A 57,443-nucleotide genomic window follows, 5' to 3' on the forward strand; every position below is an offset into this window, starting at 1 on the left:
AGTGGAAAAAGATATTTTACCAGCTGATGCCGTTAAAATTTCAACGGGAGATACCGCTCACTTTACCTACCATGAGATATGGGCTCAAAAGTTTTCCAAATGCCGCGTTGGAATTGCTTATTGAAAAATCAGGAGAACTTTTCGTTTTCAAAACGAGAAGTTCTACATCCAGAAAATACCGATTATAGCTAATCCACCTAGCACAAAACCTCCTATTTGACCAACGAGAGCCGGTGTCAAAACAGGCTTTCCTTTTTCTTTCTCTAATGTGCTAATATCAAGCTTCATCTGATACATTTCTTCTTTTAAATCTTCAATCTGGCCGTGCAGCGCTTGAATCTGACGTTCTTGGTCACTCATTCACTATCTTCCCTTCCCTTTTTTATTTTTATCATATGCGTAAAAAAGTTAAAGCTTTACTTTTCGTCATCACTTTTTCTAAATGATAAAAACTCCTTTCCCCGGCTTTAGGATAAAAAACTCTTTCCTTCTCATAATAAAAAAGAATAGAGTCCTTAGTCACTGTTGAAAGGAGAACACGATGATAAAACTTGTGTTGATTCGGCACGGACAAAGCGTGTGGAATCTTGAAAATAAATTTACAGGCTGGACGGATGTAGATCTTTCTAAAAATGGATTGCAAGAAGCGCGAGAAGCTGGAAAAGTGCTAAAGAAAAACGAATATACTTTTGATATTGCCTATACTTCTGTTTTAAAACGATCCATTCGCACTCTGTGGATTGTCTTACATCAAATGGACTTCATGTGGATTCCCGTATATAAATCTTGGAGGCTGAATGAACGGCACTACGGGGCTCTTCAAGGTTTGAACAAAGAAGAAACCGCAAAAAAATTTGGAGAAGAGCAAGTGCATTTGTGGAGAAGGTCGATGAACGAACGCCCTCCTGCTTTAGAGACAACAGATATTCGCTATGAAGCTTCCAACCCTAAGTATAAGGAATTAGCTAAGGGACAATTTCCTGTAACGGAAAACTTAGCCGATACAGAAAAGCGGGTTCTAGAATACTGGGACGAAACTATTGCTCCTTCTATTAAAGCTGGCAAAAAGGTTATTATTTCCGCTCACGGTAATACGATTAGGGCTCTGATGCAGTACTTGGATAACATTTCGCCTGATGGCATTGCGAACTTGAATATTCCTACAAGCGTGCCGCTTGTTTATGAGCTTGATGATAATTTAAAGCCCCTTAGACATTATTATTTAGGCATCGATGGAGAGATTCCTACCCATATTCCTTCTTCATAAAAAACGTGCCTAGATTGTAGGCACGTTTTTTTATATGCTTGAACGAAAGTATTTTCCATACGCCCAGTGATTAGTAGGACCGTGTCCGGAACCAATTTCAAGCGTGTGCTTAATCGCATAGTGAACAAAATCGGAAGCGATTTGAACTGCTTCAACCACGCTTTTGCCTTTCGCTAGTTCAGCTGTGACGCAAGCAGCAAACGTGCATCCCGTTCCATGTGTATGCTTTGTATTCATCTTTTCATGCGTGATTTCAACGTACGTATGACCATCATACACTATATCAATCATATCTTGATGAGATTGATCATGTCCGCCTTTAATTACCACGTGCTTTACACCTAGCTCATGAATCTGTTTTGCCGCTTCTTTTCGGTCTTCGATCGTGTGAATTTCTTTACCCGTGATGACTTCCGCCTCCGGTATGTTCGGCGTAATAACTTCACAAAGAGGCAATAATTCTTTTAGAGCCTGTACGGCTTCTCTTTGAAGAAGAGACTGACCGCCTTTTGCAATCATAACGGGATCAACTACAACATTTTGCAGGCCGTACTGTTTGATTTTACGAGCCACTGCGTAAATAATATCAGCACTGAACAACATACCTGTCTTCACTGCATTAGGAAATAAGTCAGTGGCAATTGAATCTAACTGAGTTTCAACTGCTTCTGCTTCTAAAGGATAAACTCCTTGAACGCCAACTGTATTTTGTGCGGTCACAGCTGTAATAACAGACATGCCAAAAACGTCGCGCTCTTGAAATGTTTTTAAATCTGCTTGAATGCCTGCTCCTCCACCGCTGTCTGATCCAGCAATGGTTAATGCTTTTGGTACTGTCATGCTTGAAACCTCCATCTCTTTCTTACCCAATATACCGATGATAAAGTGACTTTGCTTCTACTATATCGTTTGTTCCATGGACAAAGACGCGCCCATCTTGAAACATAACTAAACGGTAATCATCTACATAAAAAGAAAGCAGATACGGATTTTGTTCAATTTTATATCCTTTTTCTTTTAATCGTTCACCTAAAGACTGCAGCGGCTGCTTGGCTGATTTGCCCGGACGGATTTGTACCGTGTTTCTTCCGCATAGCACAGCTGTTTTCGTTTGATTTTCATATTGTAAAAAGGGATACGTTTGTTCACTGCCGCATGAGCGGCAAGCAGATTTGCGAAACACGTTCACATTGATGCTCGTATACTCATTTTTCCATACGTCAAACGAAACAAGTTCTCTCCTAAGCGCATTCCAGTCTCCGACTAATATTTTTAACACTTCTGTTACTTGATGAGCGACTACCATTTGAACAGCAGGACTAATAATCCCCACTGTATCACATGTTAACCCTCCAAGCGGTACAGATTCAAGCAAACAGGATAAACACGGTGTTTCACTTGGTATGATAGTATAACTAATTCCATAACTTCCTACACATGCTCCGTAAATCCAAGGAAGATCATATTTTTGTGATAAATCATTCATTACAAGGCGTGTGTCAAAATTATCGGTTGCATCAATCATAACATCTACCCCCTCAACAAGCTGTTCTAAAACTTGAGGGGTACCGTCTGCTACGTGCGCTTCTACTTTTACATCGTGATTAATATCGTGAAGCCGTTTTTTAGCGGCAATTGCTTTTGGAATTCTTTTATCAGCATCTTTTTCACTATACAATTGCTGCCGCTGAAGGTTGCTCCACTCTACATAGTCCCGGTCAATGAGCGTTATTTTCTTTACCCCCGCTCGCGCAAGAGCCTCGGCGTTCCCTGTTCCAAGAGCACCTGCTCCTACAATCAGAACATGCTTTTCTTGAATTAGCTGCTGTCCGCCTTTTCCAATAGGTTGAAACAGTTCTTGGCGGGAATAACGATTAATCAACCGATACTCATCCCTTCTGTTGGACTGCTTGCCGTTGCATATTGTTTCTTTTCAATACGTCCTGCTTCAAATGCTGCTCGTCCTGCTTCAATCGCTAGCTTCATAGCACGAGCCATTTTCACAGGATCTTTTGCTCCTGAAACAGCTGTATTTAATAACACACCATCTGCTCCTAGCTCCATAGCTTGAGCTGCGTCTGAAGCCGTTCCAATACCTGCATCTACAATTACTGGAACAGTTGATTGTTCAATGATAAAACGCATGTTCAACGGATTAATAATACCTTGACCTGAACCGATAGGCGAAGCTCCTGGCATAATGGCATGTACGCCTAACTCCTCTAAACGACGCGCAAGTAAAACATCATCTGATGTGTAAGGTAAAACGGTAAAGCCCTCTTTTAACAGTTCTTCACTGGCTTTTAATGTTTCAACTGGATCAGGAAGCAGCGTTTTATCACATCCAATTACTTCTACTTTCACCATGTCACAAAGTCCAGAAGCCTTTGCTAATTTAGCAATACGTACGGCCTCTTCTGCATTTTTTGCTCCAGCAGTGTTAGGCAAAAGAGTGAAACGCTTCACATCAAGCGCTTCTAATAAATTAGGCTGATTTTGATCAAAAATATCCATTCGTCTAACAGCAAATGTTAAAATTTCGGTCTCCGACTCTTCTACCGCTTGACGCTGAGTCGTAAAGTCTGGAAATTTCCCTGTTCCTAATAATAAACGTGAATTAAATGTATATTGTCCAATTTTTAACATACTCTTCATCCTCCTCCTACAAATGAAACGACTTCTAATGCATCTCCATCTTTCAAACTTGCATCACTATGTTCTTCTTTTTGTAAAATATTCTTGTTTAGCTCAACAATTACCACTCGTTCATGCAGGTTCTGAGCCTGCAACAAGTGCTGAACCGTTTCAATTTCATCTCCAACAGTAACGGTCTTACCATTAATGATTAGATTCAATGAACTCCCTCCATTACTCTAGTTAGCTGAAATGATGTAAAAAATGAATGATTCGGCTTTTTCCCTAACAAAGCATCAGCCATAATTTTTCCAGTTGCAGCACTTAATAAAATACCATTTCGGTAGTGGCCAAACGCCATGTGTAGATTCGCTATTTCAGGATGCTCTCCTAAATAAGGCCAGCCATCATTTGTTTGTGGACGAAGACCTGCCCATGCTTTTTCAAATGTAGCATCTTTAATAGCCGGCAGAAGCGCAGAAGCTTTATTCAGCAAAAATTGAATACCTTGTGCAGAAACCGTCTTGGTAAAATCATGCTGTAGCTTAGTTGCCCCTATTACGATTCTTCCACCAGTCTTTGGCACTAAGTAAAAACCTTCATCTAAAAAAATCGTTTTAGAAAGCAGTGGCTTATGACTTTGCAGAGCAATACACTCCCCTTTTACAGGAAACACCTGACCTAAATGTTCAGAAGAAATAAAGCGTTTAGCCCATGAGCCTGCTGCAATAACTACTTTTTCTCCATAAAAAGAGCCTTTGGACGTCTGTACACCTTTTACCGTTTCATTTTCCATAATAAGAGAATGAACGTCACAGTATTCGAATACATCTGCTCCGTGATACAAGGCTCCATGAGCAAGAGCCTGGGTTAACTTAGCCGGAGCTAGCTGGCCGTCTCCCGGTATTGTAATGGCTCCGTATATGTCTGGAGAAAGCCCGGGTTCTAACAAACGCGCTTCTTTTACATCGATCCATCTTACATGTTCATCCCACCGGTGGTGCTGAGCGGCTTTTTTCTTTAATACGTGTGCATCTTCTTCTGTTACAGCAACTTTTAATAAGCCTTTTTGAATGAGCTCTACGTCGATGGCCGTTTTTTCTTTTAGTTCCTTCACCAGTTCGGGAAACATGCTTCTGCTCTTAATAGCAAGGTCTAAAAGAGGACCTTCTTCATCAATTTCAGCTTGAGCACCTAAAATACCAGCGGCTGCACTTGAAGCTTCACAACCAATTTGATTGCGTTCAAGAATAGCTACTGACGCTCCTTGTTTTGACAAATGATAAGCGATAGAAGAGCTGATTATACCTCCTCCGATTAACAGTACATCATAATGCTGCTTCATTTTCTCCACCTCCAGATGTCCATATATGAGAATATTGTTTAATCGCTTTAAGGGGATCTTGCGCAAGCATGACACCAGACATCACAGCTATACCGTGTGCTCCTGTTTGCAGCACCTCTTTGGCATTTACAGGTGTAATTCCTCCAATGGCAATAACCGGTATCTGCACAGCATCTACTACTTCTTTTAGCGCTGCTATCCCTCGACTTCTTAATCCTTTTTTTGAATGTGTTGAATAAATATGTCCGTATAGAATGTAGTGAGCACCATCTTTTTCAGCTTCTAAAGCCTCTTCCACAGAGTGAACTGACTTTCCGACCATGAGAGAAGGAAATGCGTCTATAACAAACGAAACGTCTAAACTATGATAGGCAAGCTGTACGCCTTTTGCTTTTAAAGCATGCGCTACATCAACTCGATCGTTCACAATAATTTTAGAGCAACAAAATGGCAGGCTTTCTAGTAAACATTGAATCTGCTTTGCCGTTTTTTCTTTTTCTCTAATATGAACGGCGCCCGCAAAAGGCGCGATAGCTGTTAAAATTTTTTGAAGCTCTTCGATTGGCTGCTTATCTGTTGTAATGACATGAAATTTAGGAATATCCACATGATCGAAACCTTTCCATTCAGAATAAAGAGAAATTTCAATCACTTCATCTTGTGTAGAGGGCTTTATTACATACAAAAAACCACTCTACAACGTAGAGTGGTTAGCATGCATCTTTATGTAAACATGATCGCCACTTCCCTACGCTGGTCCAAACCAGATCAGGTTCAAAGGGTCCGAAATACATTCGTCTCAGCTTCAAAAGCTCCCCTAGTGATTGCTATTTATTGATTTTGTTTTCGTACTTAAAATTATAACACAACTAGATGTAAATACAATATCCCTTTATGCTCTTACGGCTCTCTTCCTTTTATAGAGGTATCTTTTAGGCTTCTTTACTAAGAGGCTCGGCGCACCGCATCATTCTGCTTTTTATATGGTTAGTAATCGGTATAGTCGTCGAATTCTTCTTTGTCTTTTTCCTTTTTCCGATCCCATATAAACAGCAGGAGTAACATAATAAAAGTTAGAATATAAAAACCGTAAAAAATAAATGCTGCCACAACATTTATAAATAAAAATAAAAAACCGATGATCTGACCTGCAACAGCTACAATCAACAAAATGTATTTCCAAACTTCTGCTTTTCTATCCATTCTCTACTTCTCCGTCTTTTTGTTTTTCCCTACTAGAAACGTTCTCTTTACTTAAATAAAAACGTCCCTGCCAGTAAACCGACTGTAAATAAACCAACTGTTCCAAATGCTGAAATCCCCACGTACGCCAACATTTTTCGATAAGATTTTTCTCGAATTAACTGTACGGTTTCCACACTAAACGTTGAAAAAGTGGTAAAGGCACCAAAAAACCCAATGCCAATCATTAAAAATATTGAATCATCATAAGCATGACTCGGAACCTTTCCATAATAACTACCGTAAAAAAGACCAAGTCCAAACGCACCGAGCAAGTTTACAAACAGCATTGATACTGGAAAAGGAGGGTTTGAAACTGTTTTTGTAACTTTTAAACCCAAAAGATAACGGCATATTCCTCCAGCTGCCCCGCCAAGTGCCAAGCTCACTATGCTCATTTACTTCACCTCATGTACTTTCACTAAATTTTTTCCTGCCGCTTCACCGCATAGATAGCCTGCTAAAGCAAGAAAGATTCCACCTACTAAAGAGACAAATACATAAATTGCTCCACCAAATAAATGGTGCTGAGTGAGAGAAATGACATCTCCTGCAAACGTTGAATACGTTGTAAAACCGCCGCATACGCCAACTCCTAGTCCAAGCTTTATCCATTCTTTTGGCTTTTTCCACACAAAAAATCCTGTTAATAGGCCTAGTATGAAGCTTCCTAATAGGTTTTCAATTACCGTTCCTATTGGATAGCCCGTATATAATAAGGAAAGATTCAGCAAATAACGTGCATATGTACCAGCGATAGCACCAAAGGCAATTGAGATTAAGTTTATGGCTTTCATCATATCGCTCCGTTTCATAAATTCTTCTTTAAGTGTACCATAAGGAATTTATTTCTACCTTAACATTTAACTATATGTTTATTGCACCAAAAGTCATGAAAAAATGAAAGAGAAAATCGTCGCATGAAACTTCCTTTTTACTCCTCAAATCTCCCTTAAAAATCCACTAAATCCAAATTTTAAAATCTTTCTGTATCCTTATGACAAACCGTGTATAGAAGGTATATTTCCCTTATTTTAAGTCACATTAATCGTATAAGTTTTTTTTGTTGACTTTTGCTGTGTTCTTGTTTAGTATCACAGAGTATCATTTCCTATCAGAATACTAGGGGGTTTAGAAAATGAAGAAATTTGCTGCACTTTTGTCGCTACTATTAGCTTTCACAGTTGTGCTTGCCGCATGCGGTTCTAGCTCAAAAAATGAAGCAAACAATGGAGACAATAAATCTTCACAAGAAGATTTATATAATAAAGTGAAAAAAGATGGCGTATTAACAATTGGAACTGAAGGTACATACCCTCCGTTCACTTTTCATGACGACAAACAAAAGCTAACTGGGTTTGATGTAGAATTGGCTCAAGAAGTAGCTAAACGTCTTGGCGTAAAAGCTGAGTTCAAAGAAACACAGTGGGATGGCATGTTTGCTGGATTAGATGCTAAACGATTTGACATGATTGCTAATGAAGTTGGTATTCGTGAAGATCGTCAAAAGAAATACGATTTCTCTGATCCATACATCCAGTCAGGCGCTGTATTAATTGTTCGTAAAGACGAAAAAGATATCAAATCATTTAAAGATTTAAAAGGAAAAAAATCAGCGCAGTCATTAACAAGTAACTATAAAGACATGGCTCAATCTTATGGTGCAAACATTACGAGTGCTGAAGGTTTTGCTCAAGCAGTAGAACTAATGAGCGCAAACCGTGTTGATGCTACAATCAACGATAAATTATCGTTCCTTGACTATAAGAAAAAGCACCCTAACGCACCTATCAAAATCGCGGATGAAAAATCCGATGGTGCTGCAAGCGGCTTTATGTTTAGAAAAGACAGCGGTAAGTTAGTGGATAAAGTAAACAAAGCATTGAAAGATATGAAAAAAGACGGAACATACGCAAAGATTTCTAAGAAATGGTTTGGCGAAGATGTTTCTCCTAAATAATATTTTTCCTGATGGAGAGCGATTGAATCAATTGATTTCAATCGCTCAATCATCTCTCTTACCAATGGTAAAGGGAGCTATTCAATATTCTATTCCACTAACATTAATAAGCTTTGCCATAGGCATTGTGTTAGCTGTTTTAACAGCACTTGCTCGCTTGTCGTCAAGTAAGGTATTAAACATGATTGCACGTGTATATGTCTCAATTATTCGTGGAACGCCTTTGCTTGTGCAATTATTTATCATTTTCTACGGATTACCTAACTTAGATATAACAATTGATCCATTTATCTCTGCTGTTATTGGATTTTCATTAAGTGTAGGTGCGTATGCATCTGAAATTATTCGAGCAGCAATTCAATCTATTCCTAAAGGACAGTGGGAAGCTGGCTACTCACTTGGTATGACCTATTCCCAAGCGTTAAGACGGATTATCTTACCGCAAGCAGCACGTGTATCGATTCCGCCATTATCTAACTCTTTTATTAGTCTTATTAAAGACACGTCACTTGCATCGCTTATTCTTGTTTCTGAAATGTTCCGTCAAGCTCAAGAAATTGCTTCAACTAACTATGAGTTTTTACTTCTTTATAGTGAAGCAGCTCTATTGTACTGGATTATGTGCACAATCTTATCCATTATCCAAGGACGCATTGAAATAAGACTAGATCGTTACGTATCTAAATAACCGTTTCAAGTAGCTAAAGGAGTTTTTTATATGATTAATATCAAAAATTTGCATAAATCATTCGGTGATTTGCAAGTATTAAAAGGAATTGATTTAGAAGTTGAACAGGGCAAGGTAATTGTATTAATCGGCCCTTCTGGATCGGGTAAAACAACTTTTTTACGTTGCTTAAATCTGTTAGAAATCCCAACAGACGGCACGATTGAACTTGATAAAAAAAGCATGAATTTTACCAAGCCTGTTCGCAAAAAAGACATTACTTCATTTCGAAGCCTAACAGGTATGGTCTTTCAAAACTATAACTTGTTTCCTCATAAAACTGCGCTTGAAAATGTTATGGAAGGTCCTGTAATTGTAAAAGGTGTTTCCACTCAAGAAGCAGAAAAAAGAGGGAAAGAATTATTAACACGAGTTGGCTTAGGAGACAAGCTCGACTTTTATCCTTTCCAGCTGTCTGGCGGACAACAACAGCGTGTTGGCATCGCCAGAGCAATGGCGATGGACCCAAAAGTTATGCTGTTTGATGAGCCTACTTCAGCTCTTGATCCTGAGCTTGTAGGAGACGTTCTTCAAGCCATGAAAGACTTGGCAAAAGAAGGAATGACGATGGTGGTGGTAACTCATGAAATGCGCTTTGCCCGTGAAGTAGCGGATGAAGTTATTTTTATGGATCAAGGTGTCATTATGGAAAGAGGGATACCGGATCAAATATTTTTAAATCCTCAGCAAGAGCGGACACGTCAATTCTTGAATATGATTCATTAAAAAGGTTGCACACTTTCATGTGCAACCTTTTTCTTTATTTGGCTACTGCTTTTTTCATCAAATCTGTAATGTACGTAAAGAATGCTTCAGCTGTGACATCATATACGATATCTACAGGTCGTCCCTCTTCGGAAATTTCTGTTCTTCCTTGGCTCGGTGTTTCTGTATGCACAATACTCGAAACCGTTTTTACCTTCACAAGTGTTGAATTCCCTGTAAATGCTGTTGTGAGTACATCCCACAAATAATATGTTGAATTGGTTTCAACGTGCACAAGCGGCGGGCAGGCCGCGTAGCACTGCCCTACAAAGTCTACTCCTTCATATCTTCGAAGTGAAGCCCACATTTGACGAATAGCCGGTGTTAAAGGAACTTGATTCGTGCTTTCTAAAGCAACCATCTCAATTTTAATTTTGCTTTCCCATAGTTTCGCTACTGCTTCTGGATCCCAAAAAGCATTCCACTCCGCCGTTCCATCGTGTTCAGGTTCCTGCACATTTCCTACTTCTTGAAATGTACCGCCCATCCATACTAACTTGTCAATTTTCTCTTCTATTTCCGGCGCTTTTTCAAGTGCTCTTGCTAAATCTGTTAACGGTCCTGTAAACAATAAAGTTGTTTTCCCGGCTGTGTGCTGCAATGTCTCGATTAAATGATCATGAGCAGGGAGCTGACTTATTTTTGTTTGTACTTCCCCTTTTTCATTTAAAATCGGCAGTGCATCTACATAAAACGTATGCATGCGCCACTCCTTTGGAAATGGATTCATACCGCGTGAAGTAGATTTAGCAACCTCAATATCATAACTTCCAAAACGATCAATAATCTTTTGGCTTGCGCTGATACCTGGCTCTAGATATCCGTCAGCCGGAATAACAGATACTCCCGTTACTTTTACATCATCCATTTGCAGCAGTAAAAAAAGCGATACTAAATCATCGATGCCTGCATCATGGTTAAAATATACATTTGTGCTCATTTCTCTTCTCCTCTTTTCTATGTATTGCTAACTAATAGCTATACCGCTATTTTATAATGAAATGATCTCTTTCGTAATCAAAGTATTAGGAACTTCTTTTACTATTTTCTATAATGGGTATAGAAATAAGGTAATCTATGTATAGATGTATACATCTCAGTATAGAAAGGAGAAATAAAATGGAGCAATCATTTTCAGCATTAATCGTAGATAAAAAAAGTGAAGACCAAGTGGAGGCGTCCGTCCAAGAACTGACGCTAAACGATTTGCCAGAAGGCGATGTACTTATTCGCGTTCATTATTCAGGAGTGAATTATAAAGATAGCTTAGCCAGCATCGCAAACGGCAATATTGTGACAAGCTACCCGTTTGTCCCAGGAATCGACCTAGCAGGCGTCGTTGTATCTTCTGACAGCCCTGATTTTAAAGAAGGTGATCATGTCATCGCAACAAGCTATGACATTGGCGTATCACACTTTGGAGGCTATAGTGAGTATGCGCGCATACGCAGCGAATGGATTGTCCCTCTTCCTCAAAATTTAACGTTAAAAGAAGCAATGATTATCGGAACAGCTGGCTTTACAGCCGCTTTATCTGTGCATCGCTTAGAGGAAAACCATACTAGTCCATCTAATGGCTCTGTGCTTGTAACAGGCGCTACGGGAGGTGTAGGAAGCTTTGCGATTGCCATTCTTTCAAAATTAGGCTACACAGTGGAAGCAAGTACGGGAAAAAGCTCGGAAGCAGCTTATTTGAAAGAGCTTGGCGCTTCCTCTATTGTAGCGCGTGAAGATGTTTATAACGGCAAATTAAAAACATTAGGCAAACAAAAATGGGCTGCTGCGGTGGATCCTGTGGGGGGAGAGCCTCTAGCTTCTGTTCTCAGTCAAATTCAGTACGGCGGCTCTGTAGCTGTCAGCGGGCTAACAGCTGGAGGCAAAGTGCCAACAACCGTCTTCCCCTTCATTTTAAGAGGGATTAATTTATTAGGTATCGATTCTGTTTACTGTCCAATGCCTACTCGAAAAGAGATTTGGAATAGACTCGCTAGTGACTTTAAGCCTGAAAGCTTTGAACCTTTCATTCAACAGGAAATTTCACTACAACAGCTCCCTGAGGTACTTCCGACTTTATTAAAAGGACAAGCTCGAGGACGAACAATTGTGAAGCTATAAAAAAAACGGAGAAACCTAGGTTTCTCCGTTTTTTTACGAACAGAAGCATGTTATTACGCATCTATTTTTGCTATTAAATCCGTCACTAATTCTTTCATGGTCACATCGGCTAAGACTTGTTCCATGGCATCTTGAGAACGTTTTAAAATCAATTCAAGGACACTTTGAATATTGGCTCCTACAGGACACTCCACATTCGGATTTTCATGCATTTGAAACAATTCTCCTTCTTCCACTGCCGCCACCGCTCGATAAACGTCTAACAACGTTATCTCTTCTAAATCTTTCAATAGATAAGCTCCGCCAGCTCCGGCTTTTACACCCACGAGTCCAGCTTTCTTTAACATCCCAATTACTCGTCTTATAACAACAGGATTTGTATTTACACTGCTAGCAATCCACTCTGAAGTACTAGGATGACTGCTATCTACTTTAATTAAAGATAGTATGTGAACGGCCACGGTGAATCGACTGCTAATTTTCATTGCTCTCACTCCTATTTTGTTGTAATCATTATAGTTACAACATTTATGAAAGTCAAGCATGCTTTTTTAGGAAAGAATGTCCTCTTCTACCGCCTCATAAAAGCGCAGCGTTTTCTTGATTTCCATAGCTTCAGCACATGCTTTCGTTTTCTTTTTATTCGCTTCTTTATGTTCGTTCACATGTTCTTCTCTTGAGATCCACGCTTGAAAGAACTGCTTGTCTTCCCACTTGGATACAAAAACATATTCAACTTTATCTGCGGAATCTTTTTTCCAGCATTCGAACGATAAATTTCCTTTGGCTGCCTCAATTTCTCTTTTGTTTTTCTTAGCTTTTTGCTTGAGCTGTTCTTCAAATTTCTTTTCTGTTTCAAAACTTGCGTTTACAACAAACATCTTATCTTCCTTTCTAAATGAAAGTAATTCTCATTTGATTATTGCATAGTAATTTTATTTTTTCAATTTATATGGGTAAGTTACAGAAGCCCAAAAAGACCGCTGTTTAAGCGGTCTTCTTTTTTACAAATGTTTTCTATGCACTGTTTTTCCATCATACGTAAAGGCGATTGGCTTGCCTTCCATTACCGTTTCTAAATGAACGGGGCGGCCCCAAAGCTGATGAACGTACGGTACCACTTTTTCTAAGTATTTGACATCTAATTCAATTCCTTCATACCAGTGTTTTAAATAGAGCTCTCCATTTTTTAGATAGTCTCCATTGGTTACTGTGATATAAGGAAATCCGCCGTTTACGCGCATATTAACAAGCTGATCTCTAACTTCTGTCCACTCTTTGTCGACGATTTTATAGTCTTTTCCTTGTTTTTGGAATAAGTACATATCCTCCCGCATGACTAAATCTTTTGTTAAGTAATTGCGGATAAAGGAAATATCTGATTCAACCTCACGTACCTCAAACATCTTCTCTCTTCCTGACCCCGGCTCCACGCCCCGGCGAATCATATCTTCTGTTGGATTATTGTAGCGTTCTTCAATGTCTTCAAAGATTTTTAAACCTAAATAATATGGATTGATTCCCGTCTTAGACGGCTGCACAACCCCTGCATTTAGCTTGGCGAATTCTATCGCTTCATCACTCGTTAAATCCATTTCTCGAATAATGCGCTGATGCCAGAAAGAAGCCCAGCCTTCATTCATAATTTTTGTTTCAAGCTGCGGCCAGAAATAAAGCATTTCTTCTCGCATCATCGTTAAAATATCCCGCTGCCAATCCTCTAGATAAGGACTGTATTCTTCGATAAATAATAAGATGTCTTTTTCAGGCTGAGGCGGAAATTTTTTAAAAGACTTTGGAGGTTTTGGTTTTTTCTTTTCTTTATAATCCAAATTCCATAAATCATCGTAAGGAGAAACGATTTCTTCTTCCGATGATTCTACATCATCTATGCTCCAAGAAAGCTTGGCACGCATAAGGGACGGATCAATATGTTCCTGAATCGATAGGACAGCATCCAAAAACTTTTCTACTTCACGCTTACCGTGCTTTACTTCGTATTCTTTAATTCGATCAGCGGTCGCTGCCATACTTTCTACCATATCCCGTTTAGTGTTGGCAAAACGGCTGTTATTTTTAAAGAAGTCACAGTGAGCTAACACGTGAGCTACAATTAATTTATTTTGAATAAGCGCATTGGAATCCAATAAAAATGCATAACAAGGATCTGAATTGATAACTAATTCATAAATTTTACTCAATCCCAGATCGTAGTGTAATTTCATTTTGTAAAATTGTTTTCCAAAGCTCCAATGTGAAAAACGAGTTGGCATCCCATATGCACCAAACGTATAAATAATATCTGCCGGGCAAATTTCATAGCGCATCGGATAAAAATCTAAGCCGAAACCGCTAGCTATTTCCGTAATTTCATCAATCGCACGGTATAATTGCTTATAATCTGCTTCTTTCACGACAGCTCCCCCTTTCACTCCTTACTTCAATCTATGTACAAACATGTCAATTCATGTGTTTTCATCAAAAAGAAGCTTTATTTTTTCAAGAAAAGGGGATTTTTATTTAGTTGTCTTAAATAATGGATGTAATATAACTGTTATGCTGCATCATTCTTTGCTTTTCTTATGATTTATCCGGTGCTGTACGTTTATTCTTCTTGCATAATAACTACAACCTCTTTTAATTATGCACTGGTCTTTTGCCCAACATTTACAGCGTAAGAATTCCCGCAAATATCATACACTAATTTCAACTCCTCAAAAGGAGGAACGTTATTAATGGATGTAATTGATTATGATCGAGCTTTGTATTACACACACCGTTCACAATGGGATAACTTATTAATTTTAATGGTTCGAACAGACGACGATTTTCTTTCAAAAAAGATTGAACATTTTTTGCACGCCTACAATTTTGAACGAAACTACCGCATCATTCAAGAAGAGCTTTATTCCTTACTACGCTACATTGATCATGCAACGGAATATTCGGAGCACAACCCGGAGCTTCTGGAAGAATCATTGTACTAGTATTTTTGATACACACACTTGGACAAAGAAGGGATGAATTCCCTTCTTTATTTTTTTATGTTGCACTAAAAATATGCATACTTTATTTCAAAAAACCTCACATAATATATGTAAACATATTCATTTTTATCGTTGACATAAAAGTGAATTCGACGTACAATCTTCAGTACATACGCTAAGATATTTCAGTACATACTGGGAGGAACAATATGAGTACTAATAAAAGGTTTCGCACATTAGATTTAACGCTAGCCGGTATGTTTGCGGCTCTGATGGCTATTGGTGCAAACATTACTTCTTGGGCACCTTTTTTACAAGTAGGCGGCGTGCCTCTTTCACTTCAGCCTTTTTTTGTTATATTAGCAGGACTTTTACTTGGGAGCCGAATGGGTTCTATTTCGATGATTGTATACGTATTAATTGGCATTGCCGGCGCCCCGGTATTTGCTCAATTTAAAGCAGGAATTGGTATTTTATTTGGAAGCACCGGCGGCTTTTTGCTTTCTTATATCGTAGCAGCATTTATCACAGGAAAAATTATGGAAATGCGCGGGAAGCCAACTTTTTCTATCTTTTTAATTTCATCGCTAGTTGGTATTGCGGTTATTTATTTAATTGGTACTACGTATATGTATGCAGCAGTTAATTACTGGCTTGAAGCTCCTGCAATGACATATGCAGCCGCTTGGAAGATTATGTCGTGGTTTGCGGTAAAGGATCTTATTTTTACTGTTCTTGGGGCTATGCTTGCTCCGAAAATTTATAAAGCCCTACGATCTTCTTCGTACTTGTCAAATACGCAATCAAACAAAGTATCATAAAAGAAGCCTGCTCAAGTTTGAGCAGGCTTTACTTTTATACCGTTTTCACTTTATCCAATACACGTTCTACTTCACCCATTACAGCTGTTTGTACAGCTTCTAAATGAGCAATGCTTGTTGCTTCATCTTCTGACACGACGCCAAAATAGAACTTCACCTTTGGCTCTGTACCAGACGGACGAAGGCAGAACCAAGAACCGTCTTCTAAGATATATTTTAATACATTTGATTTTGGTAATGTAATTTCTTCTACTTTTCCTGCTTTAATATGCTGACGCTCACTTAATGTATAATCCTCTACAACCGAAACATTTAATCCTGCAATGTCAGTAGGAGGTTCATTTCTAAATGTAGCCAAAATATGCTGAATTTGCTCAGATCCTTCTTTTCCTTTAAGCGTTAAAGATTTCAGACCTTCACGATAGAAACCATATTTAGTAAACACTTGCTGAAGCGCTTCGTATAGTGTCATGCCCTGCTTTTTATAATAAGCACAAGCTTCTACTGCTAGAATGGCTGCTTGTACAGCGTCTTTGTCACGAGCAAAGTCACCAATTAAATAGCCATAGCTTTCTTCATAACCGAATTGGAATGTATACTCGCCCGTTTGCTCATATTGCTTAATTTTTTCACCGATAAATTTAAAACCTGTTAGAGTGTCAACAACTTGCAGTCCAAATGAACGAGCAATTTGTGCGCCGATTTCTGACGTTACAATCGTTTTTAACACAACGCCATTAGCAGGCAGCACGCCTTTTTCTTTCTTTTGAGAAAGCAAATAGTGAAGCAATAAAGCACCCGTTTGGTTTCCTGTTAATAACGCATATTCGCCGCTTGGATCTTTGACAGCAATTCCTAAACGGTCTGCATCTGGATCCGTTGCGATTAAGATATCTGCATCAATTTCTTTTCCTTTACGAACAGCATATTCAAATGCAGCCGGCTCTTCAGGATTCGGAGATTTAACCGTCGAGAAATTTGGATCAGGAAGTTCTTGTTCTTCAATAACCGTGACATTTTCGTAACCGATGGATTGAAGCGCGTTGCGAACTGGCTTATTAGCTGTACCATGCAGAGGTGTAAAAACCACTTTTAAGTCTTTACCTGTTTCAGAAGCTAGCTCTGGATTAATTAAAATCGTTTTTAGTTTCTCATTGTATGCTTCGTCAATCGCTGAACCAATCATTTCAATAAGACCTTTTTCTTTTAGCTCCGCTTCAGATTGAACAGCTAATGCAAGTTCATTTTCCACAGCATTTACAAAGCCAACTAGTTCATCAGCTTCTTTTGGCGGCAACTGACCACCGTCTGGACCATATACTTTGTATCCATTATATTCAGGAGGATTGTGGCTCGCTGTAATAACAATACCTCCAAATGCGTTTAACTCACGCACTGCAAATGAAAGTTCAGGTGTTGGTCTTAGCTCTTCAAATACATACGTTTTAATTCCGTGACTTGCTAATGTTTTTGCTGCTTCCATTGCAAATTCAGGGGATTTGTGGCGAGAATCATACGCTATGACTACTCCTTGGTTAATAGCTTCTTCGCCAGCTTGTTTAATGTACTCAGCAAAGCCTTCGGAAGCTTTTCGGATTGTATACGTATTCATACGGTTTGTACCCGCTCCAATTTCCCCACGCATTCCGCCTGTTCCAAATTCTAATGTTTTGTAAAAACTATCTTCTAATTGTTTTTCATCACCTTTGATTGCGTCTAAATTTTGACGTAATTCAGGATCTAAATTTGGATGATTAACCCAAGATGTATACGTTTCTTTCCAACTCATAAAAAAAAGCCCCCTTATATAAATGTAAATATGTATGAAAAGAGAAAAACGAGTAATCGTCTTTCTCTTTTTTTTAACAGTCATATTATATTTCTTCGTCAAAATTTGACTTCCTGCTATTATATTATGGCTGTATTGACAAATTTTGAGGTACTTTTTATTTTATCATGAAATACCTGTCATACGGTTAACTTTTTCATCTACTGGTACAACTGCGTCATGAAGGTGCTGTTCTAATTCATCTGTATAAGCTTTTGTTTGCTCAGGCGTCCACTTTAACTCTTCGGCCATATGAGCAATCACTTGTTTTTTCCAGCTTCTTACCCAGTTGATATCAAAGAATAAAGCGCCCGTACGTCTAATAAAGAAGTCCACTGGTTTTGAAACCATTTCTTCTTCTATGCCATATTGAATTTGCAGAAATACACTAGCTGGAAGGTCGCTGTTTTTTAGCTGATCTGGACGTTCAATCATGTAGCGGTATACTTTATCTACGTTTGAGCCATAGCGTTTTACAAGCTTTTCAGCAGCGTCACGTGATAATCCTAGTTTGATGCCTTCTTTGACTTTTTGCTCTACAAACGTTGGGAACCCACCTGAACCTCCTACATTACCTCCAGAAATCGGTAAATGTTTAGTTTGACAGCTTTCAAATTCGCGTCCTTCTGCTTTAAAATCTTCAGCTACGCGATTTACGACAATTTCAGCCATTTTACGGTACCCAGTTAATTTCCCTCCAGCGATCGTAATTAAACCTGATTCCGATGTCCAGATTTCATCTTTACGCGAGATTTCAGAAGGGTCTTTTCCTTGTTCGTGAATAAGTGGACGAACACCAGCCCAGCTTGATTCCACATCGTCTACTGTAATATCAACCGTTGGGAACATATAGTTAATCGCATCAATAACATATTGACGATCTTTTACAGTCATACGCGGATGTCTAGCGTCTTCTTTATAGACCGTGTCTGTTGTGCCCACATATGTTTTTCCATCACGCGGAATTGCAAACACCATACGTCCATCAGGTGTATCAAAATAAATGGCTTGTTTTAACGGAAAGCGCTCTTGATCGATAACTAAGTGAATTCCTTTTGTTAATTGAAGCTGCTTGCCTTTTTTTGAATTATCTTTTTCACGCAGCGTGTCCACCCATGGACCTGCAGCGTTGACGATTTTTTTCGCATAGATATTATATTCTTTATTCGTAAGCTGATCACGAACAACAGCCCCTACTACTTTTCCTTTATCATAAATGAAGTTTTCCACTTTTGTATAATTGACTAAATCTGCTCCTCTTGCGGCAGCTTCTTTAGCTACTTCAATTGTTAAACGTGCATCATCTGTTTTATATTCAACGTAGTAACCGCCGCCTTTTAAGTCTTTAGATTTTACCAATGGCTCGCGGCTAAGCGTTTCTTCTGCGCTAAACATTTTGCGGCGCTCTGAGCGTTTTACACCAGCTAAGAAATCATATACGCGCAGTCCAATTGAAGTTGAGAATTTACCGAATGTTCCACCCGTATGGAAAGGTAACAGCATCCACTCCGGAGTCGTTACATGAGGGCCATTTTCATATACAATCGCACGTTCTTTACCAACTTCGGCTACCATTTTAACTTCAAATTGTTTTAAATAGCGTAGTCCGCCGTGAACAAGCTTCGTTGAACGACTAGACGTTCCTGCTGCGAAATCCTGCATTTCAACTAATGCCGTTTTCATACCTCGATGAGTCGCGTCAAGGGCAATACCTGAACCAGTAATTCCCCCACCAATTACTAGTAAATCATATTGATTTTGTGTCATGTCTACCAATTTATTCGAACGTGTTTGACTTGAAAACATAAGTCATTCCCCTTTCATTTTTCAAAGATATCAAATTTTTCCAATATACCAAAAAGAGAGACCACAAATCACATATATAGTATGCCTACATATGGATCTGTGGTCTCTCCGATTCTCCAACCAATTTATTAACTTGAGTAAATTATATCATACATGCACTTTTAATTAAAGGATTTTCATCAAATAATTACTTAAAAGCCATTGTTGCATGCACAGCTTTTTTCCAGCCGCTATATAATTCTTCACGCTTTTCTTCTTCCATATTTGGTTCGAAAGATTTTTCCATATTCCACTGCTGCGCAATTTCATCGCAATCTTTCCAGTAGCCAACCGCTAGACCCGCTAAATATGCTGCCCCAAGAGCCGTTGTTTCATTCACTTGAGGACGTTCAACCGGAACGTCTAACACATCACTTTGGAACTGCATTAAGAAATTATTCTTAACTGCTCCTCCGTCTACACGCAATGTTTTTAATGTAATTCCAGAGTCGGCTTCCATTGCACTTAATACATCTCTTGTTTGATAAGCTAGTGATTCAAGCGTTGCACGGATAAAGTGTTCTTTTTTTGTACCACGAGTCAATCCAAACATCGCTCCTCGTACATCGCTATCCCAATATGGCGTTCCAAGTCCTACGAAAGCTGGCACAATATATACGCCGTCTGTAGACTCTACTCGTGTTGCATAGTTTTCAGTTTCAGCCGCATCTTTAAACATTCTTAAACCATCGCGGAGCCACTGAATAGCAGATCCTGCTACAAAAATACTGCCTTCAAGCGCATATTCTACCTTACCGTTAATCCCCCATGCTAATGTAGTTAACAAACCGTGATCGGACTTAACTGCTTTTTCACCCGTATTCATTAACATGAAGCAACCTGTTCCATACGTGTTCTTCGCCATTCCTTTTTCATAGCACGCTTGTCCAAATAAAGCGGCTTGCTGATCTCCTGCTGCTCCCGCAATTGGAATACTCTGACCGAAGAAGTGATAATCTACTGTATGAGCGTATACTTCAGAAGAAGGCTTTACTTCTGGAAGCATAGATTTCGGTACTCCTAAAATATCTAGCAGTTCATCATCCCATTTTAAATCGTAGATATTGAACATAAGCGTACGGGATGCGTTTGAGTAATCCGTTACATGCGCTTTTCCACCTGATAGCTTCCAAATTAACCATGTATCGATTGTTCCGAATAACAATTCACCGTTTTCCGCTTTTTCTCGTGCACCTTCTACGTTATCTAAAATCCACTTTACTTTTGTTCCAGAGAAGTATGCATCAATTAATAATCCCGTTTTGTCGCGGAACGTATCGTTTAATCCTTTTGCTTTTAACTCTTCACAAATGGCAGACGTTTGTCGAGACTGCCATACGATTGCATTGTATACTGGCTTTCCTGTTGCTTTTTCCCACACTACTGCTGTTTCACGCTGATTGGTAATTCCAATTCCTTCAATTTGATCAGCATGAACACCTGACTCAGATAGACAAGATGCAATAACAGCAAGGATAGAACCCCAAATTTCACTAGCATTATGCTCTACCCAACCTGGTTTTGGGAAGTATTGCGTAAACTCTTTTTGAGCTACATGTACAACTTCACCTTTTTTATTAAATAACATTGCTCGTGAGCTTGTTGTTCCTTGGTCTAAAGATAAAATAAATTTTTCCATATCAATATCCCCTATTCTCTGTATAGTGTCGTTTCTTTATTGTACATAGTTAGATGGTAAAGCGCATTCATTTTTTTGGTACTACTGCTGATTGAATTTGTGCTGTCTTTTGTTTAGAAACAGCGTAGATAACAGCTAAAACAATCACCGCAATGCTTAAGACAATCCATAAGCTGCTAGACATTTTATTTAAGAATGCCGCTTGATAAAATACTGCACCAATTGATCCGCCTAATAAAGGACCCACTACTGGTACCCAAGCGTATTTCCAGTTCGAGCTGCCTTTTCCAGGTATCGGCAAGATAGCATGAGCAATACGAGGTCCTAAATCACGAGCAGGGTTGATGGCATAGCCTGTTGTTCCTCCTAATGATAAACCAATACTTACGATTAAAAATCCTACTACTAAAGGATTTAATCCATCTGTAAATTTATTTGCTCCAATTGCTAAGATTCCTACAACTAATACAAACGTTCCAATTGCCTCACTTAAAACGTTTGCAAATGGGTTAGCAATTGCTGGTCCCGTTGCGAATACTCCTAATTTTGTACCAGCATCTTTTGTTTCTTTCCAGTGTGGAAGATAGTGTAAATAAACAACTGTTGCACCAAGAATGGCTCCAATAAACTGAGCTAAAATGTACATCGGTACTTGTGACCACGGAAAATCACCTGTAATAGCAAGCGCTACGGTTAACGCTGGATTTAAGTGTGCCCCACTCATATTACCAACCGCATATGCTGCCATCGCTACCGCCATTCCCCATCCCATTGTGATAACGATCCATCCTGAATTAGCAGCAAACGATTTTTTTAAATTGACGCCCGCACATACACCAGCGCCAAGGATAATTAAAATCATTGTTCCAATTATTTCTCCTAAGAATGCTTGCATATAAATAACCTCCCCTTTGTATGAAAACGATTAAAACAACAAGAAAATAAGAAAATCCACCATACATCCCCCTAATAAAATCATTAAAAGGCTATACCGTGGATCTCCCATTCTCCCTCACATCTATTAACTTATCTAGAAGTTTACTAGATGATGAAAGCGTTGTCAAACAGTTTTTTTAAGTTGAAATACTCCACAGTTCTCTATTTGATGTTGTAACAGCAGAAGCCCCGGCTTCTAAAGCATTATGAACTTCTTCTGCCGTTCGTATTAAACCTCCAGCTAACACCGGAATGCCCGTTTCAGCTTTAACTTCTTGGATTAAAGTGGGCACAATTCCAGGAAGAAGCTCAATATAATCCGGTTTTACTTTCTTCATTAACTCATAGCTTTTCTTCAAAGCCGTGCTATCCAATAAAAAGACTCGTTGAATGGCATAAATCCCTCTTTGTTTAGCTTTTAAAATAACGTTTGTTCTTGTCGAAATAATTCCCGCTGGCTTAAATTCCTGACACAAAAAATCAACCGCATATTCATCGTGCTTTAAGCCATGAATTAAGTCTAAATGAATGATTAGCTTTTTTTCATGCTTATGGACTTCTTTCATGATTCCTTTTAGCATGCCCACTTGATTGTCTAAAAGAACTCCGTACTCATAATTACTTACTAAAAACTTTTCCAATTGCTTCATATCTCGAACAGCGGGTAATACCGATTGTCCATGAAAACTCATGTTTTCCCCTCTTTTCCATGGTTAGTCCACAAAATTCATTGTAATAGTTTTTATTATGGCAAAAGTTGAAATAAAAAACACCATGCATTTGCATGATGTTTTTAGAAACTGCGTTATTTTTTATATTTGATATTGTAAACGTCATGGCGTCGGTCTTTTAATTGACGAACCGTTCCTGATTGACGCTGGCGGCGAAGAATTTCTAAATCTACGTCTCCAATAACCACCATTTCAATATTAGGATTACATTCTCCTACAATACCGTCTCGTGCAAATTCAAAGTCAGACGGTGCAAAAATAGCAGACTGAGCGTACTGAATATCCATGTTTTCTGTTTCAGGCAGGTTACCAACTGTACCTGCGATAACCGTATAAATTTGGTTTTCGATTGCGCGCGCCTGAGAACAGTATCTTACGCGCAGATAGCCTTGACGGTCCTCCGTACAGAATGGCGTAAAAATAATATTTGCACCTTTATCGGTAGCAATACGAGCAAGCTCCGGAAATTCGATGTCATAGCAAATTTGGATCGCAATTTTACCGCAATCTGTATCAAACACTTCGACTTTATCTCCTGGGCTAATTCCCCACCATTTTCTTTCATTAGGTGTAATATGCACTTTATACTGCTTTTCAATTGTTCCATCTCGGCGGAATAGATACGCAATATTAAAGATATCTCCATTATCTTCTTCGACGAAGTGGGATCCTCCAATAATATTTACATTATATTTAACCGCTAAGTTAGTGAATAGCTCAATGTACTCTTCCGTATATTCTGCTACGCGCTGAACCGCTTTGCTTGGAATCTTTTCATTCAAGAAAGACATTAGCTGAGTTGTGAAAATTTCCGGGAATACGCAGAAGTCGGCTTTTGCGTCATAAGCAACATCTGTATAATATTCTACCTGTGTTGCAAACTCTTCAAATGAATTGATCTGTTTCATCATATACTGAACAACACAAATGCGCACTGGGAATGACGTTTTAAAATGGCGTTTTGAACGGCGAACGTAATCTACGTTGTTCCATTCCATCAGCGTTGCATACTTATTAGAAGCTAGATCATCAGGAAGATAACCAGGGTTTATACGCATAAGCGTAAATCCGTTCATTAGCTGAAAAGATAGGACTGGATCATAAATTTTATGATGAATAACTTGTTCTACATATTCTCTAGGCGACATTTCAGCTGAATGCTTATGGTAATTAGGAATTCTTCCTCCGATGATGATACTTTTCAGGTTCAATTCACGTGCTAAATCTTTACGTGCTTCATACAAGCGGCGTCCTATTTTCATGCCGCGATACTTTGGATGAACCATTACTTCAATTCCATACAGATTGTAGCCTTCCGGGTTATGATTTGTAATGTATCCTTCGTCTGTAATATCGTCCCACGTATGCTGATCATCGTACTCATCAAAGTTCACAATCAAGCTTGAACAAGATCCGATAATTTCCCCGTCGTACTCTGCACATATTTGTCCTTCTGGAAAAATGGCCAGGTGACTTTCAAGCTGTTCTTTTTTCCACGGATCCATTCCGGGGAATGATAGCTTTTGAAGTGCTAAAATTTCATCTATATCGTCCGGTTTGATGTTACGAATAATCATTTTTTTCTCGAATTTTGATAAATCTATTGTAGACATACGCTAAAACAACCCTTTCTCTCTCTTCATTAGGCAATTAGTTTCCCTGTTTTTTATTATAATAAACATTATTAAAAATTCAAAAAATGAAGTTGAAACATAACAAAATAAATCCAATCTAAAGACGAACAAATGGATGCATTAGCTCGTATGAATAGCTTGTGACACCGCTGTTGATTTCCGTACAACTGCTAGAAGGAACAAAACAGATGAAACCTACGTTCACCATAATAAAAAAAACGAACCACCAATCAAACATGTTGATCAATGGCTCATTTTTCACTTAGGCTAAAATACTTTTGTCCCAGCCTCATTTTCTATTTGCAAATATCTAATTTTATGGATGTTTTTTTATTAGGATAATTTTCAATAAATCCTGGTCCTAAAGAGACTTTAATGCCATTTATTTTATATACATTATAGCGTTCACCGCGATTTAACGTACGAATCTTTACCCATTTTCCTTTTTCTTCTTTTAACAAAACCATCGGTGATTGAATCGTTACAAAACCAATTTGGCCTTTTGAGAGCTTTTTCGTTTTACAAAGATTCTGGGCGACTGGAGCACTGCTTACTTTGTATTTGTTTTTAACAGCGATTGAATCAAAACTTTGAGAATGAAATTGACCAATAACCACTTTTGTACCGGTTTGAACGCGGTCAAACAGCCAGCGTACCTCTTCATCATACATACGAATGCATCCTGAACTTGCGTAAGTCCCGATAGAACTTGGATTATTATTTCCATGAATAGCATACGTCGTTCCATATGTTCCGCGCGCATTTAATCCTAGCCAGCGATCACCTAGCGGATTCCTAGGATCTCCTCCCCGAATGTTATCTTTATAATAAGGCCGGTTTTTAATTTTATTCACAATGCTGAATGTACCCTCTGGTGTATAACTCATCTGCCTCCCTGTCGCAACTTTGAACGTCCTTACTAATTTTCCTCCATCATAAAAAGCAAGGGTGTTAGTAGATTTATTAATAATAATAAGTTGATTTGAAGCCGCAGACGCATTGCCTGTCAGACCCATCCCCGCGAGTAAAAAAATAAGCCCAACAAAAAAAACAGCCACCTTTTTCATTTATTGACTCCCCCAATTTCTCTTATATCTATATAAGAAAAGTATAGGATGAAAGGCAAACCATCAGAACACTTTTTACCTTATAAGTCAAAATACAATAAAATCTTTCACGCACCCCTTTTTACTGACAAGAAGCAATAAATGTACATAACAAAAAAAACGGCCCTTTAAAGGGCCATTTCATTTGTATTTAAAGCTTCACTTCAACTTTTGCATTTTTCTTAAGTTCTTCAACTTTTTTCTCTAATGCTTCTTGTTTCTTTTGTTGTTCAAGCTGCTGCTTAATTTGAGGCTTTACGTCTTCAAGCTTTGGCATTTGAGATTGTTCTTTACCGCCGCTTGCTTGACTTTGGCTTTGTTTTGCAAATTGATCGTAATAATCTTGAATTTCTTTATCTGTTACTTCTGGTGTTTGGATGTCTTTATCTACGTACTGCTGATATTTAATGCTGTCAGCCAGCTCAGACTTTAATTGTGATTGAGTTAGTCCTGCATCTTTTAAAGCCGCTTTAAACTGTTTATCTGTTTTGAACTGCTTTTTCGTTTCTTTTAACTTTTTATTTACTTCTTCATCAGTTGCTTTATAGCCTTTGTTTTCAGCTTCTTGCAATAGCAGCGTTTGACCTACTAAATTGTCAATTGTTTGCTGCTTTACTTGTTTAGCTGCTTCTTTAGATGTTGGGTCTTGTCCCATTTGTTGATATTGGGCTTGTGATGAAGATAATGCCGCATTATATTCTTCACCAGAAACTTTTTTACCGTTTACAACCGCTACGGTTTTCTTCTCATCTACTTTTTGTTTATCTAATTTCTTCTGCATTTCTTTTGCTTGCTTTTCCTGCTTTTCCTGAGCCTCTTTTTGCTTCTCAGTTTGTGCAGTTTTCTGATCATCACTTTTTGATTGCTTTGCATCATCGTTTGAACCGCATGCTGTTAAAGCTGCAGCAATTAACCCAATGAGCAATGTATACATCAGTTTTTTCATGATTAATCTCCTTTCATAATCCCAAACGATTATTAGCTATTCGAAAAAATCATCTAGGGGGCATTGTATATGATATAGGCGTAAAAAGAAACCATTTAGGCTAATTTTAAACATATGTAATAAGATTGAAACGTTCTGTAATCTTATGAAAGATAAATGCTCTTCTCTATACGGCCTGTCTAATCATAACATTATTTAGTATGATTTACATAATTTACAGAAGTTTATTCATCGTACATTCTTTTCTCTAAAGCTTTCTTTACATTAAAGATGACAGTATTTGATCACATAATTTCATCGTTTTTGCATTGTCACTCCCACTGGAAATAATTTCTTGATCACTTGTACAACACTCAATGAAATGAGCCATCTCTCCAACAAATCCACGAAGGTAAAGATCTCGATATGCTCCTGACATTGGAGAAGCAGAAGGTGTAAACACACGGTCGTTTTCTTTTAATGACTTCCATGGTAAATCATCAAAAGTCTGAGATTCGTGAATAGTCAATACGTTTACTTCATCAGCAAAAGCAAAGCCATTGTCAAATGTCACTAATAAGTTTTCGCTTTCGCGAGACCACGCTGTCATGCCAGTAAAATACAGGCTCCCTACAGTGCCATTGTCAAACTTCAGCGAAATACTATTTGAAATATATTCACCATGATTATTTCTGAACCCTGTCACGTGAACGACTTCGCCGAACAAGTGACGGACAAGATCAACAATATGTATGGCAGCAAGCTTCATAAACTGCTCTTCATCTTTACAAAAAGGGGTACTGTCTACAGCAAACCTCGCTTGAAATGAACGGACGTTTCCAAGGTTTCCTTCTTCAATTAGCTCTTTTAGTTTTATATAGCAAGGTGCATAGCGCTTCATAAAACCTACCATTACTTTTACGCCAGCTTCCCTAGCAGCATCTGAAATCTCTTTTGCTTCTCTTTCATTCATCCCCAAAGGCTTGTCCACATAAACATTTTTTCCCGCTCGAATGCAATCAAGCACCAAAGCAGGATGATCTTCAGGCTGTGCCACAACTACTACTCCGTCGCACTTTTCCTGCTTCAGCATTTTCTTATAATCATCGTATGGCGTACCGCTGCTCCCAAATCGCTGAAGAGCAGCTTTTGATCTTTCCATACTGCGTGTGGAAATTGCTTTAATTTCTGCTCCCGCTTCAATAACTGAGGGATAAATGTTCGTTGATGCGTGAAAGCCTGCACCTATAAAACATAATTTTGCTTTTGTCATGTTTTCGCTCCTATTTGTTTTTTGTGATGGATTTATACAAGTTTGACCATATCACAAGCTCTTTTTGAATGTCCAATTGAAATCTGAAATATGCCAATAAAAAGAAATAAGTTGAGACACAACTAAATGAAACTTACGTTTACCATAACAAAAAAACGAACCACTAATCAAAAATCTCGATCAATGGTTCGTTCTTCACTTCGTCTAAAATGCTTTTGTCCCAGCCTCTTTCTTTAATTTATGTATGAATTATAAAACGATTCATACGAATACGTAATCAAATTGTTTTCTTTTGCAAAACACTCAATGGAAACAGGAAATAAAAACCCGTATTTTTTTAAAATTGCAATATTTTTTTCGAATTGCTCGCAGTCGCTTTCTTCAATCGGCCGATGTTGGATCGCTTCAATCACGGCAATTATTGTCTGAAGGCTACTAATGACTTGCAATGCTTCATCGAGTAAGCCATTATATAAATGGTCTGTACAATAATCTGGGTTTAATAATTCATCAGGATTAAGCTTATCTACAGATACATACCGAGGTAACAAGTCATAGCGAAGCTGTTCAGTCAACTCTTCTATGTAATTCTCCATTTCTGGCGGAGCTGCTTGGGCAATTTTCATGGTTACCCCCCCTTTTTTCTCTTAACTTATGTCTCTTTATTTAGCATAACATAAACATAAAACGAGAACTTCAGGTAGTTATTTCCTCCTAATTATTTACAAGTTCTTTTAAAAGATTAAAGGATATTTACTAGTATGTAAGGAAGGGATTAAATATGAGTATAAATGGCCAATGGCTAGAAGATAAAATCGCAAAAAATGATGCAGGGCAAACAATTGAAGATTATTTAAAAACGAAATGGCGTATTCCTAAAAAAACGCTGCATCAGTTTCGAATGAATAAAAATGTGCTTATAAACGGTGAGCCTTTACCATGGAGAAACACTCTTAAGGAACATGATAAAGTGTCACTTCCTTTTTTTGAAGCAGAGCCTAATGAAATCACCCCTTACAATGTTGATATAGAGATTTTGTTTGAAGATGAGCACGTACTAATCGTAAACAAACCAATAAACCTAGATACTCATCCTTCATCAGAGCAAGATCAAAAAACTCTTTTAAATGCTGTAGCTGCTTATTTTCAAAAAATAGGCCTCAAAACAAAGCCTAGACACGTTCACCGTTTGGACAGCGATACATCAGGTGCTATCTTGTTCACGAAGCATTTTGTAGCAAGCTCTGTGTTTGATCAGCTGCTGGCTGAACGTAAAATTAATCGGACTTATATTGCCCTCGTCCAAGGAATCATAAAAAAAGAGGATGGAATCATCAATGAACCCATTGGACGCGATCGTCATCACGCTACAAGAAGAAGAGTATCTAGAACGGGACAAGATGCCAAAACACGTTATCGGGTGTTAAAACGCAATACGGCAAAAAACGAAACGCTTATCGAACTTTCGCTCGAAACCGGACGCACTCACCAAATTCGTGTTCATATGAGTCACATCGGCTATTCGTTACTTGGTGATACTCTTTATGGAGGAAAGAGATTAAAAGAGCAGCAGCAAGCTTTACATGCCATTAAGCTTTCTTTTATACACCCGTTTACACATCAGCGTGTGTCAGCTGTTGCACCTCCAACTCAGCAAGTCTTTTTGGCTTACAGCAAGTTGCTTTCCTATTAAACTAAAAGAGAGGTTAAGACGCAACTAGCTAAGGGCAAACAAATAGAAGAAGTGCGGTGAACCGCTTGAGATACCTACCTGAAACCTGCGTTCACCATATCAATAAAAAAATCCGAACGAGTTGAATTCTTTATCAAGAATCTCAATTTACCGTTCGGATTTTCTTTTAACTAAAATACTTTTGTCCCAGCTTTTTTTCTATTGAATTTTAAACTGACGAATCAAGTTCGCCAATTCTTCACTAATCTCTTGCAGATGTTCAGCTGATTGAGAAACAGTAGAAATAGCTCTAATTTGTTCTTCTGTAGAAGCGGTAATTTCTTCAGTTCCCGCTGCTGATTGCTGTGCAATAGCTGCTATACTTTGAATGGCCGCTACCACGTCTTCCTTATGCTCATCGATACTGTCCATGCTGCTTGTCACATGTTCCACAGCCGCCGCCACTTGTTCAATTGTAGTTGCAATTTCATGAAAAGCTCGTTCTGTATCTCCTACCACAAAGTCCTGAGACTTTGAAAGCTCTTCTGTACGGTTGCATTCTTCACGCGCAGCAGCGACTTCCCCTTGAATCGCTGCAATCGTATGGCGAACTTGTTCAGTGGCCTGAGAGGACTGTTCAGCGAGTTTTCGCACTTCTTCAGCTACTACCGCAAATCCTTTGCCATGTTCTCCTGCACGAGCTGCTTCAATACTAGCATTTAATGCAAGTAAATTTGTCTGATCTGAAATACTATTAATGGTAAAAATAATAGATTCAATTTTTTTCATCTTATTTGTTAACTCTTCCATTACAGCTTGAACAGCATGAATCGTTTGAGCCGATTCAGTAGTTTGGTTGCGAAGGAGCTGCATCTGTTTTAAACCTTTTTCATTGATGCTTACAGCTTCAATCGTCATTTTATTAATCTGTGCATTTTGTTCAATGACTTCTTCAATTTGCGAAGATAAACTCATCGTTTTATGATTAGTAGTGTCAGCGTCAGAAGCTTGCTGCGTGGCACCGCTCGCAATCTCATGGATAGCCCGGCCGATTTCCTCACTGGATGCAGTGGCTTCTTCAGATACGGCACTCAAGTCTTCAACAGACGTTTTTACTGTCTCAACAGACGTCTGAACCGTGCCAATCAATGTTTTCATTTTGGCTACCATATCATTAAATAAATGAGTAAGCTCACCAATTTCATCTTTTGACTTCGTCTTCACCTGAACCGTTAAATCGCCAGCTGTTACTTTGGCTACTTCATTTTTCAAGCGGCGAATCGGATTAGTAATGATTCTTGAGAAAAAGATGGTTAACACCACTGATAATAAGATGCCAATTAACGCAATCCAGACAATAACAGTCAGTAAATGATGAGCGCTTGAGAGCATTTCATTATAAATAAAGGCATTTCCTATCTTCCAATTCGTTCCTTCGAGAGTATCATATGCCATCACTCTCTCTTCACCTTGAAAGGTATACTTCATGAAATCTCTATTTCGGTCTGCTTCGTACATTTTTTTCATAAATGGCTGATTCATTAAATTTTTTCCAGCTTCTGTTGGATGGACGAGCGCTGTGCCATTTTGATCAAATAAAAATGCATACCCACCGTGATTTACTTCTGCTTTACCTACAATGTTTTTTAATGCATCTAAGTCTAAATCAGTAGCTATAACACCCAGCACCTTTTTAGTATCTGGATCTAAAATAGCCTTTGCAATTGTCACAACCGTCTTTTTGGTTGCTGCATCTTCATATGGATCCGTATAAATTACTTGATCAGGTAATGCCATTGCTTGTTTGTACCAAACTCTTGAAGTCGGGTCATAATCTGATCCGTACTCTTGCTTAGGAACAGAATACATTCCTTTATTTTTTGTGCCTATGTATTCAAGTGCCAGGTTCGGATATTTTTCTTTAAACTGCGTAAACTCTTTTTGAACCGTATTCCATGTAAAATAAGGATTTTTCTCTTGATTTGTTTCATTTCCTTCTTGCTTAACAAAATTAACGATTACATCGTTCTCACTGTACGTCAGCAAAGAACGACTATACATGTCTAAGTACGTATGAATCGTTTCTTTTAACTCTTTCACTTGACTTTGAGACTGAACTTCTACATCTTTTTCTATTTGTGTTTTGGTAAATTGATAAACAGCCCCTGAAACAACTAATAATAAACTAGCTATAAAAATACTAAAAAATACTACGAGCTTTGCACTTAACCTCTTCATTCCCTCACCCTTCTACAAAAATCTTTATATTACTAATAACGGCTTTTCATTTTCATTTTTGAAGAAGTTTTTGTGATTTATTTCAAATTTCCCCAAAAATAAAACCAGCCCATCCTTTCATAACGAAAGAACGTGCTGGTTTTATTTTTGCTTTTCGTATGCATCAGGTTCAATATGAACAAGCGTATCTTTAATTTGATGCTCATCGTTCATCATATGTTCAATTTGATCAGCAATTTCATGGCTTTTGATAACATTTAAATGGGGATCTACTTTAACAGTTACATCGATCACGACTTGGTTACCAAGCTTACGCGCTTTCACATCTTCTACTTCTTTTACACCATCTACAAGCTCGATGCTTTCTTTGTAGTGCCCTAACTTTTCTTCATCAAATCCGTCCGTTAAGGAATGAGCCGCTTCTTTAAAAATTTCGATGGCTGTTTTACAAATAATAATTCCCACAGCAAAAGCAGCTACCACGTCCAGCCAGGGCAGACCGAACTGTGAACCAAAAATTCCCACAACAGCCCCTATACTCACAAGTGCATCAGACAAATTATCTTTAGCAACCGCATATAAAGACTGGCTATCAAGTTTTTTAGCAAGCTTAATATTATATCGGTAGACACCACCCATAACAGCAGCCGCTCCAAGACCTACCCAAGCAGCCAGTAAATTAGGCGCTTCAGATTTGTCCATAAATAATGACTGACCCGCATCGACCAATACTTCTAGTCCGATGACCATCATGATAAAAGAAGCAATAAGTGAAGAGATATGTTCCGCTCTGGAATGTCCATAGGGGTGATCATTATCGCGAGGTTTTTTAGAAATCTTTAAGCCGATTAAGACGGCAATTGATGCAATAATATCTGTAACATTATTAAGACCGTCGGCTTTTAATGCAGAGGAAGCGGTGATACCCGCAATGATAAGTTTACATGTCGATAAAAAGATATATGATAAGATACTAACCCAAGCGCCTTTTTGGGCTTGCTCATAGTAATTCTCCATCCCTTCCACTCCTTTATTCAAAATAAGCAAACTTAGTGTAACAAATGGATTTCGTGTGGGTCTATAGAAACATTATTGGCTGCTAACATACAAATAGAGAATGTTAAACTCTTTAGCTTTCTGCAAAACAAGTTGCCTTTACTCAACACTTTAAACGTTTAAGATCTTTCTAAATGTGGCACTTCATGTAGAAGGACATTTTTTTAAATCGCCCTGTAAAATTGTTTACTATTTTTTAAGGGTGTGATTTTTATCACAGCCGAGGGTATTTATTCTTGTTACACTAACATTGTGAAAAACATCACAAAATAAAATTCAAAGGATGATACAAATGAAAACACAATTTACACCAAAAACACGAAAAGTTGCCGTTATCGGAACTGGTTTTGTTGGCTCAAGCTACGCTTTTTCAATGGTGAATCAAGGTATTGCCAATGAATTAGTGTTAATCGATATGAACAAAGAAAAAGCAGAAGGTGAAGCACGCGATATCAATCATGGAATGCCATTTGCCACACCGATGAAAATCTGGGCTGGAGATTATAAAGACTGTGCTGATGCTGATTTAGTAGTTATTACAGCGGGCGCTAATCAAGCTCCAGGGGAAACACGCTTAGATCTAGTTGAAAAAAACGTTAAAATTTTTGAATGCATCGTAAAAGATATTATGAACAGCGGATTTGACGGCATCATTTTAGTGGCAACAAATCCAGTTGATATTCTCGCACACGTTACACAAAAAGTATCAGGATTACCAAACGAACGGGTAATTGGTTCAGGAACGATCCTTGACACAGCTCGCTTCCGCTACTTGTTAAGCGACTATTTCGAAGTAGATTCTCGCAACGTCCACGCTTATATTATGGGGGAACATGGAGATACGGAATTTCCTGTTTGGAGCCACGCGCAAATTGGCGGTGTGAAGCTCGAACATTTTATCAATACTGCCGCTATTGAAAAAGAACCCGATATGCAACATCTATTCGAACAAACCCGCGATGCGGCTTACCATATTATTAATCGAAAAGGAGCGACTTATTACGGAATTGCAATGGGGCTTGTACGCATTACCAAGGCTATTTTAGATGATGAAAATTCTATTTTAACAGTATCTGCTTTATTAGAAGGACAATACGGTATTTCTGATGTGTATATCGGCGTACCAGCTATCATTAATAAAAACGGCGTGCGTCAAATTATTGAATTGAATTTAACTCCTCACGAACAGCAACAGCTCGAGCACTCTGCTAGCATTCTTAAGCAAACTCGCGACAGAGCTTTTGTGTAACATCTAAAGATTTTTGCGGGGGACTCCCCCGCTCCCTTGTTTTAAATATGTAGTAGAGGTGTATGACTATGACGTGGACTCAGGTATATAATCCGTTAGATAATATTTGGCTTTCTGCACTAATTGCACTCATCCCCATTATCTTTTTCTTTATTGCTTTAACTCTTTTGAAATTAAAAGGACATATTGCTGCCGGTATTACGGTGCTTCTTTCTATGATTATTGCTATTTATTTTTATGATATGCCTGCCTCAATGGTTTTAGGAGCCACAGGCTATGGGTTTCTGTATGCACTTTGGCCCATCAGCTATATTATTATCGGAGCGGTGTTCTTATACAAGCTAACTGTCAAAAGCGGACAGTTTACTACCATCAGACAATCTATTATTTCAATAACCGATGACCCCCGCTTGCAAATGCTGCTTGTTGCTTTTTCCTTTAATGCTTTTTTAGAAGGGGCAGCGGGATTTGGGGCTCCAATTGCCATTACAGCAGCGCTTTTAGTTGGACTTGGGTTCAAACCGTTAAAAGCAGCGGCGCTATGTTTAATTGCTAATACAGCTTCAGGAGCGTTTGGTGCCATGGGGATTCCTGTTATTGTCGCAGGACAAGTATCTGGCATAGATCCAAAAGAAATTGCTCATTTTCTTGGCACGCAGCTTCCGATTATTTCTTTTCTTATCCCTTTTTTACTTGTCTTTATTATGGATGGGATAAAAGGATTAAAAGACGTATGGAAAGCAACGAGCATCACAGCCGTTTCCTATGCACTGACACAGTATTTAACTGTTACATACATCGGCCCTGAACTTCCAAATATCACATCTTCTATTGTGAGTTTGCTTGCTCTTGCTTTTTATATTAAACGAACAAGCCCGGCAGCAGCTAAAAGCTTCAGCCTGTCACCAAAACAGATTTTAAAGGCTTGGTCTCCTTTTATTCTATTAACGATACTCGTTACGGCTTGGAGCATTTCTTTTGTCAAAATAATGCTTGAACATATGAACCTGCTTATTAACGTCCCATTTTTACACAATCACGTAATTAAAGCAGCGCCTTTAGTAAAAGATCCTACGCCTTACGCTGCTGTCTTAAAAATAGACGTATTTGCAGCAACAGGTACAGCAATTCTTATTGCTTGTATCCTTTCAGTTTTCTTGCTTAACGTATCGCCAAAAGTGGCATGGACCACTCTTTTAGAAACCGTAAAAGAATTATCAAGACCTATTATTACTATTATGATGGTCATTGCTTTTGCTTTTATTTCAAATTATTCAGGACAGTCTTCTACACTTGGATTGGCGCTTGCTACATCAGCTGCTTATTTTCCATTTTTATCTCCATTTCTTGGCTGGATCGGCGTATTTCTAACGGGGTCTGTCGTATCAAATAATGCGCTGTTCGGCAACTTGCAGCTAACTACAGCTCAGCAAATTAATGTCTTGCCAGTTATTCTCGTAGCGGCCAATACTGCCGGCGGCGTGATGGCTAAAATGCTTTCTCCTCAATCAATTGCCGTCGCTGCCGGAGCAGTGGGACTGGCTGGAAAAGAAGGTGAACTGTTTAAATACACGCTCAAATACAGCATGGGATTTTTGATACTAGGAGGGTTTGTTACTTTTTTATTGGCTTGGTGGTTATGATAAAAAAGCGCTAAAAAGCTGTTATTACCGTGTTTCTTTCATTTAAACAAACGTTTGATTATATAAAAAAGTCCCCAGTTAGCGCTGGGGGTTTTTTTATTCCGAAATAAGTAAACCTATGTTGCCAAATTGTTTCCCTTTATCTAATCGTTCGCAAGCTGCAACTGCCTCTGACAGCGGATAGAATCGATCGACGATTGGTTTAATTTGATATTTCTCTATAAAATCCATCATGTCCACGAATTCTTCCCGACTTCCCATAGACGTACCAAGTATGTTGAATTGAGGATAAAAAATGGTTCTCAGAGGTAATTCAACTTCATTTCCAGAACTTGCACCAAAGTTAACAATTCTTCCATTTGGCTTTAATATTTCAAAATAAGCAGGAAATAAAGCTGCCCCCACACTATCAAGTATGATATCTACTTTTCTATTGTTGGTTTCTTCTTTTAGGTTGCTTCCGCTATCTAATGCATAATTCGCTCCATGCTTTAGAGCTTGCTTTCTTTTTTCACCACTTCTAGAAGTGACTGTTACGTTAGCTCCGATAGCTTTTGCGAATAACAATCCATAGGTCGCGACTCCGCTTCCTATACCGGGAATAAGGAGGTGCTCTCCTTTTTTTAATTGGCCTTTTGTAAATAGAGCTCTATAAGCAGTTAAAGCGGATAATGAAAGAACTCCCGCCTGTTTCCAAGATAGATAAGATGGCTTTTGTACAACGTTATTCGCTTGTATGATTACATACTCTGCAAATGTTCCATGTGATGGACCGCCTAAAATTTCAGGTGTAAGTGGAACGTGTTCTACACAATCCCACTCTAGACTTGGATTAACAATTACTTCCATTCCTTTTTTTAAACCTTTTACGCTTTCTCCCAATTCTTCTATAATGCCTGCACCGTCTGAACCGGGGATAAACGGCTTATCTCCTTTGCCTCGATTATTCATAACGAATAAATCTCTCCGGTTTAAACCTGCTGTTTTTAGTCTTACTTTTACTTCTCCTCTTTGAGGGTGCACCTCCTGAAGATCTCTGTACTTCATGCCTGCTATTCCACTTTTTTCACTATGTATAATGCCTTTCATCATTTCGCCTCCTCTTAATCTACCCTACTAAAAAGCTGTAAATGGAAAAAGAAATATGCCTAAAAAAAGGAAAAAAACAGTTTTCATATTCACTTTTTCACCGTTTTATCTTTATTTTTCTGTATCGTAAAGGTATTAAGTTTCTTTTATTACATTTTTGTTACAAACAATCTTTTTGTAACAAAAAGATTAAAAAGTAGAGAGAAACGCCTGAAAACGTTGATAAATCAACATTTAACTGGTAATTCTCTTACTATATCTAGTTTAGAAACTAGTAAAAAACTAAAAAAATTTAAGAAAAAAAGACAAAACACTTTCTTTTATTACAGATTTATTGTAATATAAATGTAACAAAAGAAATATAAAACACACAATTGTTACATAAATAAGGTTAATTAATTAGGAGTGAGTTAGAAATGAAAAAAATTGGACTAGTTTTATCATCAATCGCTATTTTCTTTACACTAAGCACTGGAGTTACAGCACAAACAACATCTACAACACTAACGGATGCAAATGCTGTCAAAATTGCAGCTAGTGCCAGCAATCATTTCTGGAGTGCTCTGCACGGTTATAAAAACAAACCATGTACAGAACGTACATTTGAATATAAAGGAACTGATTACGTGTATCTTTGCCCTGAATTTGATACAAAAGCTGAGCTATCAAGCTACTTATCTGAGACATTTACAAATAGTGCAGTAGAAAAAGGATTAACAAATTACGGCTATATCACATATAACGGCAAACTTGCACATCCAATCGGCGACGGATTCAGCATGTTAGAGTGGTCAAAAGCAAAAACAAAGCTTGTGTATCAAACAGCAACAGTTCGCTCTTATGAATTCACAGTTCCAACTGTAGATGGCGGCAGCGTAAAACGCACTGTCACATTCTATAAATCTAATTCTCAGTGGAAAGTAAATAAATTTGACGCTGTTCAATAATAAAAAAAGCAGGCCTGCTTGAGCAGACCTGCTTTTTTCTTTTTTTATCGATAACATAAATAAAACTTCTACTTACAGCGCTCTAATAGCTGTAAATAGAAGTTGAGATCACAAGTTTAAGTAAATCAAATTTTGTCGAATCCTGTAGAAACAGTGATAAGTTACGTTTTATATTACAGGCTAAATTGCTTATTGTCAACAAAATTCAGCAAAAAGATAGGGCAATATATTCAGAGCATAATAAAGACATTAACTTGGATTTTGTTCATGTTCCTCTGGGTTATCATGTACAGGATGAGCGCCCGGAAATAATCTTTGCGCTTTTTCATGAAGATTTTTGTTTTCATAATTAAATGCGCTATACGTTCGCTGCCCTTCTTCCCATGAAGTAGATTTCCCCAGTTTTTGATTAACAGGAGAACCGAAAGGACCGTCTGGAAATTCTTCAGCGGTTATATACTCATGGCTTTTTTCTACTGTAGAGAAATCATCATACGATGGTTGTTTGTCTTTTTTCAATGATTTCACCCCTTCTTTCTAGAAGATTTTCTACTAGTATGCACACTTCTTTGTAAAAAACCCTCTTAAATTAGTCTAAATCAGGGTATGATAACTATACATTTATTTTTAAAAGGAGTTGAACAGCTTGGAACCTAGACCTCAGAAAGGAACTTTTTTCCGAGAAAAAATCTTAAATAATAAATTTGTTGTATATACAATTATTATTTTTATTCTCAGCATGACTATTTTTTCGTTATCAAAAATCGGATTTATTTTAATTCCTATCTCTATTTTTATTAAAACAATCGCACTGCCGATTATCTTAGCAGGAATTTGCTTTTATTTATTTAATCCGCTTGTTGACTTTTTAGAACGAAAAGGTGTAAAACGAATTATTTCCATTCTTGTTTTATACATAGTGATTATCGGCGCATTAGCCATTATTATTTCATCGGTTATTCCGCCTCTAAAAAATCAAGTTGACCGTCTTATTGATAATATCCCAGAGCTGACGCATGACGTTCAGCATGCGGTGACGAACCTTTCGAATAACCGATATGTCGAACAAGGTCTTCAGTCGGCTAACACGGACCTAGATAAGATTTCAAAAGATGCATCAAAACACTTGAGTAAATATGTTTCTGGATTTTCAAGCGGTATTGTGAATTTCGTCGGCACCATTACAGAAATTATATTATCGGTTGCCGTTTTACCCTTTATTCTTTTTTACTTATTAAAAGATGGGAAAAATTTACCTAATTACATTGTAAAACTGCTTCCAAACCGCTCTCGTTCTGAGGCTAAATTCATTTTAGCCGACATGAACCACGCATTAAGCGCATATATTCGCGGGCAAATTTTTGTTGCGATTTGTATAGGTGTACTGCTTTTCATTGGCTATCTGATTATTGGGTTAGATTATGCATTACTTCTAGCGATTATCGCCATGGTAACCAACGTTGTGCCTTACCTTGGTCCTATTATCGCCATTATCCCAGCCATTATTATTGCGTTTATTACCTCTCCTTTCATGCTTGTAAAACTAGCCATTGTCTGGGCAGTTGTTCAATTGCTTGAAGGTAAAGTAATATCTCCGCAAATTATGGGAAGAAGCCTAGACATTCACCCGATTACAGTCATTTTTGTCATTCTAACCGCCGGAAACTTATTCGGAATCATCGGTATCATTTTAGCCGTCCCTGGATATGCCGTTTTAAAAGTTATTATTACGCATATTTACCAATTCATCCGTTTGAATTCGACTATGTATCCAGATAAAAAAGCATAATAAAAAGCCCATCGATTTTCGATGGGCTTACCTTTTTACTTTTGTTCTTCTTCATCTTCACGATCAAACCAAAGGAGCTCTTGATCATCTTCATCTCCATTATAGTTGATGAGAATTTCTTCTCCTGCTTGGATATCCGTATATGCATAAAAATCAAAGGTATGATTGTCAAAATTAATTTCATACGTAGCATTGGGTGTATACGAGTGATTAAACAGCATACCGTATCCCAAAAGAATAGCCGTATGATTCACTCCATATTCAAAAGCATAATCCGCTAGTGTTGTTTTCTCAATAAAATCATGCTCTTTATTAGGATAAGCGATAACAGGAGCTTCGTGAATAAGCGTTCCTTTTTTAATATCTTGCTTAGCAAATACACCTCTATTAAATTCTCCGTCGCTTATCGCCGACGCTTTTATTTCGATCATATTCGTCACCTATATATTCTTTCCTCTAAGATTTTTTTCTTCCTTAAGCTTGACAGTTTCTAATAGGGAAATCAACTGTTTTTCATAACCACTTGAATAAAAGCTGAAGGAGCGCTTATCATGCACACTTGTGTAAGCACTTACCTTGTTAGAAACACACAATTTGACTTTATTTTAGACATGAAAAAGCAATAACCTTGCGCATAGCGCTTTTTTGAGCCATTCAACATGTGAAGAATCGTTTTTCTCTGTGATATAATCGTTTATGCTGCTTTTTTATGTTAATCTATGACTCTTATTACCAAATTTATCTCATGTTAGAAGGAAGGTTTTAAATGAACTTAAATCATGACAAAGATGGTGTAACGTATGCAGTCCTTTCTTATCTTATGTGGGGGCTCACGCCAATTTATTGGAAGCTGGTTCACCACGTAGCACCAGGGGAGATTTTAGCTCAGCGCGTTTTTTGGTCTTTTATTTTTATGCTTATTCTTTTATTGATCACAAAGAAATGGCGTACATACATTACGTTTGTAAAAGAAATAATGAAAAAACCATCCTTATTCTGGTCCCTTTTTACTGCGTCTGTACTTATTAGTGCAAATTGGGGCATTTTTATGTGGGCTGTCATTGATGGAAAAATAGTAGAAGCGAGCCTTGGACAATATATTAACCCCCTAACAAGTGTTTTATTAGGTGTTATTGTCTTAAAAGAGAGATTAAGCGGGGCTCAAATTTTTGCATTTATACTAGCAGCGATCGGGGTATTAACACTCAGTCTTCATTATGGTGTGGTTCCTTGGATTTCGCTTAGTTTAGCTCTTACTTTCGGATTATATGGTTTGGCAAAGAAAAAGATTAAAGCTGACTCAACAATCGGATTAACTCTTGAAACGATGGTCATCTCCCCTATTGCATTAGCATATATAAGCTACCTCACGTTTCAATCACACTTGCAGTTTTTTGATTCTTTTTCAACAAGTCTTTTATTAATGGGAAGTGGAATGGTCACAGCTTTACCACTCTTATTATTCACAAAAAGTGCTAAAAAAGTATCATTATCAATGCTTGGTATTCTTCAATATATTTCACCAACATTATCTCTGCTAGCAGGAGTGATTCTGTACCATGAATCGCTAACAAAAGCTCATGTTATTGCTTTTAGTTTTATTTGGTTAGCTCTTATTGTTTATACGTTTTCATCTATTGCTAAATGGGGGAACAAAAAACAAATAAGAAATAAAATGGAGGCCTAACAGAATCATACATTCTCTTACGTATTATTTCTAAACAAATTGGGCTGAAAGGAGCGAGCGATATTTATGAAACAAATCATTGACGCTCATATTCACCTCGATCAATATGAACCGAAAAGCTGGAAAGACATAGTAGAGAAGGATCCTTCGTTACAAGCGCTTATTTCTGTATCTTCCACATTACAGTCTTGCCAACTTAATCAAAAAATCAGCCAATTGTATTCTTGTGTGAAACCCGCCTACGGATTTCATCCTGAACAAATGCTGCCTTCTTCAAATGAATTAGCGGAGCTGTTTGCCTGGATTGATCAAAACAATGAAGAAATGATAGCTGTTGGTGAGGTAGGTCTACCTTATTACTTAAGTCAGACCTATACTCTTTCTCTAGAGCCCTATTTGGAGCTGCTTGAAGCTTTTATTATTCATTCAAAAAAATGGGGAAAACCGCTAATTCTTCACGCTGTATATGAAGACGCTGAAATTGTGTGTGACTTACTAGAAAAACATTCCGTGTCTAAAGCTCACTTCCACTGGTTCAAAGGAGCTAAAAAAACCGTTGAACGAATGAAAAACAACGGTTACTATATTTCAGTTACACCTGATATTGTATATAAGCCTAAAATCCAAGCGCTTGCCATGGAATACCCTCTTGATTACTTGATGGTCGAAACAGATGGTCCGTGGCCATTTGAAGGACCTTTTCAAAACCAGATAACGGTTCCATCAATGATACATCAGTCCGTTGAGGAAATAGCACGTCTCAAAGGAGTTTCTGGAACGGAAGCATATGATTTTTATATCGAAATACGTCTTGTTTTTATAATCTCTCCACATAAAAGGCCTTTCCCTAAGGAAAGGCCTTTTATATCTAAATTCGTTTCACAAGTTTTACGATTAGCACAATCACTGCAATGACAAGAAGAATGTGAATGATGCCGCCGCCAATATGAAAAACTAATCCTAATAACCAAAAAATAAATAAAAGTCCAATAATCGTCCACAACATAATTTTTTCTCCTTTTTTATATGTAGTATTTGTTATAATTTTATATTTCCCTAAATGTGCATAAATAAACGCATTTCATATACATCTTTTCACTGAGGAAGGTTCACATAATGTACAAAAAGCAATCATGTTCTCTGTGGTAAAATAAGTATGTAATCTTATTTCATTTAAACTATAGCGGAGATGATTAACTATGACATGGATTGTATTACTTTCCATCATTCTTGTAAGTGCACTCAAAATATTAATAACGTGTCTTCCAACTCCAGTGGTCAAATGGCTTATGACTAAATTTCAATTACACCCAACACTTGATGACCACAACGTTACTGTCACAGTTGATGGGAAACATTTAGAAGGCAAAGACAAAATGCAAGTGATTGATTATTTTAATAAAGCAACCTTTTTAAAACAATATTATGTCCATGAAGGAAATAAGGACTATTATAAACACCTAGAAGACAGTGAAACTCCACTGGTTATCGATACGAAAAAAGGAAAAAAAGATGTTCGATTATGCGTATACAGTTATGATGATCATGTCGATGTCGTAAAACAGTATAAAAAGAAAATTATTGCTTACAGCCTGCTGTCTGATCACCTTCAAAAGCAGTCCATAACAGCTGACCTAGCTTAAACCAGTCGCCTATAAGGCGGCTTTTTTAGCTTTTAGTTTTAGTTTGAAGCTATCTTATTTAAAAATACCAAACTTTAACAGTAATTCTAATGCTATAATGAAAATTAATAGAATTTTCTAACTTTTTTAAGAGGTGATGGATAATGCTTTCTTTGTTAGGGTTTGGAATGATTGCGACTTTTCTATTTCTTGTCATCAGTAAACGCTTGTCCGTGGTTGTTGCTTTTATTTTTGTCGCTATCCTCTTTGGTATAATTGGAGGTTTTAGTGCTGATATGGGCGATATGATGATGAATGGTATTTTAAAAGTAGCTCCTACGGCCATTATGATCGTTTTTGCTATTTTATATTTTGGACTAATGATTGACGTCGGTTTATTTGATCCTATGATTTCTCGTATCCTAAACATTGTGAAAGGCGATCCTTTAAAAGTCGTAATGGCAACTGCCGTTATTACAATGCTTGTTGGCTTGGACGGAGACGGCTCTTCTACATTTTTAATTACAGTTTCCGCCTTGCTTCCTTTGTACACAAAACTGGGAATGAACCGACTAATACTGGCTTGTGTTATTAGTTTAAGCGCAGGTGTTATGAATATGATTCCTTGGGGAGGTCCTCTCGTAAGAGCCGCAGCAAGTTTGCAATTAGAAGTATCAGATCTATTTAATCCTCTTATTCCAGCTATGGCAGCGGGATTGATGTGGACTTTATTTTCAGCATATCTACTAGGAAAGAGAGAAAAAGCGCGCTTAGGAACTATTCATTTAAAAGGTGCATCAATGGCATTTGCTGAACAGCTTTCAGTTCATGAGACCCCTGGGAAGCCACCTAGACTCTTTTGGTTTAATGCCTTATTGACACTGTGCTTAATGACTCTCTTGATCATAGACATACTCCCTATTCCAATTTTATTTGCTATTGCTTTTGCCATTGCTTTATTTGTTAATTTTCCTCATCCAAAAGAACAGCAGGAAAGAATCTTAAGTCATGCAAACAGCTTTGTAATGGTTAGTACGTTGGTTTTTGCAGCCGGAATCTTTACAGGCGTTTTTACAGAAACAAAAATGATGGATGCCATGGCTAATACCATTGTCAGCCTCACTCCTGAATGGCTGGGCTCTCACCTTCCCTTAGTTGTAGCAATAACGAGCCTTCCTCTTAGCTTTGTATTTTCACCTGATGCTTATTATTTTGGCATTTTACCTGTTATTAGCCATACAGCAGCTAATTTTGGTGTAGACCCTGTAGAAATAGGACGAGCAGCTTTATTGGGACATTCCACAACTGGGTTTCCCCTATCTCCTTTAGTACCTGCTACTTTCATTCTGATTGGGCTGGTTGAAGTAGATTTCGGGGAGCATCAAAAGTTTCTTTTCAAGTGGGCCTTTGGGACAACTATTGTGATGACAATTACAGCCATTTTAACGAATGCTATCTCCCTTTAGACTCTACCATAAAAAAGGAAGCCGACTACCATAAGGCAATCGGCTCACACATGTAGGATATTGATTTAACACTAACAAAGTACAACACAACACTAGTAATTATATAATATATTTCATTATTTTGAAAGCGATTTCATATATATTTTTAAAAATATTTTGTTATTTGTTTTTCATAGAAAAAAACCACGTTTCAGCCAATTCGAAACGTGGTTCTTTTCTGTAAGGACTTGCCCTACAGGCTATAAATGTAAGTAAGCTCATTATAGCATGAGCTCTTATCTAGATTCTATGGTAATTACTGTATAATATCGTTACATTACGACCGGTTGTATTTTTCTGTCCATGTGCAGCGTATTCCATGGCTCATCCTGTTCAGCAAGCCTTTCGATAAAATCTTGTGAAGTCCAGAATGGAATAGCCCCCGGTAAAAAAGGATGAGTATGCAGATACAACGTGTCATAAAAATGACTTTGAGCAAATTGTTCCACTGCCTTTAACAGCTGCTGTCCAATGCCTAGACGCCGATATGCTGGATCGACATAGCATTTTACAATCTCGGCTGCAGTTTTATGTTCATATCGCTTTTTTAATGCATGAAACCTTCCATCGTAAGCGTATAAACCAATTGTTCCAATTACTTGTTGATTTTCCGTGACAGCTGCAAAAAAAGCAGCGCCTTTCGCTTGAACATAATATTTATTAAAATGAAGCAAATCCACAGGAAGCTGATTTTTTTCCATCATAGGAAATAGCTCATTCCGCATATTCATGACAAACTGAATCACTTCCGCATCCTTTTCTTTTACTTCTTTAATTTGATACGTTTGTACTTCTTGCACGTTTACTGTCACATCCTTTTATCTATCATTGTATACTTTCTCGTTTTCCTACAGGAACAACACAATATTGACTATGGCGTTACGTCTAAATGCTGAGTCAGCATATAATACTCGCTTGGATTTGTGGTCCAGTTTTTCACTTTTTGATTATAAGCAACAACAATGTTTGGATATACAATCGATGACGTCAGCATTTCCTCATTAATCAAAGCGGTTGCTTGCTTAGCTAACTGATCTCGCTTTGCGTCATCTACTGTTGAATTTAACTGTTCTATCATTTTTGTTAGCTTATCGTCATCAATCCGGCTGGCATTTAAACCACCGCCCGGCAAATAGTTCGTACTTAAATAATAGCTTGCATCTCCTCTAGGTGCAGTGATAAGACTGTACAGTGCTAAATCCCAATCGTCTTTTGCCATTACATATTCATCGCTGTCCTCAACGAGATGAATCTTAATAGTAATTCCTAACTCTTTGGCATTAGACTGTATAAGCTGAGCAATCAAAGGAAGTTCTGGTAGAGAGCTGTATGTGACAAGAGAGAGCGATAGTGGCTTTCCATTTTTCATTGGTTTGTCATTTTTGATTTGATAGCCTGCTTTCTCTAAATATTTTTTAGCAGATGGCATACCTCTTTGCTCATTAGCATTATTATCAGCAAAAGGAAATTGAGGTAAAAATGGACCTCGAGCTGCTGCCGCTTGATTGTTCATGATGCTGCTGACAATTTCTTTTCGGTTCAGTAAGGTATCGATAGCTTTTCTTACATTTTCGTCTTTTAATGCGTCATTGGTTTGATTATAAAGTAATAAATGTGTACGCACACTGGGTACTCCACTTACCTTAAAAGACGGATCTGTTTGTAAAGTGCCCAAACTTTCTAAAGGCGGGCGATAAATAATATCCGCTGTTCCGGACTGAAGAGCCGCAACGCGCGCATTAGCATCTTCGTTAAATGCAAAGATCGCATTTTTTAATTTTACTTTCCCATTCCAATAATGTTCATATCTTTCTAACTTCACTTGATTTCCTTGATCGAAAGTCAAAACTTGAAATGGACCTGTGCCAATAGGCTTCTTAGCTATATTAGAAACATCAACATCTATAATAGCTGTGTTTGGATGTACTAACTCAGAAGGAAATTTAGGCATTGGTTCTTTTAATGTAATTGTCAGCGCATGACCGTTCGCTTTCATTTCTTTAATATTTAAAGCGTTTTTCATCGCATAACTTTGATCTATCGTTCTTTGAAGAGAAGACTTAACGGCATTTGCATCTAGCGCTTTACCATTTTGAAACGTAATATTCTTTCTTATCGTAAATGTCCACGTAAGACCGTTATCTTCCGTTTTCCACTTTTCAGCAAGCCAGGGCTTTATTTTTAAATCATTGCTGATTTTAACAAGCGTCTCCCCTACTCCCGCACGAACTGCTGTATAATTATCATCCGTATGAGGATCAAGCGTTGCAGATGTAAAATTAAATAAAAACGTCACACTTTTATCCGTTTTCTTTTTTTCTTTTATACTTATGCTCTCTTCATTAGGAGCACAAGCAGTGAGGCAAAGTAACACAAGAAATATCATAGATACGAGTTTTTTATTATTTATCATTGATTTTTCCACCTTCTATTTTAATACACAAAAAAAGCACTTCTAAAAAGAAGTGCTTGTCTTCAATACAAATTCAGATAAACGTATCCCTTGTTTATCTTATTTTTGATTCTGCCAAAACACCTCCCTATCCTCGTAGGTTATTGTGTGCTGCGATTTATGGCAGGTCTCCTGGCTTCAAGTCATTGCCTTATACCGCCTTCCCGTCTCTAAATAGACAGTGGCTTTTTGACATAAGGCTCCTTGTTACAGTGGCGGGACCGCTCCGGATTTGCACCGGATTCCCTTTTAAGGCAATTGAAAAACAATTGCCACCATAAAAGCTGGTTATTTAATTTAGTAGCGTGCTCTTGAAACTCTAGAAGTAGAAGCTGATGGTGAAACATCTTCATCATCAAATCCAGTGGCAATAACGGTTACCATCATTTCGTCCTTTAAATCTTCATTAATCACGGACCCAAAAATCATATTTAAGTCCTGATCAGAAGCAGACGTGACAATATCTGCTGCTTCCTGTACTTCGTAAAGACTCAAGCTGCTGCCGCTCGTAATGTTCAACAGCACGCCTCTTGCTCCATCAATCGATGCATCTAGCAGCGGACTAGAAATCGCTTTTTTCGCCGCTTCAATTGCCCGGTCTGATCCAGAAGCTCGTCCGATACCCATAAGCGCAAATCCTTGATTAGACATGATTGTTTTTACATCAGCAAAGTCAAGGTTAATCAGCCCCGGAACAGCGATTAAATCTGAAATACCTTGAATACCTTGGCGAAGAACATTATCTGCTTCACGGAATGCTTCAAGCATAGGCGTCTTTTTATCGACAATTTCAAGCAAGCGGTCGTTTGGAATCACAATAAGGGTATCTACCGATTCATTCATCGCAGTAATACCGCCTACTGCTTGCTTCGTACGTTTATTTCCTTCAAACTTGAACGGGCGAGTGACTACTCCAATTGTTAAAGCATTTAGTTCACGGGCAATTTGGGCAATAACCGGAGCTGCTCCAGTACCGGTTCCTCCACCCATGCCAGCTGTTACGAATACCATGTCTGCGCCTTGCAGTACTTCTTGAATTTGTTCTCTGCTTTCTTCGGCTGCTTCTCTTCCCACTTCTGGATTAGCTCCTGCACCTAATCCTCGCGTTAATGCAGCACCAATCTGCATTTTTACATCTGCTTTAGATAAGTTAAGCGCCTGAGCATCCGTATTAACGGCAATAAATTCTACTCCTTGTACACCATGTTCAATCATACGGTTAACGGTGTTATTTCCTCCACCGCCGACTCCAATTACTTTAATTCGCACTAGTGGCGATACATCTGCATCAAATCCAAACATTCTAAGTTCCTCCTCAATGATCAAAATTACTTTCTCTTCTTATCCGAAAAAACACGTGAAGAACCTTTTACTCCTATGTTTAACGCGTAACTGTTCTTTTGTTTTACAGATTTTATACATTTCTCTTTTAACCTTTAAATCTTTACATCTTTATGTAAATTTATTGTTGTTCTAAAATTAGTACGCCGAACTCTTTTATGGCTTTTCCACTCAAAACGGCATATAAGCTTATTGTATCATTCATTTGACAGATGTCTGTATTTAATTTTGAGTAAGATGTGACTAAGAGAATAATATTTTTAGAGACAAAATGAGAAAAAGCCCTTAGAAATAAGGGCTTCTCTAGATAATAAACCGTTTTATAATTTCCCAGTTAAGAATTGAGCCTCTCCCATGCCAAAGCTCCAGTCAGCATTACCGTTTTCAACAATCGAAATCATAATGTCGTTTGGCTGAATGCCGCAGCTCTCTCCAAGCTCTTTTACAATTAATCTGTAAAGAGCTTGCTTTTGCTCTTCTGTTCGCTGTTTACTCGTTACACTTATAATAACCAAATCCTTGCTTCTCTCAAAGCCAAGACCTGTATCTTCAATAATCATTTCATGAGCAGGATGCTGATGTACAATTTGATAACGGTCTCGCTCCGGGACGCCAAAGGCTTCTAGCATCGCTCGGTGAGCAGCGTCTAGCAATGTTTTTAACTCTTTTTCATCTCTTCCTTCTATTACATCAAATCTAAGTAATGGCATACTAAGTAACCTCCAGCTTTTTGTCTAATATATTATTGCCTCATCATATCACAACTATCATTTGTAAAAAAAAGATATGCTATTCACAATGTGCTCTCTAGTGAAAGAGACCTCAAATGCTTCAATAAAAGCTGAACCTAACAAAAAGAAATGAGCAGCATAACGGCTCATTTCATTAGTATAAAAACATTTATAATAAGAGCTAAAATACATACAGATACAATGGCAATGAGTACGTTCATCACAAGGTTTTGCGAGGATGTTTTGGCTTGTTTTTTCATATCAGCCCGACTCATCTGTTGCTTTTCATGATCACTTTTAGACATCACGTAGCCTCTCCTATTCATCAAAATGTCAGCAGTGTGTAAATGATTTTTGAGAAACCTTGATCCAGTTCTTTTGTATAGACAGCAGCACATGCAGGTTATCACCAGTTATTTTAGCATGTTTTGTCAAATAAGTGGACTATGTAGCGCTTCAATTTATTATTCACAGCCAAATATATTTAAATTCGTTGCTTTTCTCTTCTTTTCTCGCTATTGTTTGAGAAGAAGGATAATTAGATACGATAAAGGATGATACGATATTGAATAACCATACGCAGCTGCCTCAGTATATCTACACATACGCATGCAGCGAAGAGGAACTCTCACTATGTCAATTAGAGAGACGCTCTCTTTTTGAAATTGAAACTGAGAAACCTATCATAAAAAGTGCTGTTAAACTTGATCCAAGCAGAAGCCCTTTTATCAAAGAGCGATTAGATATTATGTATGAATCAGATGACCTTGCAGATATTTGTAAGCAAGTAGAAGATATTGACCTCGGAGACAAAACATTTAAACTCATTTTTATGAAAATTAATGACTTGGAAAAAGATCAAAAAATAAGTTATAAAGGTCAGCGTGCTATTGAACGTGATGTGGGTTGGCATTTTGTAGCAGAAGCAGACTTGCATAACCCTGACCATTTTTTTGGCATTGTTCCATTTGAAGGACGCTGGTATTTTGGGAAATATCAAAAAAGCGAAGCGGTATGGCTGCATCATTTGAAAAAACCGCGTGAATACTCTACAGCACTCAGTACCCGCCTTGCAAGAGCTGTAGCTAACATTGCCGTTCCAAACCCCGAAGGAATCAAAGCGATTGATCCATGCTGCGGTATTGGTACAGTCCTTGTAGAAGCCCTTTCAATGGGTATTGATATTGTAGGACGCGATATCAATCCACTTGTGACCGACGGATCTCGTGAAAATATTGCGCATTTCGGCTTAAGCGGTGATGTCAAAACTGGACCGATTTCAGATGTTACAACTCACTATGATGTAGCTATCATCGACATGCCTTACAATCTCTACACCCACGCGACGCCTGAAGATCAGCTTTCTATTTTAAAACACGCGCGCCGCTTTGCGGATAAAGTAGTCGTGATTACAGTAGATACGATTGACCATATGATTCATGAAGCGGGCTTTTCTATTTCAGATCGCTGCGTAGCGCGCAAAAGCGTATTTTCTAGACAAGTAGTTGTATGCGAATAAAAAAGACACCAGTCTAACAGGCTGGTGTCTTTTGATTTACCACTCTTTAGGTTCATAGTCTAATTCTTTGAATAGCTGCGTACGCTCTTTTTTCGTTAAATCTCTCCATTGCCCAACAGGTAAGTTGTTTAAATGGATATTCATAATACGCGTGCGCTGAAGGCGGTACACTTCATATCCGAGCACTTCACACATACGGCGAATTTGACGATTTAAACCCTGTGTTAAAATAATTTGAAACTCATACTTAGACAGCTGTGTCACTTCACAAGGAAGCGTTTTTGTGCCTAAAATTTTCACTCCCTCAGACATGTTTTTGATAAACTCTGGTGTAATTGGCTTATCTACTGCCACAATATATTCTTTTTCATGCTTGTTTTCTGCACGTAAAATTTCATTAATAATATCGCCGTCATTTGTAAGTAAAATTAAGCCGTCTGAATCCTTATCAAGTCGTCCAACGTGGTGAATACGCAAAGGGTGATTGACTAAATCAATGATGTTTCCCTTTACTTTTTTTTCACTCGTACTTGTAATGCCGACTGGTTTATTAAGCGCAATATATACATTATTTCGAGCAATCCGAAGCTGTTGGCCGCTTACTCGAATATCATCGCCTGGCTTAACTTGATCTCCGACTTTTGCAACCTTTCCATTAACGGTTACTCTTCCTTCACTAATTAACTTATCTGCCCCGCGTCTTGACGCCTTTCCAGATTCGCTAATAAATTTATTCAGTCTCAGGTGAATCACAACCTTACATTTAAAAATTTTAAAATTTGTCTCTTCTATCAGAAACAGACATATGCCAATTTCTATACCGTCCCTATCGTAACATGCTATACGCTTCTCGTCTTCTTTTAATTTCATTACTTAATCATATTTTTTTAACAGTAATAGAAGTATAGGTCCAAAATACTTTGTAACCTTATTCTTAACATTTCAATCAATGCTTACACCTGTGAAACTTGCATCAATCTTCACTTATATACAAGGCCTAGACGTGTGGATTGACTGATCAGTATAGAGTTGCTACCATTATACTGACCGATCAACTAGTAATTATATCAGGGAGCTGTTTTCATGGAACCAACCAATTCAAAAGAAAAAATTTTAAGCGCAGCGGCTAAACTTTTTCGCAAAAAAGGCTATCACGCCACCAGTCTAAGTCAAATTACAAAAGAAAGCAGGGCTCCGAGAGGATCTATTTATTATTATTTTCCGGATGGAAAACAACAGTTAGCAAAAGAAGCTATTCAAAAAACGGGAGAAAGAGTCAAAGCTTATATCGAAAAATCCCTCGCTTCTCATGAAGATGCCGCGTCAGCTATTCAATATCATATAAAACTGATGGCTGATCGAATGTTTGAGCAAGTGGAAAATGAAGCGGATATCTCTCTCGCTGCTATGTCGAGTGAAGTATGGTCATCAAACGAAATGCTTCGTATGGCCTGTGAAGCCGTGTATAACGAGTGGGAGCAAGTTTATGCAGATAAGTTAGTTTGTTCAGGTTATGAACAAGAGGAAGCAAGACAGCTAGGTTCAGCTATACAGTCTTGGATTGAAGGGGCTTATACTCTTTCATTAACTAAAAATAGTACAGCCCCTATGCAAATTGCAGCTGACCAAATTGGCAAGCTGTTTGCAAACAAAAATTAATTTAGTAAAAGGCGGTCACTTATGACACAAACAGAAGAAAAAATGAGTACACAAAGTAAGCTTATCCTTTTCATTTTGATTCTAGGGAATTTTTTATGCTTAATTAGTGAAACGGTAATGAACGTGGCCTTGCCAAGTATCATTTCAGATTTTCACATTAGAACGAGCTCAGCTCAGTGGTTAACTACCGGATATATGCTTGTAATCGGCATCTCTGTTCCGGTGTCTGCTTTCTTAATTCAACGATTCACATTAAGACAGCTGTTTGTGACGGCTATGAGCTTTTACTTAATTGGGTCCTTCATTGGATTTATTACTCCATGGTTTTCTCTGCTTTTTGCGGGCCGTATGATTCAAGCATTAGGGACAGGCATTATTTTACCTCTTGTGATGAGCACAATGTTAACACTCGTGCCTGTTAGCAAACGCGGCACCGTAATGGGGATTTTTAGCGTAGCTATTTTATTTGCACCGGCAATAGGACCGGTTCTTTCAGGATTAATTATTCAATATTATTCGTGGCAAATTATATTTCTAGGTCTTTTAATTGCAGCGGCGCTTATTTTCCTATTTGCTCTCTTTAAGCTCAGTAACGTTTCTGAAACATCTAGACCAACAATTCATATGCCATCTGTGTTTCTTTCTACAATTGGGTTTGGAGGAGTTGTTTATGGATTTAGCGCAGCTGGTGAAGAGACGGGATGGAGTAATCCTATCGTATGGCTTACGCTCATAATTGGCGTCATAGCTCTTGCTTTATTTGTCAGACAGCAAAGCAAGCTGAATTCTCCTATGATTAATATGAAGCCTTTTAGATCGTCTGTGTTTTCAAGATCGATTTTCTTAATGTTTCTTATTATGATGATTCAGTTTTCAATGATGTTAATTTTGCCGCTATACTTCCAAACGGCTGCGGGACTGTCTCCTTTGCAAACAGGGTTTCTTATGCTTCCTGGCGGCGTAACGCTGGCTCTAACAGCTATGGTGGGAGGACGTTTGTTTGACAAAATCGGATTTAAACCGCTGCTTTTAACGGGCTTAGTCCTTTTAACAATTATCTTAAGTTTGTTCACTACTATTTCAAGCGGAACAAGCACAACGACTGCAGCCATCTTATACGCAGCCTTTACAATTGGCGTAGGTTTAAGCATCGGTCCCGTGATGACGCTTGCTTTAAATCAAGTGCCAAAACCGCTTCATGCCCACGGTTCAGCTATTTCAAATACGATTAACCAAGTTTCAGGCGCGATTGGACCCGCTTTGTATACAAGTATTATGACCATGGCTTCTCAGCACTTTATTCAACATTCAAACGAAACGAATAAAACGCTGTTACAAATAAACAGTATGACAAGCGGGGTTCATACCGTCTATTATGTAGCCATCGCTTTCGCCGTCGTTTCGTTCCTGCTCGCTCTTACGTTAAAGAAAAGAGATCAGCATCTTGAAACACAATAAATAAGAAACTGATAAGAGCTGCTCATAATTTGAGCAGCTCTTGTTATATGCAGAATTTATATTACAAATGTGAAAGCAATCATAGACACTATCAAAACAAGGATAACAATACTTTTCTTTTTTTCTATCTTCCATGCTTCAACAGCGCCCACGATACCACCAATAGCTAAAATAAAAGTACCTACAACGTGGAGAGGAAGCAGAGATAATACTCTACCTAAACTCGCCATCACTCCTCCAACCAATATAAATCCTGTTGTTACAATAGATTTTAAAGATATTAAGTCTCGTAGCGCTTCTTTTTTTTCAGTTTTACTCAGTTTAAAGTACTCTATTATACTAAAAACAGCGGGTGTTCCCCATAAAATAAAAAAGCTAATCAATCTATCTGCGTCTACACTCACTGTTCATTCACCGCCTTTATCAATCCCTTACGCTCAGTTCCACCATTTAACAAATAGTTATATATTATTCTTGCTTCAAGGATCCTCCAAAAGAAAATTGATGGTAATCATCAAGCTTATTCCAATACCCTATGCACTTTACGTCAGGCTCATCAATAGCTAACGCTTCTTTATTAGTTCCTTTATAAGGAAGAAATGCCGTTAACTTCACCTTTTGTTTTGGCTTGATATTTAATTTATTTCCTTCTGCTAACACCTTAAATTTATTATCAGAATAACCGTTTTTCATTTTTAAAGGATAGGATAAAAATACATTATTTTGTTTGATGGTCAAATCGCTCTTGTTTACTAATTCCATTTCATATGAAATTCCCTGCTTCATTTTTTGTTCTTTGATTACGTTAATACTTATCTTTTCTAGTTCTCTTAAAGGAAGGTTGTCCTCTTCTTTTGAACACCCGGCAAATAAGATGGCTAGAGCTAATAAAACAAGAATTCCTAACTTTCTATTCAAATAACAATCCCCTCTCTAGTAACAAAGGTTATTTTACAATTATAACTCAAAAAAGTTATTTAATGGTAAAAAACACAATTAAAAAAGCAAACCTTCATCGGTCTGCTTTTTTAATTGCTACGCATAGGTAATGTGTTGTTGTGCGAAAAACTTTTCGATAAGGAGTTTGCCAACTATATGTATATCGTAACAAAAGAAAAAAGAATGCGCTGTGAGATTTGTCACTCCTTCTTTCAAAACAATCTAACCGGATACTTCCTATTGCCTTACGCAAAAAGAGCAGATCGCAAACGCGACCTGCTCTTTTCACATGCTAGATATGGGTAATTTGTCCATGCGTGAAAAGCTCTTCAATAATAAGGGGTTTATCACTACACTTATAGAATAACAAAGAAAAAAAGATGGGGCTGTGAGATTTATCACAGCCCCATCTTTTTTATCCAACTAGCTTATTAAATTGTACACGTTTATTAATTGCAGCCATAATGGGTGCTCCAACAAGCATAACAATGAACTCACCAACGGCTGTTGTTAACCAAGTAAAGAAAAATGGTAAATCAAATGCCAAGTGCAGTTCAAACGCAATAATAAACATCGTGAACGTAAATACAAGTGTATTCACAAGCATACGAGCCCACATATTTTTAATGTAGCGCATAGAAAAAATGGTAATGAGTAATGATAGCACGGATTGTCCTACCCCAAACACAAGATCATAAGCGACCATTGGTGAAAAAAACAAATTCGTCAGAAATACTCCTAGCACAATGCCGTACACGTACTTTTTATTAAACACAATTAAGTGATTGAACATTTCCGATATACGAAATTGGATATTGGTGAAGCCAAACGGCTGGATTAACATGCTGACAGCAATATACATAGCAGCTAAAAGACCGTTGACGCAAAGTGTTCTTATATTCATCTTACTATTCTCTCCTTAGTTTTTTAACGTGGGATGGTTACGAACCACGTAAACACTCAAAGAATCATACAGCAAGCTTAAGCTTTCGTCAAACTAGCTGTTTACAAACTACTGCTGCTTTCTATATCTTGCATATTGACTGCTCTTTTTTCTTACTTTCCTTTAGTATAAAATAGAAGACGTATCAGTATACATAGGTGACATCAAGTAGTTAACCCTTTTGATTTGAAATACGAAAGGATTTGTAGCGATGTTAGATAATACAGATAAACGCATACTCGAAGAGCTATCAAAAAATGGACGTATGAAGATGAAAGAATTAGGAGAAAAAGTGCATTTAACCGGACAAGCCGCTTCTGCTAGAGTATTAAAGTTAGAAGATGAAGGCATTATCAAAGGCTATACAATTAACATTGATGAACGAACACTCGGCTACACCATCCATGCATTTTTAAATATCTATACGCAGAGCATTCATCATCACCCCTACCTTACATTTTTAGAAAGTCAGCAGGAGCACGTTATCAACAACTTTAAAATCAGCGGCGATGGCTGCTACTTACTAGAATGCAAATTTCATTCAAATGAAGAACTAAATGATTTTTTGACAGAGCTAAATCAGCATGTGAATTACAAACTTTCAATCGTCATTAACAAATAAATTTTAAAAAAAATAAAGGTATATTAATTTATGAAAATGGTAATCCTAATAACGTATTCCCCCTATTCCAATAAATTTGAAAATCCTTTGCACCATCGCAAAGGATTCTTTTTTTATGTAGGAAACCGCCTTCTATTTTTTGAAAAGTTGAACATCTCTCACAGCGTTGACATAGCGGTCAGAGGTTTATATAATCGGTGACATCGAAGCATAGAAAAGCCGGATTAAGACCTATACACGTATCGTAATTCTTCGTCTTAGAAGTTGATCAGTTTTATAACTAGACAATTTCTAAGACGTTTTTTATTTTATCATTTGTGAAACACTAGTAAAAACAAGATTCCACATGAAAATATCCTAATAATCAAGGAGGTTTGCATATTGAAAACAATCTATAAAGACATTATCTTAATTATTGTTGGAGCACTTTTAGTTGCTGCATCCATTGATTTTTTCGTCATTCCAAATAAATTAGGTGACGGAAGTACGGTTGGTATTGCCCTTGTTTTATATTATTTATTTCATATCCCTACAAGTATCAGCACATTTCTTGTAAACCTTATATTTATTGCCTTAGCCTATAAATTTCTAACCAAAAAAACGATTCTTTATACGATTCTAGGAGCCGTCATGACATCTGTTTTCCTCGGTCTAGTCAGCTATATTCCTTTTCACGTTCACGACATGATTTTAGGAATTGTATTCGGCGCCTTACTAATGGGAACAGGACTGGCTCTCATTTTTATAGCAGATGGATCGACTGGTGGAACAACTCTTTTAGCTTATTTATTAAACTACACAAAAGGCTATAATATTTCTAAAAGCATGTTCTACATGGACAGTGTCATTATTTTAGCATCAGTTTTCGCTATTGGCGTCAATAACATGCTCTATACTTTTATATTCGTCTATCTTTGTGCCAAAATCGTAGATGTCGTTATCGAAGGTTTCCACAACAAAAAAGCAATGACGATTATGTCCGATCAATACAAAGACATAGCGCAAGTCATCACCAGTGAATTTGGAAATGCAGCCACCATCTTTTACGGATACGGCTACTACGCCAACAAAGATAAACGTATTATTTACGTTGTTATTAAAAAGAACGAGCTATTAAAAATTAAAAAGAAAATCCAGCAAATTGACCCGAATTCTTTTATTGTCATCCACGAAGTAAAAGAAGTTGTCGGCGGGAAATTTGGATTTATCAGTAATTCGCCTCATGAAACAAAAGCCGCTGCTAAATAAAAAATCCACCTCTTGGTGGATTTTTTTATGAAAAAACCGTTAAGAAAAATGAAAAGATACCTGCTAAAAAGTAAACCGACCCTAACGCAATTGCTCCTGTAACGACCGTAAATACACTTAATCCGATAGCCACCTTCATTTTCATCCACATCCCTTTTTAGATTAGTAGTATAAGTATGTCCAAGAATAGAAGATTTATAACTATGCCATCCTATTTATTTCATATATCGATGCAACAATTGTCTATTCAATGT

The 57,443-nt window shown here is 37.8% G+C and carries 60 protein-coding genes, 1 pseudogene and 3 riboswitches (1 of these 64 only partly in view); of the genes and pseudogenes, 22 read left to right on the forward strand and 39 right to left on the reverse strand.

Annotated features, from left to right (window positions below; translation table 11 throughout):
• Positions 1–124 carry the end of an NAD(P)-dependent oxidoreductase gene (locus ACFX4E_RS23725; RefSeq protein ID WP_013081655.1) on the forward strand. 497 nt of this gene lie to the left of the window's left edge, so only the last 124 of its 621 coding nucleotides appear in the window; the start codon falls outside the window, past its left edge; its stop codon occupies positions 122–124.
• A gap of 38 nt (positions 125–162) precedes the next feature.
• Here ACFX4E_RS23725 and ACFX4E_RS23730 read toward each other — a convergent pair whose 3' ends face one another.
• Complete coding sequence (locus ACFX4E_RS23730) at positions 163–360, reverse strand: hypothetical protein (RefSeq protein WP_016762958.1); 198 nt, start codon at positions 358–360, stop codon at positions 163–165.
• 181 nt (positions 361–541) lie between these two features.
• Here ACFX4E_RS23730 and gpmA point away from each other — a divergent pair, with 181 nt between their 5' ends.
• Positions 542–1,267 carry a 2,3-diphosphoglycerate-dependent phosphoglycerate mutase gene (gene gpmA / locus ACFX4E_RS23735; RefSeq protein WP_013081653.1) on the forward strand — a complete coding sequence of 242 codons (726 nt, stop codon included), beginning with the start codon at positions 542–544 and terminating at the stop codon, positions 1,265–1,267.
• Between the two features lie 30 nt (positions 1,268–1,297).
• Here the strand turns inward: gpmA and thiD are convergent, their stop codons facing one another.
• The 9 genes from thiD to ACFX4E_RS23780 all read right to left on the reverse strand — a co-directional run bounded on the left by thiD (position 1,298) and on the right by ACFX4E_RS23780 (position 7,285).
• Entirely contained in the window at positions 1,298–2,107 is an 810-nt protein-coding gene (gene thiD / locus ACFX4E_RS23740; protein WP_102813500.1) for a bifunctional hydroxymethylpyrimidine kinase/phosphomethylpyrimidine kinase, read from the reverse strand.
• 22 nt (positions 2,108–2,129) lie between these two features.
• A complete protein-coding gene (locus tag ACFX4E_RS23745) occupies positions 2,130–3,149 on the reverse strand; it encodes a thiazole biosynthesis adenylyltransferase ThiF (protein ID WP_377238632.1) in 1,020 nt (339 codons plus the stop codon).
• On the reverse strand, positions 3,146–3,913 hold the full coding sequence (locus ACFX4E_RS23750; protein ID WP_013055283.1) for a thiazole synthase: 768 nt from the start codon (positions 3,911–3,913) through the stop codon (positions 3,146–3,148). Before ACFX4E_RS23750 ends, ACFX4E_RS23745 begins: the two co-directional genes overlap by 4 nt.
• 5 nt (positions 3,914–3,918) lie before the next feature.
• Positions 3,919–4,122 (reverse strand): sulfur carrier protein ThiS, encoded by a 204-nt coding sequence (thiS, locus tag ACFX4E_RS23755; RefSeq protein WP_028410259.1) that lies wholly within the window; start codon positions 4,120–4,122, stop codon positions 3,919–3,921.
• Positions 4,119–5,246 (reverse strand): glycine oxidase ThiO, encoded by a 1,128-nt coding sequence (gene thiO / locus ACFX4E_RS23760; protein WP_028410258.1) that lies wholly within the window; start codon positions 5,244–5,246, stop codon positions 4,119–4,121. The genes thiS and thiO overlap by 4 nt, the downstream gene beginning before the upstream one ends.
• On the reverse strand, positions 5,230–5,853 hold the full coding sequence (locus tag ACFX4E_RS23765; protein ID WP_028410257.1) for a thiamine phosphate synthase: 624 nt from the start codon (positions 5,851–5,853) through the stop codon (positions 5,230–5,232). Before ACFX4E_RS23765 ends, thiO begins: the two co-directional genes overlap by 17 nt.
• Before the next feature lie 121 nt (positions 5,854–5,974).
• Positions 5,975–6,075, reverse strand: a riboswitch (TPP riboswitch).
• Positions 6,076–6,233: 158 nt separating this feature from the next.
• Positions 6,234–6,449 carry a hypothetical protein gene (locus ACFX4E_RS23770; protein ID WP_013055279.1) on the reverse strand — a complete coding sequence of 72 codons (216 nt, stop codon included), beginning with the start codon at positions 6,447–6,449 and terminating at the stop codon, positions 6,234–6,236.
• 47 nt (positions 6,450–6,496) lie between these two features.
• On the reverse strand, positions 6,497–6,886 hold the full coding sequence (gene crcB / locus ACFX4E_RS23775; protein WP_028410256.1) for a fluoride efflux transporter CrcB: 390 nt from the start codon (positions 6,884–6,886) through the stop codon (positions 6,497–6,499).
• The gene (locus ACFX4E_RS23780) at positions 6,887–7,285 is read right to left on the reverse strand and encodes a fluoride efflux transporter FluC (protein ID WP_377238635.1); all 399 of its coding nucleotides are present in this window, start codon (positions 7,283–7,285) and stop codon (positions 6,887–6,889) included. It lies immediately after the preceding gene.
• 341 nt (positions 7,286–7,626) lie between these two features.
• Between ACFX4E_RS23780 and ACFX4E_RS23785 the strand changes: the two genes are divergently transcribed.
• The 3 genes from ACFX4E_RS23785 to ACFX4E_RS23795 are packed head-to-tail and all read left to right on the forward strand — an operon-like array spanning position 7,627 to position 9,901.
• Positions 7,627–8,448: an amino acid ABC transporter substrate-binding protein gene (locus ACFX4E_RS23785; protein WP_034268043.1), complete on the forward strand. Its 822-nt coding sequence runs from the start codon at positions 7,627–7,629 to the stop codon at positions 8,446–8,448.
• Positions 8,432–9,136 carry an amino acid ABC transporter permease gene (locus ACFX4E_RS23790; protein WP_034276677.1) on the forward strand — a complete coding sequence of 235 codons (705 nt, stop codon included), beginning with the start codon at positions 8,432–8,434 and terminating at the stop codon, positions 9,134–9,136. Before ACFX4E_RS23785 ends, ACFX4E_RS23790 begins: the two co-directional genes overlap by 17 nt.
• A gap of 30 nt (positions 9,137–9,166) precedes the next feature.
• Positions 9,167–9,901, forward strand: a complete 735-nt coding sequence (locus tag ACFX4E_RS23795; protein ID WP_028410252.1) for an amino acid ABC transporter ATP-binding protein — start codon at positions 9,167–9,169, stop codon at positions 9,899–9,901.
• A 34-nt stretch (positions 9,902–9,935) separates the two neighbouring features.
• On the opposite strand, the gene ACFX4E_RS23800 is transcribed toward ACFX4E_RS23795, so the two are convergent.
• Positions 9,936–10,880: a nucleoside hydrolase gene (locus tag ACFX4E_RS23800; RefSeq protein ID WP_028410251.1), complete on the reverse strand. Its 945-nt coding sequence runs from the start codon at positions 10,878–10,880 to the stop codon at positions 9,936–9,938.
• Positions 10,881–11,059: 179 nt separating this feature from the next.
• Here ACFX4E_RS23800 and ACFX4E_RS23805 point away from each other — a divergent pair, with 179 nt between their 5' ends.
• Positions 11,060–12,055, forward strand: coding sequence for an NADPH:quinone oxidoreductase family protein (locus ACFX4E_RS23805; protein ID WP_060745387.1), 996 nt, complete (start codon positions 11,060–11,062; stop codon positions 12,053–12,055).
• A 53-nt stretch (positions 12,056–12,108) separates the two neighbouring features.
• Here the strand turns inward: ACFX4E_RS23805 and ACFX4E_RS23810 are convergent, their stop codons facing one another.
• The 3 genes from ACFX4E_RS23810 to ACFX4E_RS23820 form a co-directional block, all read right to left on the reverse strand.
• Entirely contained in the window at positions 12,109–12,540 is a 432-nt protein-coding gene (locus ACFX4E_RS23810) for an Rrf2 family transcriptional regulator (protein WP_013081642.1), read from the reverse strand.
• 66 nt (positions 12,541–12,606) lie between these two features.
• Complete coding sequence (locus tag ACFX4E_RS23815) at positions 12,607–12,936, reverse strand: antibiotic biosynthesis monooxygenase family protein (RefSeq protein WP_028410249.1); 330 nt, start codon at positions 12,934–12,936, stop codon at positions 12,607–12,609.
• Between the two features lie 123 nt (positions 12,937–13,059).
• Positions 13,060–14,469, reverse strand: coding sequence for a SpoVR family protein (locus ACFX4E_RS23820; protein ID WP_230184801.1), 1,410 nt, complete (start codon positions 14,467–14,469; stop codon positions 13,060–13,062).
• 321 nt (positions 14,470–14,790) lie between these two features.
• Between ACFX4E_RS23820 and ACFX4E_RS23825 the strand changes: the two genes are divergently transcribed.
• Both ACFX4E_RS23825 and ACFX4E_RS23830 read left to right on the forward strand, forming a co-directional pair.
• Positions 14,791–15,042, forward strand: coding sequence for a YhdB family protein (locus tag ACFX4E_RS23825; RefSeq protein WP_013055267.1), 252 nt, complete (start codon positions 14,791–14,793; stop codon positions 15,040–15,042).
• 209 nt (positions 15,043–15,251) lie between these two features.
• Entirely contained in the window at positions 15,252–15,863 is a 612-nt protein-coding gene (locus tag ACFX4E_RS23830; RefSeq protein ID WP_028410248.1) for a biotin transporter BioY, read from the forward strand.
• A 34-nt stretch (positions 15,864–15,897) separates the two neighbouring features.
• On the opposite strand, the gene ACFX4E_RS23835 is transcribed toward ACFX4E_RS23830, so the two are convergent.
• The 10 genes from ACFX4E_RS23835 to ACFX4E_RS23880 all read right to left on the reverse strand — a co-directional run bounded on the left by ACFX4E_RS23835 (position 15,898) and on the right by ACFX4E_RS23880 (position 28,406).
• Positions 15,898–17,652, reverse strand: a complete 1,755-nt coding sequence (locus ACFX4E_RS23835) for a phospho-sugar mutase (protein ID WP_028410247.1) — start codon at positions 17,650–17,652, stop codon at positions 15,898–15,900.
• A 165-nt stretch (positions 17,653–17,817) separates the two neighbouring features.
• Positions 17,818–19,497 carry a glycerol-3-phosphate dehydrogenase/oxidase gene (locus ACFX4E_RS23840; RefSeq protein WP_016762944.1) on the reverse strand — a complete coding sequence of 560 codons (1,680 nt, stop codon included), beginning with the start codon at positions 19,495–19,497 and terminating at the stop codon, positions 17,818–17,820.
• A gap of 187 nt (positions 19,498–19,684) precedes the next feature.
• Positions 19,685–21,175 (reverse strand): glycerol kinase GlpK, encoded by a 1,491-nt coding sequence (gene glpK / locus ACFX4E_RS23845; RefSeq protein ID WP_028410246.1) that lies wholly within the window; start codon positions 21,173–21,175, stop codon positions 19,685–19,687.
• Between the two features lie 67 nt (positions 21,176–21,242).
• Complete coding sequence (locus tag ACFX4E_RS23850) at positions 21,243–22,070, reverse strand: MIP/aquaporin family protein (RefSeq protein WP_028410245.1); 828 nt, start codon at positions 22,068–22,070, stop codon at positions 21,243–21,245.
• Positions 22,071–22,248: 178 nt separating this feature from the next.
• Entirely contained in the window at positions 22,249–22,803 is a 555-nt protein-coding gene (locus ACFX4E_RS23855; RefSeq protein WP_013055261.1) for a glycerol-3-phosphate responsive antiterminator, read from the reverse strand.
• A gap of 113 nt (positions 22,804–22,916) precedes the next feature.
• A complete protein-coding gene (locus ACFX4E_RS23860) occupies positions 22,917–24,455 on the reverse strand; it encodes a carbon-nitrogen hydrolase family protein (protein WP_013055260.1) in 1,539 nt (512 codons plus the stop codon).
• Between the two features lie 317 nt (positions 24,456–24,772).
• Positions 24,773–25,543: a L,D-transpeptidase gene (locus ACFX4E_RS23865; protein WP_098433062.1), complete on the reverse strand. Its 771-nt coding sequence runs from the start codon at positions 25,541–25,543 to the stop codon at positions 24,773–24,775.
• Between the two features lie 190 nt (positions 25,544–25,733).
• Positions 25,734–26,528, reverse strand: a complete 795-nt coding sequence (locus tag ACFX4E_RS23870) for a SurA N-terminal domain-containing protein (protein ID WP_013055258.1) — start codon at positions 26,526–26,528, stop codon at positions 25,734–25,736.
• A 259-nt stretch (positions 26,529–26,787) separates the two neighbouring features.
• Positions 26,788–27,780, reverse strand: coding sequence for a Gfo/Idh/MocA family protein (locus ACFX4E_RS23875; RefSeq protein ID WP_377238638.1), 993 nt, complete (start codon positions 27,778–27,780; stop codon positions 26,788–26,790).
• A gap of 233 nt (positions 27,781–28,013) precedes the next feature.
• Positions 28,014–28,406, reverse strand: a complete 393-nt coding sequence (locus tag ACFX4E_RS23880) for a YhcU family protein (RefSeq protein ID WP_013081630.1) — start codon at positions 28,404–28,406, stop codon at positions 28,014–28,016.
• A 155-nt stretch (positions 28,407–28,561) separates the two neighbouring features.
• On the opposite strand from ACFX4E_RS23880, the gene ACFX4E_RS23885 reads away from it, so the two are divergent.
• A complete protein-coding gene (locus tag ACFX4E_RS23885) occupies positions 28,562–29,473 on the forward strand; it encodes an RluA family pseudouridine synthase (protein WP_279620935.1) in 912 nt (303 codons plus the stop codon).
• A gap of 198 nt (positions 29,474–29,671) precedes the next feature.
• Here the strand turns inward: ACFX4E_RS23885 and ACFX4E_RS23890 are convergent, their stop codons facing one another.
• Together ACFX4E_RS23890 and ACFX4E_RS23895 are read right to left on the reverse strand one after the other, a co-directional pair.
• Positions 29,672–31,690, reverse strand: a complete 2,019-nt coding sequence (locus ACFX4E_RS23890) for a methyl-accepting chemotaxis protein (RefSeq protein WP_377238642.1) — start codon at positions 31,688–31,690, stop codon at positions 29,672–29,674.
• 141 nt (positions 31,691–31,831) lie between these two features.
• Positions 31,832–32,707, reverse strand: coding sequence for a cation diffusion facilitator family transporter (locus ACFX4E_RS23895; protein ID WP_028410239.1), 876 nt, complete (start codon positions 32,705–32,707; stop codon positions 31,832–31,834).
• Positions 32,708–33,038: 331 nt separating this feature from the next.
• On the opposite strand from ACFX4E_RS23895, the gene ACFX4E_RS23900 reads away from it, so the two are divergent.
• Both ACFX4E_RS23900 and ACFX4E_RS23905 read left to right on the forward strand, forming a co-directional pair.
• Positions 33,039–33,995 carry an L-lactate dehydrogenase gene (locus ACFX4E_RS23900; RefSeq protein ID WP_013081626.1) on the forward strand — a complete coding sequence of 319 codons (957 nt, stop codon included), beginning with the start codon at positions 33,039–33,041 and terminating at the stop codon, positions 33,993–33,995.
• Between the two features lie 68 nt (positions 33,996–34,063).
• Positions 34,064–35,638: a lactate permease LctP family transporter gene (locus tag ACFX4E_RS23905; protein ID WP_081732062.1), complete on the forward strand. Its 1,575-nt coding sequence runs from the start codon at positions 34,064–34,066 to the stop codon at positions 35,636–35,638.
• A 96-nt stretch (positions 35,639–35,734) separates the two neighbouring features.
• On the opposite strand, the gene ACFX4E_RS23910 is transcribed toward ACFX4E_RS23905, so the two are convergent.
• A complete protein-coding gene (locus ACFX4E_RS23910; protein ID WP_098526259.1) occupies positions 35,735–36,727 on the reverse strand; it encodes a zinc-binding dehydrogenase in 993 nt (330 codons plus the stop codon).
• A 416-nt stretch (positions 36,728–37,143) separates the two neighbouring features.
• Here ACFX4E_RS23910 and ACFX4E_RS23915 point away from each other — a divergent pair, with 416 nt between their 5' ends.
• A complete protein-coding gene (locus tag ACFX4E_RS23915) occupies positions 37,144–37,674 on the forward strand; it encodes an IseA DL-endopeptidase inhibitor family protein (RefSeq protein ID WP_028410237.1) in 531 nt (176 codons plus the stop codon).
• Between the two features lie 249 nt (positions 37,675–37,923).
• Here the strand turns inward: ACFX4E_RS23915 and ACFX4E_RS23920 are convergent, their stop codons facing one another.
• Positions 37,924–38,193 (reverse strand): hypothetical protein, encoded by a 270-nt coding sequence (locus tag ACFX4E_RS23920; RefSeq protein WP_028410236.1) that lies wholly within the window; start codon positions 38,191–38,193, stop codon positions 37,924–37,926.
• Positions 38,194–38,320: 127 nt separating this feature from the next.
• Here ACFX4E_RS23920 and ACFX4E_RS23925 point away from each other — a divergent pair, with 127 nt between their 5' ends.
• Positions 38,321–39,463, forward strand: coding sequence for an AI-2E family transporter (locus ACFX4E_RS23925; RefSeq protein ID WP_013081622.1), 1,143 nt, complete (start codon positions 38,321–38,323; stop codon positions 39,461–39,463).
• 35 nt (positions 39,464–39,498) lie between these two features.
• Here the strand turns inward: ACFX4E_RS23925 and ACFX4E_RS23930 are convergent, their stop codons facing one another.
• Complete coding sequence (locus ACFX4E_RS23930) at positions 39,499–39,894, reverse strand: SET domain-containing protein (RefSeq protein WP_025753011.1); 396 nt, start codon at positions 39,892–39,894, stop codon at positions 39,499–39,501.
• Between the two features lie 335 nt (positions 39,895–40,229).
• Between ACFX4E_RS23930 and rarD the strand changes: the two genes are divergently transcribed.
• Positions 40,230–41,150 carry an EamA family transporter RarD gene (gene rarD, locus ACFX4E_RS23935; RefSeq protein ID WP_028410235.1) on the forward strand — a complete coding sequence of 307 codons (921 nt, stop codon included), beginning with the start codon at positions 40,230–40,232 and terminating at the stop codon, positions 41,148–41,150.
• Between the two features lie 66 nt (positions 41,151–41,216).
• Positions 41,217–41,986 (forward strand): annotated as a pseudogene (locus ACFX4E_RS23940) (TatD family hydrolase).
• A 32-nt stretch (positions 41,987–42,018) separates the two neighbouring features.
• Here the strand turns inward: ACFX4E_RS23940 and ACFX4E_RS23945 are convergent.
• A complete protein-coding gene (locus ACFX4E_RS23945) occupies positions 42,019–42,156 on the reverse strand; it encodes a lmo0937 family membrane protein (RefSeq protein ID WP_013055244.1) in 138 nt (45 codons plus the stop codon).
• A 193-nt stretch (positions 42,157–42,349) separates the two neighbouring features.
• Here ACFX4E_RS23945 and ACFX4E_RS23950 point away from each other — a divergent pair, with 193 nt between their 5' ends.
• The gene (locus ACFX4E_RS23950; protein ID WP_028410233.1) at positions 42,350–42,793 is read left to right on the forward strand and encodes a YfmQ family protein; all 444 of its coding nucleotides are present in this window, start codon (positions 42,350–42,352) and stop codon (positions 42,791–42,793) included.
• A gap of 143 nt (positions 42,794–42,936) precedes the next feature.
• Positions 42,937–44,238: a CitMHS family transporter gene (locus tag ACFX4E_RS23955; RefSeq protein ID WP_028410232.1), complete on the forward strand. Its 1,302-nt coding sequence runs from the start codon at positions 42,937–42,939 to the stop codon at positions 44,236–44,238.
• A gap of 311 nt (positions 44,239–44,549) precedes the next feature.
• Here the strand turns inward: ACFX4E_RS23955 and ACFX4E_RS23960 are convergent, their stop codons facing one another.
• The 5 genes from ACFX4E_RS23960 to ACFX4E_RS23980 all read right to left on the reverse strand — a co-directional run bounded on the left by ACFX4E_RS23960 (position 44,550) and on the right by ACFX4E_RS23980 (position 49,106).
• A complete protein-coding gene (locus ACFX4E_RS23960) occupies positions 44,550–45,077 on the reverse strand; it encodes a GNAT family N-acetyltransferase (RefSeq protein ID WP_028410231.1) in 528 nt (175 codons plus the stop codon).
• Positions 45,078–45,148: 71 nt separating this feature from the next.
• Complete coding sequence (nikA, locus tag ACFX4E_RS23965) at positions 45,149–46,690, reverse strand: nickel ABC transporter substrate-binding protein (protein WP_377238647.1); 1,542 nt, start codon at positions 46,688–46,690, stop codon at positions 45,149–45,151.
• A 143-nt stretch (positions 46,691–46,833) separates the two neighbouring features.
• Positions 46,834–47,024: riboswitch (cobalamin riboswitch) on the reverse strand.
• 2 nt (positions 47,025–47,026) lie between these two features.
• The gene (gene ftsZ / locus ACFX4E_RS23970) at positions 47,027–48,031 is read right to left on the reverse strand and encodes a cell division protein FtsZ (protein WP_013055240.1); all 1,005 of its coding nucleotides are present in this window, start codon (positions 48,029–48,031) and stop codon (positions 47,027–47,029) included.
• A gap of 359 nt (positions 48,032–48,390) precedes the next feature.
• Positions 48,391–48,780, reverse strand: coding sequence for a tautomerase family protein (locus ACFX4E_RS23975; protein ID WP_013055239.1), 390 nt, complete (start codon positions 48,778–48,780; stop codon positions 48,391–48,393).
• A gap of 167 nt (positions 48,781–48,947) precedes the next feature.
• Complete coding sequence (locus ACFX4E_RS23980; protein ID WP_014461742.1) at positions 48,948–49,106, reverse strand: hypothetical protein; 159 nt, start codon at positions 49,104–49,106, stop codon at positions 48,948–48,950.
• Between the two features lie 260 nt (positions 49,107–49,366).
• On the opposite strand from ACFX4E_RS23980, the gene ACFX4E_RS23985 reads away from it, so the two are divergent.
• Positions 49,367–50,320: a TRM11 family SAM-dependent methyltransferase gene (locus ACFX4E_RS23985; RefSeq protein ID WP_028410229.1), complete on the forward strand. Its 954-nt coding sequence runs from the start codon at positions 49,367–49,369 to the stop codon at positions 50,318–50,320.
• Between the two features lie 36 nt (positions 50,321–50,356).
• Here ACFX4E_RS23985 and rluF read toward each other — a convergent pair whose 3' ends face one another.
• Positions 50,357–51,064, reverse strand: a complete 708-nt coding sequence (rluF, locus tag ACFX4E_RS23990; protein ID WP_025601719.1) for a 23S rRNA pseudouridine(2604) synthase RluF — start codon at positions 51,062–51,064, stop codon at positions 50,357–50,359.
• A 339-nt stretch (positions 51,065–51,403) separates the two neighbouring features.
• Between rluF and ACFX4E_RS23995 the strand changes: the two genes are divergently transcribed.
• Positions 51,404–51,979: a TetR/AcrR family transcriptional regulator gene (locus tag ACFX4E_RS23995; RefSeq protein ID WP_377238649.1), complete on the forward strand. Its 576-nt coding sequence runs from the start codon at positions 51,404–51,406 to the stop codon at positions 51,977–51,979.
• Positions 51,980–52,000: 21 nt separating this feature from the next.
• Entirely contained in the window at positions 52,001–53,437 is a 1,437-nt protein-coding gene (locus ACFX4E_RS24000; RefSeq protein ID WP_098250141.1) for a DHA2 family efflux MFS transporter permease subunit, read from the forward strand.
• A 56-nt stretch (positions 53,438–53,493) separates the two neighbouring features.
• Here the strand turns inward: ACFX4E_RS24000 and ACFX4E_RS24005 are convergent, their stop codons facing one another.
• The 3 genes from ACFX4E_RS24005 to ACFX4E_RS24015 all read right to left on the reverse strand — a co-directional run bounded on the left by ACFX4E_RS24005 (position 53,494) and on the right by ACFX4E_RS24015 (position 55,280).
• Entirely contained in the window at positions 53,494–53,841 is a 348-nt protein-coding gene (locus tag ACFX4E_RS24005; RefSeq protein WP_377238650.1) for a hypothetical protein, read from the reverse strand.
• A 64-nt stretch (positions 53,842–53,905) separates the two neighbouring features.
• Positions 53,906–54,355, reverse strand: coding sequence for a hypothetical protein (locus ACFX4E_RS24010; RefSeq protein ID WP_098334674.1), 450 nt, complete (start codon positions 54,353–54,355; stop codon positions 53,906–53,908).
• A gap of 436 nt (positions 54,356–54,791) precedes the next feature.
• The gene (locus ACFX4E_RS24015; RefSeq protein ID WP_013081607.1) at positions 54,792–55,280 is read right to left on the reverse strand and encodes a QueT transporter family protein; all 489 of its coding nucleotides are present in this window, start codon (positions 55,278–55,280) and stop codon (positions 54,792–54,794) included.
• A gap of 9 nt (positions 55,281–55,289) precedes the next feature.
• A riboswitch (PreQ1 riboswitch) is annotated at positions 55,290–55,334 on the reverse strand.
• Between the two features lie 196 nt (positions 55,335–55,530).
• Between ACFX4E_RS24015 and ACFX4E_RS24020 the strand changes: the two genes are divergently transcribed.
• Both ACFX4E_RS24020 and ACFX4E_RS24025 read left to right on the forward strand, forming a co-directional pair.
• Positions 55,531–55,941 (forward strand): Lrp/AsnC family transcriptional regulator, encoded by a 411-nt coding sequence (locus ACFX4E_RS24020; RefSeq protein ID WP_060745367.1) that lies wholly within the window; start codon positions 55,531–55,533, stop codon positions 55,939–55,941.
• 381 nt (positions 55,942–56,322) lie between these two features.
• Positions 56,323–57,189, forward strand: a complete 867-nt coding sequence (locus ACFX4E_RS24025; RefSeq protein WP_377238653.1) for a YitT family protein — start codon at positions 56,323–56,325, stop codon at positions 57,187–57,189.
• The last annotated feature ends 254 nt before the right edge of the window (positions 57,190–57,443 follow it).

The sequence above is a fragment of the Priestia sp. YIM B13491 genome (assembly GCF_042787605.1).
Classification (GTDB): domain Bacteria; phylum Bacillota; class Bacilli; order Bacillales; family Bacillaceae_H; genus Priestia; species Priestia megaterium_E.

Coding starts and splice junctions, on each gene's coding strand:
- gpmA (WP_013081653.1), top strand. CDS start 542: ATGATAAAACTTGTGTTGATTCGGCACGGACAAAGCGTGTGGAATCTT.
- ACFX4E_RS23995 (WP_377238649.1), top strand. CDS start 51,404: ATGGAACCAACCAATTCAAAAGAAAAAATTTTAAGCGCAGCGGCTAAA.
- ACFX4E_RS23895 (WP_028410239.1), bottom strand. CDS start 32,707: ATGGAGAATTACTATGAGCAAGCCCAAAAAGGCGCTTGGGTTAGTATC.
- ACFX4E_RS24020 (WP_060745367.1), top strand. CDS start 55,531: ATGTTAGATAATACAGATAAACGCATACTCGAAGAGCTATCAAAAAAT.
- ACFX4E_RS23840 (WP_016762944.1), bottom strand. CDS start 19,497: ATGTTTTCAAGTCAAACACGTTCGAATAAATTGGTAGACATGACACAA.
- ACFX4E_RS23930 (WP_025753011.1), bottom strand. CDS start 39,894: ATGATCGAAATAAAAGCGTCGGCGATAAGCGACGGAGAATTTAATAGA.
- ACFX4E_RS23795 (WP_028410252.1), top strand. CDS start 9,167: ATGATTAATATCAAAAATTTGCATAAATCATTCGGTGATTTGCAAGTA.
- rarD (WP_028410235.1), top strand. CDS start 40,230: ATGAACTTAAATCATGACAAAGATGGTGTAACGTATGCAGTCCTTTCT.
- ACFX4E_RS23945 (WP_013055244.1), bottom strand. CDS start 42,156: ATGTTGTGGACGATTATTGGACTTTTATTTATTTTTTGGTTATTAGGA.
- ACFX4E_RS23800 (WP_028410251.1), bottom strand. CDS start 10,880: ATGAGCACAAATGTATATTTTAACCATGATGCAGGCATCGATGATTTA.
- ftsZ (WP_013055240.1), bottom strand. CDS start 48,031: ATGTTTGGATTTGATGCAGATGTATCGCCACTAGTGCGAATTAAAGTA.
- ACFX4E_RS24015 (WP_013081607.1), bottom strand. CDS start 55,280: ATGAATATAAGAACACTTTGCGTCAACGGTCTTTTAGCTGCTATGTAT.
- nikA (WP_377238647.1), bottom strand. CDS start 46,690: ATGATAAATAATAAAAAACTCGTATCTATGATATTTCTTGTGTTACTT.
- ACFX4E_RS23915 (WP_028410237.1), top strand. CDS start 37,144: ATGAAAAAAATTGGACTAGTTTTATCATCAATCGCTATTTTCTTTACA.
- ACFX4E_RS23900 (WP_013081626.1), top strand. CDS start 33,039: ATGAAAACACAATTTACACCAAAAACACGAAAAGTTGCCGTTATCGGA.
- ACFX4E_RS23790 (WP_034276677.1), top strand. CDS start 8,432: ATGTTTCTCCTAAATAATATTTTTCCTGATGGAGAGCGATTGAATCAA.
- ACFX4E_RS24000 (WP_098250141.1), top strand. CDS start 52,001: ATGACACAAACAGAAGAAAAAATGAGTACACAAAGTAAGCTTATCCTT.
- ACFX4E_RS23855 (WP_013055261.1), bottom strand. CDS start 22,803: ATGAGTTTTCATGGACAATCGGTATTACCCGCTGTTCGAGATATGAAG.
- thiO (WP_028410258.1), bottom strand. CDS start 5,246: ATGAAGCAGCATTATGATGTACTGTTAATCGGAGGAGGTATAATCAGC.
- ACFX4E_RS23950 (WP_028410233.1), top strand. CDS start 42,350: ATGACATGGATTGTATTACTTTCCATCATTCTTGTAAGTGCACTCAAA.
- ACFX4E_RS23885 (WP_279620935.1), top strand. CDS start 28,562: ATGAGTATAAATGGCCAATGGCTAGAAGATAAAATCGCAAAAAATGAT.
- ACFX4E_RS23980 (WP_014461742.1), bottom strand. CDS start 49,106: ATGTCTAAAAGTGATCATGAAAAGCAACAGATGAGTCGGGCTGATATG.
- ACFX4E_RS23975 (WP_013055239.1), bottom strand. CDS start 48,780: ATGCCATTACTTAGATTTGATGTAATAGAAGGAAGAGATGAAAAAGAG.
- ACFX4E_RS23785 (WP_034268043.1), top strand. CDS start 7,627: ATGAAGAAATTTGCTGCACTTTTGTCGCTACTATTAGCTTTCACAGTT.
- ACFX4E_RS23860 (WP_013055260.1), bottom strand. CDS start 24,455: ATGTCTACAATAGATTTATCAAAATTCGAGAAAAAAATGATTATTCGT.
- ACFX4E_RS23850 (WP_028410245.1), bottom strand. CDS start 22,070: ATGCAAGCATTCTTAGGAGAAATAATTGGAACAATGATTTTAATTATC.
- crcB (WP_028410256.1), bottom strand. CDS start 6,886: ATGAGCATAGTGAGCTTGGCACTTGGCGGGGCAGCTGGAGGAATATGC.
- ACFX4E_RS23890 (WP_377238642.1), bottom strand. CDS start 31,690: ATGAAGAGGTTAAGTGCAAAGCTCGTAGTATTTTTTAGTATTTTTATA.
- ACFX4E_RS23825 (WP_013055267.1), top strand. CDS start 14,791: ATGGATGTAATTGATTATGATCGAGCTTTGTATTACACACACCGTTCA.
- ACFX4E_RS23870 (WP_013055258.1), bottom strand. CDS start 26,528: ATGAAAAAACTGATGTATACATTGCTCATTGGGTTAATTGCTGCAGCT.
- ACFX4E_RS23865 (WP_098433062.1), bottom strand. CDS start 25,543: ATGAAAAAGGTGGCTGTTTTTTTTGTTGGGCTTATTTTTTTACTCGCG.
- ACFX4E_RS23730 (WP_016762958.1), bottom strand. CDS start 360: ATGAGTGACCAAGAACGTCAGATTCAAGCGCTGCACGGCCAGATTGAA.
- ACFX4E_RS23830 (WP_028410248.1), top strand. CDS start 15,252: ATGAGTACTAATAAAAGGTTTCGCACATTAGATTTAACGCTAGCCGGT.
- glpK (WP_028410246.1), bottom strand. CDS start 21,175: ATGGAAAAATTTATTTTATCTTTAGACCAAGGAACAACAAGCTCACGA.
- thiD (WP_102813500.1), bottom strand. CDS start 2,107: ATGACAGTACCAAAAGCATTAACCATTGCTGGATCAGACAGCGGTGGA.
- ACFX4E_RS23880 (WP_013081630.1), bottom strand. CDS start 28,406: ATGAAAATTGCCCAAGCAGCTCCGCCAGAAATGGAGAATTACATAGAA.
- ACFX4E_RS23815 (WP_028410249.1), bottom strand. CDS start 12,936: ATGTTTGTTGTAAACGCAAGTTTTGAAACAGAAAAGAAATTTGAAGAA.
- ACFX4E_RS23810 (WP_013081642.1), bottom strand. CDS start 12,540: ATGAAAATTAGCAGTCGATTCACCGTGGCCGTTCACATACTATCTTTA.
- ACFX4E_RS23905 (WP_081732062.1), top strand. CDS start 34,064: ATGACGTGGACTCAGGTATATAATCCGTTAGATAATATTTGGCTTTCT.
- ACFX4E_RS23875 (WP_377238638.1), bottom strand. CDS start 27,780: ATGACAAAAGCAAAATTATGTTTTATAGGTGCAGGCTTTCACGCATCA.
- ACFX4E_RS23780 (WP_377238635.1), bottom strand. CDS start 7,285: ATGAAAGCCATAAACTTAATCTCAATTGCCTTTGGTGCTATCGCTGGT.
- ACFX4E_RS23750 (WP_013055283.1), bottom strand. CDS start 3,913: ATGTTAAAAATTGGACAATATACATTTAATTCACGTTTATTATTAGGA.
- ACFX4E_RS23770 (WP_013055279.1), bottom strand. CDS start 6,449: ATGGATAGAAAAGCAGAAGTTTGGAAATACATTTTGTTGATTGTAGCT.
- ACFX4E_RS23805 (WP_060745387.1), top strand. CDS start 11,060: ATGGAGCAATCATTTTCAGCATTAATCGTAGATAAAAAAAGTGAAGAC.
- ACFX4E_RS23835 (WP_028410247.1), bottom strand. CDS start 17,652: ATGAGTTGGAAAGAAACGTATACATCTTGGGTTAATCATCCAAATTTA.
- ACFX4E_RS23910 (WP_098526259.1), bottom strand. CDS start 36,727: ATGAAAGGCATTATACATAGTGAAAAAAGTGGAATAGCAGGCATGAAG.
- ACFX4E_RS23955 (WP_028410232.1), top strand. CDS start 42,937: ATGCTTTCTTTGTTAGGGTTTGGAATGATTGCGACTTTTCTATTTCTT.